This window comes from Micromonospora sp. NPDC051227, from assembly GCF_044455385.1.
GTDB lineage: Bacteria > Actinomycetota > Actinomycetes > Mycobacteriales > Micromonosporaceae > Micromonospora.
This window is the reverse complement of sequence record NZ_JBITET010000002.1, coordinates 341,124-398,794: the sequence shown is the minus strand read 5'-3', so window position 1 is coordinate 398,794 and position 57,671 is coordinate 341,124. Positions and strand designations below refer to the sequence as shown.

At 72.8% G+C, this 57,671-nt stretch carries 31 protein-coding genes (2 of these 31 cut by a window edge); 24 read left to right on the top strand and 7 right to left on the bottom strand.

The window, feature by feature from the left end:
• Positions 1 to 399, bottom strand: the 5' portion of a protein-coding gene (locus ACIA47_RS05915; RefSeq protein ID WP_396705856.1) for an HIT family protein. Its footprint begins 24 nt before the window's first position; only the first 399 of its 423 coding nucleotides appear in the window; it begins with the start codon at positions 397 to 399; its stop codon lies beyond the left edge, outside the window.
• Positions 400 to 539: 140 nt separating this feature from the next.
• On the opposite strand from ACIA47_RS05915, the gene ACIA47_RS05910 reads away from it, so the two are divergent.
• The 5 genes from ACIA47_RS05910 (at position 540) to ilvA (ending at position 5,551) form a co-directional block, all read left to right on the top strand.
• A complete protein-coding gene (locus ACIA47_RS05910; protein WP_396705854.1) occupies positions 540 to 1,172 on the top strand; it encodes a YncE family protein in 633 nt (210 codons plus the stop codon).
• A gap of 107 nt (positions 1,173 to 1,279) precedes the next feature.
• Positions 1,280 to 1,588: a hypothetical protein gene (locus tag ACIA47_RS05905; protein WP_396705852.1), complete on the top strand. Its 309-nt coding sequence runs from the start codon at positions 1,280 to 1,282 to the stop codon at positions 1,586 to 1,588.
• A gap of 99 nt (positions 1,589 to 1,687) precedes the next feature.
• Positions 1,688 to 2,830, top strand: coding sequence for a cystathionine gamma-synthase (locus tag ACIA47_RS05900; protein WP_091394199.1), 1,143 nt, complete (start codon positions 1,688 to 1,690; stop codon positions 2,828 to 2,830).
• 13 nt (positions 2,831 to 2,843) lie between these two features.
• Positions 2,844 to 4,253 (top strand): amidase, encoded by a 1,410-nt coding sequence (locus tag ACIA47_RS05895; protein ID WP_396705851.1) that lies wholly within the window; start codon positions 2,844 to 2,846, stop codon positions 4,251 to 4,253.
• A gap of 77 nt (positions 4,254 to 4,330) precedes the next feature.
• Complete coding sequence (gene ilvA / locus ACIA47_RS05890) at positions 4,331 to 5,551, top strand: threonine ammonia-lyase (RefSeq protein ID WP_396705850.1); 1,221 nt, start codon at positions 4,331 to 4,333, stop codon at positions 5,549 to 5,551.
• 96 nt (positions 5,552 to 5,647) lie between these two features.
• On the opposite strand, the gene greA is transcribed toward ilvA, so the two are convergent.
• Both greA and ACIA47_RS05880 read right to left on the bottom strand, forming a co-directional pair.
• Positions 5,648 to 6,142: a transcription elongation factor GreA gene (greA, locus tag ACIA47_RS05885; RefSeq protein WP_396705848.1), complete on the bottom strand. Its 495-nt coding sequence runs from the start codon at positions 6,140 to 6,142 to the stop codon at positions 5,648 to 5,650.
• 156 nt (positions 6,143 to 6,298) lie between these two features.
• Positions 6,299 to 6,739 carry a DUF4307 domain-containing protein gene (locus ACIA47_RS05880; RefSeq protein WP_396705846.1) on the bottom strand — a complete coding sequence of 147 codons (441 nt, stop codon included), beginning with the start codon at positions 6,737 to 6,739 and terminating at the stop codon, positions 6,299 to 6,301.
• A 203-nt stretch (positions 6,740 to 6,942) separates the two neighbouring features.
• On the opposite strand from ACIA47_RS05880, the gene mca reads away from it, so the two are divergent.
• From mca to purE, 6 genes are all read left to right on the top strand, one after another.
• Positions 6,943 to 7,824 (top strand): mycothiol conjugate amidase Mca, encoded by an 882-nt coding sequence (mca, locus tag ACIA47_RS05875; protein ID WP_203126352.1) that lies wholly within the window; start codon positions 6,943 to 6,945, stop codon positions 7,822 to 7,824.
• A 48-nt stretch (positions 7,825 to 7,872) separates the two neighbouring features.
• Positions 7,873 to 8,166, top strand: coding sequence for a hypothetical protein (locus ACIA47_RS05870; protein ID WP_091394183.1), 294 nt, complete (start codon positions 7,873 to 7,875; stop codon positions 8,164 to 8,166).
• Between the two features lie 179 nt (positions 8,167 to 8,345).
• Positions 8,346 to 10,877, top strand: coding sequence for a putative bifunctional diguanylate cyclase/phosphodiesterase (locus ACIA47_RS05865; RefSeq protein ID WP_396705843.1), 2,532 nt, complete (start codon positions 8,346 to 8,348; stop codon positions 10,875 to 10,877).
• Between the two features lie 52 nt (positions 10,878 to 10,929).
• Positions 10,930 to 13,023, top strand: coding sequence for a thioredoxin domain-containing protein (locus ACIA47_RS05860; RefSeq protein WP_203126350.1), 2,094 nt, complete (start codon positions 10,930 to 10,932; stop codon positions 13,021 to 13,023).
• A 121-nt stretch (positions 13,024 to 13,144) separates the two neighbouring features.
• Complete coding sequence (locus ACIA47_RS05855; RefSeq protein WP_203126348.1) at positions 13,145 to 14,320, top strand: 5-(carboxyamino)imidazole ribonucleotide synthase; 1,176 nt, start codon at positions 13,145 to 13,147, stop codon at positions 14,318 to 14,320.
• A gap of 32 nt (positions 14,321 to 14,352) precedes the next feature.
• On the top strand, positions 14,353 to 14,844 hold the full coding sequence (gene purE / locus ACIA47_RS05850; RefSeq protein ID WP_396705841.1) for a 5-(carboxyamino)imidazole ribonucleotide mutase: 492 nt from the start codon (positions 14,353 to 14,355) through the stop codon (positions 14,842 to 14,844).
• A 181-nt stretch (positions 14,845 to 15,025) separates the two neighbouring features.
• Here the strand turns inward: purE and ACIA47_RS05845 are convergent, their stop codons facing one another.
• The gene (locus ACIA47_RS05845) at positions 15,026 to 19,921 is read right to left on the bottom strand and encodes an SCO7613 C-terminal domain-containing membrane protein (protein ID WP_396705839.1); all 4,896 of its coding nucleotides are present in this window, start codon (positions 19,919 to 19,921) and stop codon (positions 15,026 to 15,028) included.
• Positions 19,922 to 20,072: 151 nt separating this feature from the next.
• On the bottom strand, positions 20,073 to 21,500 hold the full coding sequence (locus ACIA47_RS05840; RefSeq protein ID WP_203121818.1) for a UDP-glucose/GDP-mannose dehydrogenase family protein: 1,428 nt from the start codon (positions 21,498 to 21,500) through the stop codon (positions 20,073 to 20,075).
• A 250-nt stretch (positions 21,501 to 21,750) separates the two neighbouring features.
• Here ACIA47_RS05840 and ACIA47_RS05835 point away from each other — a divergent pair, with 250 nt between their 5' ends.
• The 9 genes from ACIA47_RS05835 (at position 21,751) to ACIA47_RS05795 (ending at position 51,441) form a co-directional block, all read left to right on the top strand.
• Positions 21,751 to 22,914, top strand: a complete 1,164-nt coding sequence (locus tag ACIA47_RS05835) for an acyl-CoA dehydrogenase family protein (RefSeq protein WP_396705836.1) — start codon at positions 21,751 to 21,753, stop codon at positions 22,912 to 22,914.
• A 1,302-nt stretch (positions 22,915 to 24,216) separates the two neighbouring features.
• Entirely contained in the window at positions 24,217 to 24,441 is a 225-nt protein-coding gene (locus ACIA47_RS05830; RefSeq protein ID WP_112582509.1) for an MbtH family NRPS accessory protein, read from the top strand.
• On the top strand, positions 24,441 to 32,486 hold the full coding sequence (locus ACIA47_RS05825) for an amino acid adenylation domain-containing protein (protein ID WP_396705834.1): 8,046 nt from the start codon (positions 24,441 to 24,443) through the stop codon (positions 32,484 to 32,486). The genes ACIA47_RS05830 and ACIA47_RS05825 overlap by 1 nt, the downstream gene beginning before the upstream one ends.
• Before the next feature lie 39 nt (positions 32,487 to 32,525).
• Positions 32,526 to 33,497, top strand: a complete 972-nt coding sequence (locus tag ACIA47_RS05820) for a TauD/TfdA family dioxygenase (RefSeq protein ID WP_112582444.1) — start codon at positions 32,526 to 32,528, stop codon at positions 33,495 to 33,497.
• The gene (locus tag ACIA47_RS05815) at positions 33,494 to 34,048 is read left to right on the top strand and encodes a DUF6817 domain-containing protein (RefSeq protein WP_203121813.1); all 555 of its coding nucleotides are present in this window, start codon (positions 33,494 to 33,496) and stop codon (positions 34,046 to 34,048) included. Before ACIA47_RS05820 ends, ACIA47_RS05815 begins: the two co-directional genes overlap by 4 nt.
• A 7-nt stretch (positions 34,049 to 34,055) precedes the next feature.
• Complete coding sequence (locus ACIA47_RS05810) at positions 34,056 to 37,748, top strand: ATP-binding cassette domain-containing protein (RefSeq protein WP_396705831.1); 3,693 nt, start codon at positions 34,056 to 34,058, stop codon at positions 37,746 to 37,748.
• A complete protein-coding gene (locus ACIA47_RS05805) occupies positions 37,745 to 43,483 on the top strand; it encodes an amino acid adenylation domain-containing protein (RefSeq protein WP_396705829.1) in 5,739 nt (1,912 codons plus the stop codon). Before ACIA47_RS05810 ends, ACIA47_RS05805 begins: the two co-directional genes overlap by 4 nt.
• Complete coding sequence (locus tag ACIA47_RS05800; RefSeq protein WP_396705827.1) at positions 43,483 to 50,652, top strand: amino acid adenylation domain-containing protein; 7,170 nt, start codon at positions 43,483 to 43,485, stop codon at positions 50,650 to 50,652. The genes ACIA47_RS05805 and ACIA47_RS05800 overlap by 1 nt, the downstream gene beginning before the upstream one ends.
• 12 nt (positions 50,653 to 50,664) lie before the next feature.
• On the top strand, positions 50,665 to 51,441 hold the full coding sequence (locus ACIA47_RS05795; protein ID WP_396705825.1) for a thioesterase II family protein: 777 nt from the start codon (positions 50,665 to 50,667) through the stop codon (positions 51,439 to 51,441).
• A 37-nt stretch (positions 51,442 to 51,478) separates the two neighbouring features.
• On the opposite strand, the gene ACIA47_RS05790 is transcribed toward ACIA47_RS05795, so the two are convergent.
• A complete protein-coding gene (locus tag ACIA47_RS05790) occupies positions 51,479 to 52,144 on the bottom strand; it encodes a hypothetical protein (protein ID WP_203125584.1) in 666 nt (221 codons plus the stop codon).
• A gap of 23 nt (positions 52,145 to 52,167) precedes the next feature.
• On the opposite strand from ACIA47_RS05790, the gene ACIA47_RS05785 reads away from it, so the two are divergent.
• On the top strand, positions 52,168 to 52,686 hold the full coding sequence (locus ACIA47_RS05785) for a hotdog domain-containing protein (protein ID WP_203125586.1): 519 nt from the start codon (positions 52,168 to 52,170) through the stop codon (positions 52,684 to 52,686).
• A gap of 143 nt (positions 52,687 to 52,829) precedes the next feature.
• Positions 52,830 to 54,827 (top strand): acetoacetate--CoA ligase, encoded by a 1,998-nt coding sequence (locus tag ACIA47_RS05780; RefSeq protein ID WP_396705822.1) that lies wholly within the window; start codon positions 52,830 to 52,832, stop codon positions 54,825 to 54,827.
• A gap of 154 nt (positions 54,828 to 54,981) precedes the next feature.
• Here the strand turns inward: ACIA47_RS05780 and ACIA47_RS05775 are convergent, their stop codons facing one another.
• Positions 54,982 to 55,671, bottom strand: coding sequence for a TIGR03089 family protein (locus tag ACIA47_RS05775; RefSeq protein ID WP_396705820.1), 690 nt, complete (start codon positions 55,669 to 55,671; stop codon positions 54,982 to 54,984).
• A gap of 154 nt (positions 55,672 to 55,825) precedes the next feature.
• Here ACIA47_RS05775 and ACIA47_RS05770 point away from each other — a divergent pair, with 154 nt between their 5' ends.
• Together ACIA47_RS05770 and ACIA47_RS05765 are read left to right on the top strand one after the other, a co-directional pair.
• On the top strand, positions 55,826 to 56,971 hold the full coding sequence (locus ACIA47_RS05770; protein WP_112582435.1) for a glycosyltransferase family 1 protein: 1,146 nt from the start codon (positions 55,826 to 55,828) through the stop codon (positions 56,969 to 56,971).
• 63 nt (positions 56,972 to 57,034) lie between these two features.
• A protein-coding gene (locus ACIA47_RS05765) for a mannose-1-phosphate guanylyltransferase (RefSeq protein WP_396705818.1) crosses the window boundary here: on the top strand, positions 57,035 to 57,671 show its 5' portion. Its footprint extends 455 nt past the window's final position; the window shows 637 of its 1,092 coding nt (coding positions 1-637); the start codon lies at positions 57,035 to 57,037; its stop codon lies beyond the right edge, outside the window.

The following is a 57,671-nucleotide window of genomic DNA, read 5'->3' as shown; positions in this document are numbered from 1 at the left end:
TGCGATCCGGTCCGCGTACGTCTGGGCCTCGGTGTCGTCGTCGTACCGCGTGCGTGGCCAGAAGAAGCCCCGCAACCCGTCGCCCTTCGTGCGCGGGACCACGTGGGTGTGCAGGTGAGGCACCGATTGGGACACCTTGTTGTTCATCGCCACGAACGTCCCACCGGCGCCGAGAGCGGTCTCCACCGCCACCGCCAGCCGCTGGACCATGGCGAAGTAGTCGGGCAGCAGGTCGGCCGGCAACTCGGCCAGGGTCACCAAGTGCACCCGGGGCACCACGAGGACATGCCCCTTGAACACCGGCCGGGTGTCCAGGAACGCCACCCCGTCCGGGGTGTCGGCCACCCGGAACGCCGGCACCTCGCCCGTCACGATCCCGCAGAACACGCAACCGCTCATCGGGCCAGGCTATGCCGGCGGCCTCGCGGTCACCGCGCCCCCCACGTGTGAACCGACTGTGGTAGTCATCTACGTGGATGGATGGACACGGGGTGATCCCGGCCATCGGCGTGCGCGTCGATGCTCCGAAAGGACCAAGTTTGCAGATCAGAAGAGGCCTCACCCTGGCGCTGGCGGCGCTCACCGCCGGGCTGCTCACCGGCGCGACCCCGGGCCACGCCCAGGCGGCCGCCGAGCCGACCGCCACACCACTGCCGCTGAGCACGGTGGCCGACGTGGTGTCGGCCGGTGACCGGGTCTTCGTCAGCGGTGGCAGCTCCGCCACCGATGTCGTGGTGACCAGCGCGACAGGCACTGTGGTCGGCACGCTGTCGGGTTTGCCCGGCCCCACCGACCTTCTGCTCAGCGCCGACCGGCGGACCCTCTACGTGGCGTTGCCCACCGCCAACGCCATCGCCGCCTTCGACACCGGCTCGCTGATCGAGTCGGCCCGGTACGACACCGGAGCGGGCGAGTGCCCGTCGTCGCTGGCGCTGACCGGCCGGTACCTGTGGTTCGGCTACGGCTGTGGCCAGGGGGACGGCAACATCGGTCGGATCGACCTGGGACGCCAGCCGGCCCGGGTGGCCACCGGGGTGGCCGTCGGCCAGTACTTCTACGGCTCTCCGCTGCTCGCTGCCGCCAGCCAGAACCGCTCGGTGCTGCTGGTCGGGCAGCCGGGGTTGAGCCCTGCGTCGGTGTACGCGTACGACATCGGTGCCGGGGCGCACTGAGCGCACCCAGGACCAACGCCTTCAGTGCGGTCGGCAGCAACCTCCGTGACGTCGCCCTCGACCCGACCGGCACCACCCTCTACACGGCCGCCGGTTCACCGCCCCTGGTGCAGGCGTTCCCGTTCGCCGAGATCGCCACGCCCAGCGCGACGTACGCCACGGGCCCGTACCCGCGCGCCGTCGAGCTGTCGCGTACCGGCACCATGATCGCCGCCGGCGCCCACGCCTACTACGCCCCGGACGTCTTCGTCTTCGCCCTGGACGGCACCGAACTGGCCCGCTACGAGCTGGGTGACGAGCTCCCCGCCGGAGGACTGGCCTGGTCGCCGAACGGCGCCCGGGTCTACGCGGTCAGCTGGGACTGGACCGGAGCCCGTCCGGCGATGCTGCACGTGCTGCCGGTCCCGGCCGGCTGACGGGATCGCCCTGGCGCGGGGCCGGGCCACCCGGCCCGGCTCCGCCCGGGAGCGCGGGTTCCGTTCCAGCCCTCGGGACGGGGCACTAGCCTCACCAGAATGAGTCACGGCTTCGAGACGCTCGCCATCCACGCCGGTCAGGACCCTGAGGCCCGCACCGGCGCGGTGATCCCACCGATCTACCAGACCAGCACGTACGCCCAGGACGCCGTCGGCGCACCTCGCCTCGGCTACGAGTACAGCCGCTCCGGCAACCCGACCCGTGACGCGCTCCAGGAGTGCCTGGCGGCGCTGGAGGGTGGGCCGGTGGGGCTCGCCTTCGCCAGCGGCCTGGCGGCGGAGGACACCCTGCTGCGGGCAGTGTGCCAGCCCGGCGACCACGTGGTGATCCCGGACGACGCGTACGGCGGCACGTACCGGCTCTTCGCCCGGGTCGCCCAGCGCTGGGGCCTGGAGTTCAGCCCGGCCAAGGTCTCCGACCCGGATGCGGTCCGGGCGGCGGTGCAGCCCGGCCGCACGAAGATCGTCTGGGTCGAGACGCCGACCAACCCGCTGCTCGGCATCGCCGACATCGCCGCCCTGGCCGCCGTGGCACACGACGCGGGCGCCCTGCTGGTGGTGGACAACACCTTCGCCTCGCCGTACCTCCAGCAGCCGATCGCCTTCGGCGCGGACGTGGTGGTGCACTCCACCACCAAGTACGTCGGCGGGCACTCCGACGTGGTTGGTGGCGCTCTCGTCGTCGCCGACGCCGGGCTCGGCGAGGAGTTGCGCTACCACCAGAACGCGATGGGTGCGATCAACGGCCCGTTCGACGCCTGGCTCACCCTGCGGGGCATCAAGACCCTCGGGGTACGCATGGACCGGCACTGCGACAACGCCGAGCGGCTCGCCGCGTACCTCGACGGTCACGCCAAGGTCGCCCAGGTGCTCTATCCGGGGCTGCCCTCGCACCCCGGTCACGAGGTGGCCGCCAAGCAGATGCGCCGGTTCGGCGGCATGATCTCGTTCCGCGCCGCCGGTGGTGAGGACCACGCCGTGGACATCTGCAACCGGGCCAAGCTCTTCGTGCTCGCCGAGTCGCTGGGTGGTGTGGAATCCCTGATCGAGCACCCGGGTCGGATGACACACGCAAGTGCTGCCGGCTCGCCGCTTGAAGTTCCCGGCGATCTCGTGCGACTGTCTGTCGGCATCGAGACGGTCGACGACCTACTCGCCGATCTGGAGCAGGCGCTGGGCTGACCGCTGGGGGAGGATGGCCGTGCAGGACATCATGGCGACCTGGGTCGGAGCGACCGCAAAGCAGATCGCCCGGGGCGTACGCCGAGGTGACGTCTCAGCGACCCAGGTCGTCGCCGACCACCTTGAGTACATCTCCCGAGCCGACAGTGAGCTGGCCGCGTTCCGCGCCGTTCGCGGCGGTGAGGCGATCACCGAGGCGGAGAAGGTCGACGAGCAGGAGGACCTGGCCAACCTGCCGCTGGCCGGGGTTCCGGTGGCGGTCAAGGAGAACACCGCGGTCGCCGGCCTGCCCACCTGGAACGGGTCGGCCGCCGCCCGCACCGACGTGGCGGAGGCCGACCACGAGGTGGTGCGTCGGCTGCGCGGCGCCGGCGCGGTGATCCTCGGCGTGACCCGGATGCCGGAGCTGGGGCTGTGGGCGCTGACCGACGACGACAGTGCGGTGACCCGTAACCCGTGGGACAGCACGCGCACCCCCGGTGGGTCCTCGGGTGGCGCCGCCGCCGCGGTCGCCGCCGGGCTGGTGCCGATCGCGCACGCCAACGACGGTCTCGGCTCGATCCGGATTCCGGCGGCCTGCTGCGGACTCGTCGGGCTCAAGCCCGGCCGGGGCGTGGTCCCCTGCCAGCTCGGGGCGGACGACTGGTTCGGCCTCACCGAGCACGGCATGCTGACCAGCACGGTCGCCGACGCGGCGGTCGGCTTCTCGGTGCTCGCCGGCCGGCGTCCCGAGAAGCTGGTCCCCCCGCAGCGGCTGCGGGTGGGTGTCTCGCTGCGCTCCCCGGTGCGCGGTGTCGCACCGGACGCGCCCAACCGGGACGCGGTCGCCGCCGCCGGTCGGTTGCTCGCCGCCGCCGGGCACGACACGGTGCCGGCCGATCCGGTCTACCCGACCGCGCTCGGCCTGCAGGGCATCGCCACCTGGTTCGCGGCAGCCGCCACCGACGTGCGGGCCTCCGGTCTGGACCGGCGTGGGCTGCAACGGCGTACCAGACGGCACGTGGCGCTGGGCGAGTGGGCGCAGCGTCGCGGCTACGTGCGGGAGGCGGACCGGGCCGCCTGGCGGCAACGGTCTGTCGACTTCTTCACCGACCACTCGGTCGACCTGCTGCTCACCCCGGCGCTGGCCACCGCGCCACCGGAGGCGGCCCGCTGGTCGGAGCGGTCCTGGCGGGCGAACATGACAGCCAACATCCGGTACGCCCCGTACGCCGCGCCGTGGAACATCGCCGGCCTCCCGGCGGTCGTCGTGCCGGTCGGCCGCCGCCCGGACGGCCTGCCGGTCGCCGTGCAGTTGGTCGGTCCGCCCGGCTCGGAGCTGCTGCTGCTCGGTGTGGCCGGTCAGTTCGAGATGGCTGCCCCGTGGACGCGCCACGCTCCCGGCTACCCCCGGGTCGGCACGGAGTCGCCGGCCACCGCCTGACCGTCGACGGTGTGCGCGCTGTCGGGCACTCCGGTGTCGCCGCCGAAGGCTCCGGAGTCGGGTGGCACGATCGGGGCATGACGGAACTGGTCGGTCTCGACGACGTGCGGGCCGCACGGGAGTTGCTCGCTGGCGTCACCCGCACCACCCCGTTGGAGCCGTCCCGGCCGCTCAGCGCGGCGCTGGGCGGGCCGACGTGGCTCAAGTGCGAGAACGTGCAGCGCGCCGGCTCGTACAAGGTGCGGGGCGCGTACGTGCGGATCTCCCGGTTGTCGGCGGCGGAGCGGGAGCGCGGCGTGGTCGCGGCGAGCGCGGGCAACCACGCGCAGGGCGTGGCTCTCGCCGCCGGCCTGGTCGGCACGCACGCCACCGTCTTCATGCCGGTCAACGCGCCGCTGCCGAAGGTGGCCGCCACCAAGGGGTACGGCGCGCAGGTCGAGTTGGCCGGGAACACCGTCGACGAGTCGCTGGTCGCGGCGCACACGTACGCCGAGCGCACCGGCGCGGTGCTGATCCACCCGTTCGACCATCCCGATGTGATCGCCGGGCAGGGCACTGTGGCGCTGGAGATCCTCGAACAGTGCCCGGACGTCAAGACGATCATCACCGGCGTGGGTGGCGGCGGTCTGATCTCGGGCATGGCGGTGGCCGCGAAGGCGTTGCGCCCGGACGTCCGGATCATCGGCGTGCAGGCGGTCGGGGCGGCGGCGTTCCCGCCCTCACTGGTGGCCGGGGAACCGGTCCGGCTGCCCGTCTTCTCCACCATCGCCGACGGCATCGCGGTCGGCCGGCCGGGCGAGATCACCTTCAACCACGTGCGCAAGCTGGTCGACGAGATCGTCACCGTCTCCGAGGAGGACATCTCCCGGGCCCTGCTGATGCTGCTGGAGCGGGGCAAGCAGGTGGTCGAGCCGGCCGGGGCGGTCGGTGTGGCCGCGCTGCTGGCCGGAGTGATCGAGGTGGAGACGCCGGTGGTCGCGGTGCTCTCCGGCGGCAACATCGACCCGCTGCTGATGCTGCGGGTGATCGAGCACGGGTTGGCCGCGGCGGGTCGCTACCTGCGGGTGACCGTGCGTTGTTCGGACCGGCCGGGGCAGCTCGCGTCGCTGCTCAGCCAGATCGCCGAGCACCGGGCCAACGTGGTGGACGTGGAGCACCAGCGGGCCAACCCGCACCTCAGTCTCGGCGAGGTGGAGGTGGCGCTGTCGGTGGAAACCCGGGGCGTCGAGCACTCGGACACCCTGATCAGCGCCCTACGGGCCAGCGGCTACCAGGTGGTCTTCGCGGCCGAGGCGTGACACCGGTGGGTGCCACGCCTCGGATGCGCGGTGTTTCGATGGCTGGTGCCGGAGTCGGTCGAGCCGGCCGGTAGCGGGTGACGCGACCGGCGACGGTCAGCCGGAGAACGGCTCGAAGCTGACCACTGTCACCTTGATGTCGGCGCCGCTGGGCGCCGTGTAGGTGCAGGTCTGCCCGGCTCGACCGCCCAGGATCGCCTTGCCCAGCGCGGACTCGGGGCTGTAGACGGTCAGGTCGGTCGTGGCCGCGATCTCCCGGGAACCGAGCAGGAAGGTCTCGGTGTTGGTGTCGTCGTCGAAGTAGATCGTCACCACCATGCCCGGCGACACCGCGTCGGCGGTCGGGGCCTCGCCGACCTTCGCGGTGCGCAGCAGCTCCTGCAGGTAGCGGATGCGACCCTCGGCCTTGCCCTGCTCCTCGCGGGCGGCGTGGTAGCCGCCGTTCTCCCGCAGGTCGCCCTCCTCGCGCCGAGCGTTGATCTCAGCTGCGATCGCCGGACGGTTGGCGATGTGCTCGTCGAGCTCGGCCTGGAGGCGGTCGTACGCGTCCTGCGACAGCCAGGTGGCGGGCGCCTCGTTGCCAGTGGACACAGGCGTTCTCCTCAGTTGTGCGTGGCTGGCTGACAGGTGAACTACCAAGTTACCAGTGCGGTACGACACAGCGTGTCGGCCATCACCGTCGGTGTCCGGATCCGACACCGGTTGTAGGCGCCCCGTCAGCCCCGCTCCTGGTGCTGTTCGAGCAGCTCAGGTCGGTGGTCGGCAGCGCAGGACCTCGCCGATGAACGGTCGCGCGGTGGTGGCCAGGCGGTGCCGGGTGGTGACGTGCCGATCCCCGGGATCGGCGGTCACGGTGACCTGTTCGCGGCCGACCTCGGCGCCGGCACGGTCCCGGGCGCGCAGCACGCAGACCGCTGATCCACCCGGCGGGACGGTCACCCGAAAGTCGACAAGCACCTGCTTGTCCGTGATGTCGGTGTACGTGATCACCTGGGCGTCGTAGACCGGGTCGCCGTACTGGCGGTAGAGCCGGACCGAGATCACGGTCAGCGTCGCCACGAGCGCCAACAGCGCCAGCGCGGCAAACAGCGTACGGCGGCGCTTTCCCCCCGGTGCCCGACGGCGGCCGTAGCGCCCGGCCGGGAATACCGGCGCGCCTGGTGAAATTGTGGCGTGCGTCTCGGTCACCGGCGGGTATCTCCTGGCGTTGTTGTCGGCGGCATCGGCAAGAATGACAGAGCACCATCCTCCCACCCGGTCCAGCGGCAGGAATGGCAGGTTATGCCCGGCGCTGGTGGCCGGTGACAGGGTGCGGTGAGGAAAGATCCCGGCAGGTCAGCCGGTCGAGCCCGGTCGGGTCCACCGTCCGGCACAGACGAGGAGCGCCGAAGTTGGCAGAGCAACTGCGTCTCATGGCCGTGCACGCGCACCCGGACGACGAGTCGAGCAAGGGCGCGGCGACGACGGCGAAATATGTCGCTCAGGGGGTGGACGTCCTGGTCGTGACGTGCACCGGTGGCGAGCGCGGGAGCGTGCTCAACCCCAAGCTCGACCGACCCGACGTGTGGGCCAACATCGGCGAGATCCGGCGTGCCGAGATGGACGCCGCGCGGGCGATCCTCGGCGTCGACCAGGCCTGGCTGGGCTTCGTCGACTCGGGTCTGCCCGAGGGCGATCCGCTGCCGCCGCTGCCCGAGGGCTGTTTCGCCCTCCAGGACGTCGAGGTCGCCGCGGGCCCGCTGGTGCGGCTGATGCGCGAGTTCCGTCCGCACGTGGTGACCACGTACGACGAGGAGGGTGGCTACCCGCACCCGGACCACATCATGTGCCACAAGGTGAGCGTGGCCGCGTTCGAGGCCGCCGGTGACCCGGAGCGCTACCCCGAGCTGGGCGCGCCCTGGCAGCCGCTGAAGCTCTACTACGACATCGGCTTCTCCAAGGGCAAGATCATGGCCTTGCACGAGGGCATGCTGGCCGCCGGTCTGGAGTCGCCCTACGAGGAGTGGCTCAAGCGGTGGGAGGATCGCCCCGACAAGGGTCCGCGGATCACCACCCGGGTCGAGTGCGCCGAATACTTCCCGGTCCGCGATGACGCGCTGCGCGCCCACGCCACCCAGGTCGACCCGGACGGCTTCTGGTTCCACGTGCCGATGGAGCTCCAGCGGCGTGCCTGGCCGACCGAGGATTACGAGCTGGCCCGCTCGATGGTCGACAGCCCACTGCCCGAGTCCGATCTCTTCGCGGGAGTGCGGGAGACGGCGCACGCGCGCTGATTCCCGGCGGGGCTACCCTGGTTACCAACCGCACATCGGAGGAACGCCATGCTGACCGCTGCCCAGGTGCTCGCGGAGAACAACTTCGGGGACACCCGCACGGGTGGTCTGGCCGGGCCGATGGGCCTGTTCCTCATCCTGCTGCTGGCCACCGCGACCATCCTGCTGATCCGCAACATGAACGCTCGGCTGCGCCGCCTGCCGGACCGTTTCCCCCAGCAGTCCGGGCCGACCGACCCGACCAGGGCCGATGCGGCAGTCGTCGATCCGACAGACGGGACCGGGGGGCGTGATTCATCCACGCCCGCTCCCAACGGGCACCAGCAGCACCTGAACGGGTAGTCCGAGCGTGAATCACGCTGAACCGGGTGGTCGCCCCCTGTTGCGGCCACCCGGTTTGGCTTAGCCTTCCGCCGGGGGGACCAAAAGTCTCCGAGCCGTGTGCGGGAGGGGGCGCCGATGACCAGCACAGCACCGGCCGCCCACCGCGACGTCGGTCGGTCGGCTGACGGGGGAGGTCGATGACCTCCGGTCCGGCCGACGACCCGTTCGATCGGCTCGGGGTGCGTGGCACACCGGGCCGGCTGCTCGTGCTCACCGCCGCCGTCACGCTGACCGCCCTGGCCGCCGCGGCGGTCGGGTTGACCCTCCCGGTCCGGCTGCCTGCCGACGACCCCCTCGGCGGGCCGGCCCGCTTCGGCATCGCCGTCGCCGTCCTGGCCCTCGCCCAGCTCGCCCGGCTGCGATTCCGTTCGGCCGCCGGCATGGTCAGCATCACCTGGGGCGAGGCGGCCCTGATCGTCTGCCTCTATCTGACTCCAGCCGGCTGGCTCCCGTCCGCCACGCTGCTCGGCACCGGGCTGGCCTGGACGTTGCTGTCACTGCACAACGACCGCCGTCCGGCCCTGGAGATCGTCCGGATCGCCGCGTCGCTGGCCGCCGCGTCGGCACTGGCCGTCTCCGTGACCACCGCGCTCGGGCAGCCCCTGCTCTCGCCACCCACCCCGATCCTGGCGCTGGCCGTGATCGCCGGTTCGGTGACGTACCTCCTGGTGACCGCCTGGCTGGGCGGCGTGACGCTGGGCCTGCGGCACGGGCTGCCGATCGGGCCGCCGCTGCTCGCCGCGCTGCGCGGCAAGCTGCTGATGTTCGTCGGCAACGTGGCGGTCGGCCTCGTGGTGGTCGCCCTGCTGGAACTCGACCCACGCTGGTTGCTGTTGCTGCCGCCGCTGCTGTGGCTGTTGCAGCAGACCTACCGCTACCGGCTGCGCTCCGATCAGGAGCGGCGCACCTGGCGTGCCTTCGCCGAGGCCACCGCGGCCCTCAACCAACTCGACGAGCGGGGCGTGGCCAGCGCGGCGGTCACCGGGGCGCTGACACTGTTCAACGCCGAGCTGGTGGACGTCGACGTGGCCCGGGCCGACGGGCGGTGGCACCGCTACCGGGGCGACGCCGGCGGCCAGCTGGTCGACCGGGAGACCGGCTCACCGGACCAGTCGGAGCCGGACGAGCACGAGCTGAGCCGGGCACTGTCGGTCGGCGCCACGCCGGTCGGCCGGTTGCGGGTACGGTTCCCCCGCTCGGCCCCGCCCACGGCCCGGGAACGTGACGCGGTGGCCGCGTTCGGCGACGCCCTCGCCGCCGCGCTGCACGACGCCGCGACCCACCACGAGCTGCGGCTGGTGACCGCCCGTTCGTCGTACGAGGCGGTGCACGACCCGCTCACCGGGCTCGCCAACCGGGCGGCGATGCTGAGCAAGGGCGACCAGTCACTGCGACAGCTCAGCCACGACCACCCGGTGGCGCTGCTGCTGCTGGACATCAACCAGTTCAAGGAAGTCAACGACACCCTCGGCCATGCGGCGGGTGACCAGTTGCTGCGACTGACCGCGAACCGACTCAACGCGCTGGTCCGTGCCGGTGACCTGCTCGGTCGACTCGGTGGCGACGAGTTCGCCCTGCTGCTCACGGCGGTGCCGGTGCTCGGCGACCGGACCGCCCCGATGGCCCACGCGTTGCGTCAGGCCCGCGAGATCGCCGAACGGCTGGCCGCACCGACCGAGGTGGCCGGCGTACGGATGTCCATCGAGGTATCGGTCGGGGTGGTGGTGGCCGCCGCGGGCACCGCGGACCTGACCGAGCTGCTGCGTCGGGCCGACATCGCGATGTACCAGGCCAAGGAGGGCGGCGGCAACGTCGCCGCGTACGACGGCGCACGCGACGCGGCCAGCACCGACCAGCTCGCCCTGCTGGCCGAGCTGCGTGAGGCGTTGAAGGTCGACGATCAGCTGGTGCTGGCGTTGCAGCCGGCGGTCGACCTGGCCACCGGTGCGCCCACCGGGGTGGAGGCGCTGATCCGTTGGCAGCACCCCCGGCGTGGGTGGCTGAACCCGGCCGACTTCATCCGGCCGGTGGAAAACAGCGAGCAGCTCGGCACCTTCACCCGCTACGTGCTGAACAAGGCGCTCAGCGTGGCCGCCGGTTGGGCCCGGGAGGGGTTGGACGTCCCGATCTCGGTCAACCTCTCGGCGCGCAGCCTGCTCGACCCCCGGTTGCCGGCGGAGATCGCCGAGGCGTTGCGCCGCCACCAGGTGCCGCCGCACCGGCTCGTTCTGGAGATCACCGAGACGGTGGTGATGAGCGAGCTGGAGGTCATCGACGAGGTGCTGGCGACGCTCCGCTCGATGGGCGTGCAACTCGCGGTCGACGACTTCGGCACCGGCTTCTCGTCGCTGACCTTCCTCACCCGGATCGCGGTGGACGAGTTGAAGGTGGACCGTTCCTTCGTCATCCGGATGGCCGACTCGCCGGAGGCCGCCGCGATCGTCCGGACGACCGTCGGCCTCGCTCACGAGCTGGGGCTGCGGGTGGTCGCCGAAGGGGTGGAGACCGCCGAGCAGCGGATGGCCCTGGCCGAGTTGGGTTGCACCTCCGCGCAGGGTTACCACTTCTTCAAGCCCATGCCGGCAGACAAGATCGGCGCGGTGCTGGGGTCGCTGCGCGACTCGGCGGAGTCGAACGTGTTCCGGCTCCGCGCCGACGGCGCGTCCTGACCGTCCGGGTGGAGCCCGCGCGGTCCGCGCCGAGGCTGGCTATGGTCGTCAGGTGAACCGACTCGCCGACGCCACCAGTCCGTACCTGCTCCAGCACGCCGACAACCCGGTTGACTGGTGGCCGTGGTCGGACGAGGCGTTCGCCGAGGCGAAGCGGCGGGACGTTCCGGTGCTCATCTCGGTGGGCTACGCGGCCTGCCACTGGTGCCACGTCATGGCGCACGAGTCGTTCGAGAACGAGCAGGTCGGCGCCCTGATGAACGACAACTTCGTGTCGATCAAGGTGGATCGTGAGGAACGTCCGGACGTGGACGCGATCTACATGACCGCCACCCAGGCGATGACCGGCCAGGGCGGTTGGCCGATGACCGTCTTCGCCACCCCGGACGGCACCCCGTTCTTCTGCGGCACCTACTTCCCGCGACCCAACTTCGTCCAGTTGCTCCAGTCGGTCGCCACCGCCTGGCGGGAGCAGCGCGAAGCGGTGCTGGGCCAGGGCGCCGCCGTGGTCGAGGCGATCGGTGGCGCGCAGGCCGTGGGCGGCCCCACCGCACCGCTGGACGCCCCGCTGCTCGACGCGGCGGCCGCAAAGCTGGCCAGCGAGTACGACGCCACGAACGGCGGGTTCGGCGGCGCCCCGAAGTTTCCGCCGCACATGAACCTGCTCTTCCTGCTGCGCCATCACCAGCGCACCGGCGACCCGCGCAGCCTGGAGATCACCCGACACACCGCCGAGGCGATGGCCCGGGGCGGCATCTACGACCAGCTCGCGGGCGGCTTCGCCCGCTATTCCGTGGACGCGCACTGGACGGTGCCGCACTTCGAGAAGATGCTCTACGACAACGCGCTGCTGCTGCGGCTCTACACCCAGCTGTGGCGACTCACCGGTGACCCGCTGGCCCGCCGGGTGGCCCGGGACACCGCCCGGTTCCTCGCCGACGAGCTGCACCGGCCGGGGCAGGGGTTCGCGTCCGCACTGGACGCCGACACCGAGGGCGTCGAGGGGCTCACCTACGCCTGGACACCTGCCCAACTCGTGGAGGCGTTGGGCGAGGAGGACGGCCGGTTCGCCGCCGATCTGTTCACCGTCACGGAAGAGGGCACCTTCGCCCCTCATTCCGCCTCCGCGCCGCAAGGCGGCACTCCGGACGGAAAGAAGGGCGTCGAACACGGCATGAGCGTGCTCAAGCTCGCCCGGGACGTGGACGATGCCGCGCCCGAGGTGCGTGCCCGCTGGCAGCAGGTGGTCGGGCGGCTGCTCGCCGCCCGGGACACCCGCCCTCAGCCGGCCCTCGACGACAAGGTGGTGGCCGCCTGGAACGGTCTGGCGATCACCGCCATCGCCGAGTTCCAGCAGGTCGCCGCCGTGTACGCGTCCCCGCAGGACGAGGACGCCAACCTGATGGACGGCGTCACCATCGTCGCCGACGGGGCGATGCACCAGGCCGCCGAGCACCTGGCCACCGTGCACCTGGTGAATGGCCGACTGCGCCGGGTCTCCCGGGACGGCAAGGTCGGTGAGCCGGCTGGCGTCCTGGAGGACTACGGCTGCGTTGCCGAGGCCTTCTGCGCGCTGCACCAGCTCACCGGCGAGGGCCGCTGGCTGACCCTGGCCGGCGAGCTGCTGGACACCGCCCTCGCACACTTCGCCGCGCCCGGCGGCGCCTTCTACGACACCGCCGACGACGCGGAGCGGCTCGTCGCCCGCCCGGCCGACCCGACCGACAACGCCACCCCGTCCGGCCGGTCGGCGTTGATCGCCGGGCTGGTGGCTTACTCGGCGCTGACCGGGGAGACGCGCTACCGGGAGGCCGCCGAGGCGGCCCTCGGCACTGTCGCGCCGATCGTCGGAAAGCACCCCCGGTTCACCGGGTATGCGGCCATGGTCGGCGAGGCGTTGCTCTCCGGGCCGTACGAGATCGCCGTGGTCACCGACGACCCGGCCGGCGACCCCCTGGTGGCCGCCGCCCGCCGGCACGCGCCGCCCGGAGCTGTGGTCGTCGCGGGGCGTCCGGACCAGCCGGGTGTGCCGCTGCTCGCCGACCGTCCGCTGGTCGGGGGGCAGTCCGCCGCGTACGTCTGCCGGGGTTTCGTCTGCCAGCGGCCGGTCACCTCGGTCGAAGAACTGGTCGCCGAGCTGGGCTGAGCGTATGGCCACGCCCGGTAGTCGCCCGCGTCGTCCGGCGGGTGGTCCCGCCAGCGCTCCCGAGGCGGGGCGCCAGCCCTCCCGGTGGGCCCGTCGGCGGCCCGGATAGGCTGGCCGCGCTATGGATTCCCGTACCGGTCTGCCAGTTGTCGGCATGGTGGGTGGCGGCCAGTTGGCCCGGATGACCCACCAGGCCGCGATCGCCCTCGGCCAGTCACTGCGTGTGCTCGCGACCGCCCCCGACGACGGCGCGGCGCTGGTCGCCGCCGACGTCCAGTACGGCGACCACACCGACCTGGCCGCACTGCGCACCTTCGCCAAGGGCTGCGACGTCGTCACCTTCGACCACGAGCACGTACCCTCCGAGCACATCCGCACGCTGGCGGCTGAAGGGGTGCCCCTCTACCCGCCAGCGGACGCGCTGCTGCACGCCCAGGACAAACAGGTCATGCGGGAACGCCTGACCGAGCTGGGTGCGCCCAACCCGGTCTGGCGGCCGGTCGGGGAGCCCGCCGACCTGGTCGGCTTCGGCGAGCAGGTCGGCTGGCCGGTGGTGCTCAAGGCGGCCCGGGGTGGGTACGACGGCCGGGGCGTCTGGATGGTCGACGACGCCGCCCAGGCCACCGAGTTGGCGACCACGCTGCTCGCAGGCGGCACCCGGCTGATCGTCGAGGAGCGGGTGCCGCTGCGGCGGGAGTTGGCGGTGCAGGTGGCCCGTTCGCCGTTCGGTCAGGTGGCCGCGTACCCGGTGGTCGAGACGGTGCAGCGCGACGGCATCAACGTGGAGGTGCTGGCCCCGGCGCCCGGCCTGGACGAGGAGCTGGCCCTCTCCGCGCAGCAGCTCGCCATCGACCTGGCCACCGCGCTCGGTGTGATCGGCCTGCTGGCCGTGGAGCTGTTCGAGGTGCGCGACGACGCAGGCCGGCCCGCGATCGTGGTCAACGAGCTGGCGATGCGCCCGCACAACTCTGGGCACTGGACCATCGAGGGTGCCCGGACCTCGCAGTTCGAGCAGCACCTGCGGGCCGTGCTGGACTACCCGATGGGTGACACAGCGCTGACCGCCCCGGTGGTGGTGTCGGCGAACGTGCTCGGCGGTGAGCCGGGCGGGATGTCGATCGACGAGCGGTTGCACCACCTCTTCGCCGCCGAGCCGGGTGCCAAGGTGCACCTGTACGGCAAGCAGGTGCGACCTGGCCGCAAGATTGGGCACGTCACGGTGCTCGGTGACGACCTGGACGACCTGCGGGCGCGGGCCGCGCGGGCGGCGCGCTGGCTGCGCGAGGGCCACGAGTGAGTGACGGTTTCGGGAACGAGGAGAGGGCCGCAGTGAGCACGGTTGGCTTGATCATGGGCAGCGACTCGGACTGGCCGACCATGCGGGCCGCGGCCGAGGTGTTGGACGACTTCGGCGTGGCGTACGAGGTCCGGGTGATCTCGGCGCACCGGACTCCGGTCGCAATGATCGAGTACGGGCGCGACGCCGCCGACCGCGGCCTCAAGGTGATCATCGCGGGGGCTGGGGGTGCCGCGGCGCTGCCCGGCATGGTGGCCTCGGTGACGCCGCTGCCGGTGATCGGTGTGCCGGTGCCGCTGAAGCACCTCGACGGCATGGACTCGCTGCTGTCCATCGTGCAGATGCCGGCCGGGATCCCGGTCGCCACCGTGTCGATCGGCAACGCCCGTAACGCCGGCCTGCTCGCCGTACGGATCCTCGGTGCCGCCGACGACGACCTGCGCGCCAAGATGGCGGCTTACCAGCAGGACCTGGAAAAGCTGGTGGCAACCAAGGAAGCCGCCCTCCAAGCCACCCTGCGCTAACCCCCGCGCTGCACCCCACCCCACCCCACCCACCCCCGCGATCTTGCACTTCCGGTCGCTGCTTCGCGGCTTTTACCCCTTATGTCGCAACAGAAAGTGCAAGATCGCGCGACGTGGACGCGGATGACGCGAACCCGTCCACTCACCGCGCCCACTCGCCCACGGCGCAGGACCCTCCGATCTATCTCATGCCGCGCAGGGCGGTCTGTAGGCGTTCCTGGGCGCGGCGGCGGCGTTCGTTGCTCGCGCCGAGCACCAGCAGCAGGATGCCCACCGGGATCAGCGCCAGCCACGGGCCCAGGCTGAACAGGGCGTGGATCGCCGTGATCGCGGTGACCGACGCGCCGACGATCACCGGGGCCTGCTGCCGGCTGGACGAGCCGAAGATCAGCACCGCGACCGCTCCGAGCAGCAGCAGCATCTGGCGCATCGTGCTGGACTCGGTGGCCAGCACGATCGCCAGCGTCGGGACGAAGGCCGCGACCAGTGCCGGCCCGTACGCCACCCAGCTGCTCATGTCGGGTCGGTGGCGCAGCTCCAGGACTCCGACGAGGAGGGCCAACACGGCGAACGGCAGTGTGTACGCCTCGGGCAACGCCACGTCGGCGACTCGCATCAGGATCCACCACGCGGTGATCTCACACACCACCACCGCCCAGAACAGGATCCTGCGTTCCACCGGCCGGCGACCGGGTCGGGTCGCCGCCACCCCGAGGACAGCGCCCCAGGCGGCCAGCAGGGCGGCGATGTGGCGGGGCGAGTCGAAGGCGAGAGCCAACGCGATCAGCGCGGCAGCGTACCCGGTCCACTCCACGGTGGAGGCTTCCCGCTGCGCCTCGGGGCGGCGCAGCCGGGGCAGGGTCGCGGCGAGCACCTGTAGGACCGCGCCGACGGCGAGCACCCCGAACGCGGACCAGACCGCCGCCAGCCCAGCGACCAGGCCGGCGGTGAGGACGAAGAGCTGCGCCATGAGTGAAGCGAAGAGCCAGCCGAGGATGCGCGCCCGCTGGGTGGTGCCGAACAGCGCCGCCACCGCACCCACCCCGACCGCGCTGCCGAGGGTGAACACCGTCATCTGCCGGTCGGCCAGGCTGCCGGCGAGCCCGGCGCTGCCACCGGCCAGGCCGATGGCGAACACCAGCACCCGGGCCAGCCGCAGCGAGCGGGCCCGCTCGACCAGCGGCGGCGGTGGGGTCAGTGCGAGACCGAGCATCGCGATGGTGAAGACGGAGAGCGCGGCGACGGTGCTGGCGGGCCAGCCCTGGCCCAGCGCGATGGGTGCGATCAGCAGCGTGACGGCCGCCCCGGGCAGCACCACCGGCACGGCCCGGGACCGTCGCCCACCGCTGAACCCGGTGGCGGCCAGCGCGGCGGTCGCGGTGAGCAGCAACGCCGTCAGCACGTGGGTCGGGTTGACCACGTCCGACGGTGGGGTGAGCAGCTCCGGCGGCGGGCCCTCCCAGATCCGGGTCAGTGTGCGGTGCGGCTCGACCAGGGCGGTGACCAACGCGGGTGCGATCGAGGCGAGCGCCAGGGCGGTCGGTAGCGCCGCCGCGGCCAACGCACCCGCGGCCGGGTTGACCCGCCACCGTCGCCGCTCCGGGTCGTCCGGCAACCGCCGTAAGGCGCCGTCGAGTCGTACCGCCCAGCGCCGGACCGGCTGGGCAGCGCCGGTGGGCGGCACGGTGGCCGCGCGGATCAGCTCGGCCAGCACGCCGAGCAATGCGGCGGCGGCCGCGTAGACGCCGGCGGCGAGGCCGGTGGGGACGGCGGCGAGAGCGCTGATGGTGGCCCCGCCGACCACCGCCACGCTGACCCAGGGCAGATATTGCGGCACCAGCCGGCGGACCGCGGCCACGGCGGCCAGACCGAGGCTGGTCGCGGCCAGCGCGGCGGTCAGCACCACCTGCGCCGAGTGTTCGAACTCGGCGGACAGTGCCGCCACCGCGCCGGGGAGGGCCAGCAGGGCGGCACCGATCGCCGCGCCGCCGATCTGCGCCAGGTGCGGTGGCATCCCCTCAGTTTCGATGTCGGCGACCTGTGGACCGGCGAGGACGCGGGCCAGCGCGGCCACCACCACGCCGATCAGCGCGATGCTGCCCAGCGCCAGGGCCGTGGTCCACGGGCGGACCAGTCCGGCTCCGGCGGCGTGCAGCGCGACGACCCCGGCCACTGTGGCCCGGGACAGCCCGGCGCGCGCCTCCTCCGTGGCCACCGCGGCCATGCCGAACACGGTGGCGACCATTCCGCCGACAAGTACCGGTGACCACCAGGCCAGATCGAAAGCGGCCGGCGCGCCGATCGTGGCGAGCACCACCGCCACGCCGGACACGTCCCAGCGCCACGGCGGCGGGAGCAGGATGCCGGCGGCGAGGGCCAGCAACGCCAGCGCGACCGGCGCCTGCCAGGTGGCACCGCCGACGGGGGCGGCCGGCCATTCGCTCAGGTCGCCCCTCCAGATCGGGCCGGGGGTGGCCAGCACGCCGACCCCACCGCGCAACGCCGACCAGCCGGCGAGGACGCCGATCAGGGCACCGCCGACGGTGAGGCCGAGGATCGGGCCGCGTCGCCACTCCTCCGGCATGCTGCGGGCGCCCACGGCGACCACCAGGAGCAGGGCGGCGGCCACCGCCAGCTGCCCACCCGGGGCGAGCACCGCCCCGATCCGTACCAGCGTGGCGATCAGGGCGGTGGTAACCGCCGCGGCGGCCAGGTCCGAGCCGTCGAGGGTGAGGTCGGCTCGACGGCCGGCGTCGATGGAGGGGGCCAGGAAGAGCAGCACCGCCGCGACCAGCAGGAGCGCGCCCACCCACGCGTCGGCGACGGTCGCGCCGGGTGCCCCGAACGCGGCGGCGGTGACCATCAGCGCGCCCAGCCCGGTGCCGACCGACAGCGGCGCGGGGATGTGGCGCTGGGAGACCTGCACGACGGCGGCGTAGCCCAGGGTCACGCAGACCGCCAGGAAGCTGGCCGCCAGGATCGGGACGGTCACCTCGCGGAGGCTCGCCGGGGTGGGGGTCGGGTCGCTCGGCATGGTCGCGGCCACGAACGCCGCCACAGCCCCGGGCAACGCGAACGCGGCGCCACCGGCGGCCCACGCGGTGACAGTGTCGGAGGCGGCCGAGGCGATCCGGATCCGGGGCGCCAGCGTGACCAGCGTGCCGGCCACGAACAGGGTGATCAGGACCGCGGCGGTGAGGGTGGGGCTGGCCAGGCTGGCACCCGCGCCGAACAGGCCGACCACGGCCGCCCCGACGGCGTGGGCCACCGCGGCTCGGTCGGTGCGGGCGGAGAGCCCGATGACCCCGATGCCGATCGCGGTGATCACCATTGGCCAGGGTGCCGTCGCCCAGCCGAGACCGAACGAGGCCGGGATAGCGAGCGCGGTCAGCGCAGCGCCGGCGACCGCGAACTCCCGGCGGATCTCGGTGGGCAGGGCCAGCACCGCCGCGATGGTGAGCAGGAACGCGGCACCCGCGAGCTGCCAGGTGGTCGGCCCGACGGCGGCGGACAACTCGCCCGGGTACCGGCTGAGGTCGGGGTTCCAGGCGGGCAGCGCCGCCCGGACCGGTGCCACCCCGGCGCGTAGCGCGCCGCCGGCGACCACCAGACCACTGACTGTCAGCGCCACCGCCGAGGCCAACTGTGGACCACGGCGGGCCGCCTCCGGGACCGCGCGCACCGCCAGCCCGGTCACCGTGATGACCGCCGCGATCAGCAGCAGCGCCCGGCCGGGGAGTGCCACCGAGGCGATTCGGCTGAGCGAGCCGATCACCGCCAGGGTGACGATGCCGGCCGCGACGTCCGGCAGCGGCGGGCGACGCAGCACCAACGCGCCGGCCAGCCCGATCATGGCGGCCAGCAGCAGCACCACCCCGGCGCCGGTCGCGGTCGGCACCGTCTGTGCCCGCAGCAGGGCGGTGACCGCGTACGCCAGCGAGACGGCGACCGCCAGGGCGTGCAGCAACCAGGTCAGCTCACGCAGGCCGGGCACCGGCCGGGTCGGCCGCGGGTCACTGGCGCCGCCGCTGGCGTCGATCAGCTCGGCGGCCTCCTCCGGGTCGCCCTCAGGCCGGCTCTCCGCGTCGCGTTGGCGGGGCGCGGACGGCGTGCCCGGCGATGGCAGGTCCTGCCGGACGGGGCGTTCGACTGTCACGCCGGAGCGGGCCAGGCCGAGATTGACCAGGGCGACCAGGGCCAGCACCAGCGCCCAGCCGCCCGGGCCGGTGATCTGGTCGTACGCCAGCAGAGGCAGCACCGGCTGCGCGGCGAGCACTGTGGCGAAGCGGGGCGCGCGCAGACCGGTCCAGCCGGCGTACCCGAATGCGACGGCGGCGGTGACCGCGAAGATCACCCCGGCGAAGACAGTGCCGGAGCCGCCGCCGGAGCCGATCCGGTCCACCGCCCAGAGGGCGTTGCCGGCGAGCGGCACCAGCAGCAGGCCGACAGCGGCGATGGTCTCGGCGGTCGAGGTGAGCCCGCGCCGGGCCAGCGCCGGTGGGGCGAGCAGCATCAGCACTGTGGCCAGGAGCAGGATGCCGAGCCGGGCCAGCGCGTCCATCGAGCTGGTGGCGACCGCGGCGAAGACCACAGCGGCCACGCCGAGCAGCAGCGCGCCCAGCCCGAGCGGGATGTTCTGCACCTCGCGCGAGGACGCCTCCGGCGGGTGCTCCGGGTCGTCCACGTCCAGCCAGGCGGCCCGGGGCGGGGGCGGCGGCGGATCCTCCGGGGCGGACGGAGTGCCCTGGCGGGGCACCCGGGGCGGCGCTCCCATGGTGGCCGTCGGTGGCCGCCGGCCGGGGCGGCGGCGCAGCACCCGGCGCGGCCGGGTGGCCTGCTTGATCCGCTCCTCGCCGGCGTGGGCGAGGATGTCCCGCTGGAAGAGCGCGGCCTGCATCTTGGCGGCGATCTGCCGCTGCTCGCGGGCGATGGCGGCGTCGCGCGCCTTCATCTCCGCTATCGAACGCTCAATGTCGGCCAGGTGCTCGACCCACTGTGGTTGATCTGCCCCACAGTGCGGGCATCGGACGGCCGGCTTGATCTCCCGGCCGCACGAGGAGCATTGAAAGGTCGCCACGACACCCCTCCACCCGCACTGTGGACTCCCACTGTCGCAGCATGCCCAAAGCTGGCGCGGATTTCGACTCTTGTCGGCGGGTCCGGGGCAAACAACGACACCGGCCGGCCACCGAGATGCTCGATGGCCGGCCGGCAATGCGTCGGTCGGGTCAGGGGCGACCCATGCCCCGGTACTCCCAGCCGGCCTGGGCCCACAGCGCCGGGTCGAGGCAGTTGCGACCGTCGACGACCTTGCGGCCCTTGACCAACTCGCCGAGGGCGACCGGATCAGCGTTGCGGAAGTCGGCCCACTCGGTGAGGACGCAGACCAGGTCGGCCTCGTTGACCGCCTCGTTGATGCTGTTCTCGTAGGTCAACTCGGGAACCGCGCGGCGGGCGTTCTCGGTGCCCTGCGGGTCGTACACGTGCACGTCGGCGCCGGCCTTGTGCAGCAGCGCGGCGACGGCGAGCGCCGGAGCGTCGCGGACGTCGTCGGTGTTGGGCTTGAAGGTGGCACCGAGCACGGCGATCCGGGTGCCGGAGAAGTCCGGGCCGGCCGGGCCGGAGCGGCGGCCGAGCAGGTCCGCGGCGAGCTGGAGCACCCGGGTACGCCGGCGCAGGTTGATCAGGTCGACCTCGTGAAGGAAACGCAGCGCCTCGCCGGCGCCCAGCTCCTGGGCGCGGGCCTGGAAGGCCCGGATGTCCTTGGGCAGGCAGGCGCCTCCGAAGCCGAGGCCGGCCTGGAGGAACCGGTTGCCGATCCGCGGGTCGTAGCCGATCGCGCGGGCCAGCTGGGTGACGTCGCCACCGGAGGCCTCGCAGACCTCGGCCATCGCGTTGATGAAGGAGATCTTGGTGGCCAGGAAGGCGTTCGCGGCGACCTTGACCAACTCGGCGGTGGAGAAGTCGGTGACCACCAGGGGCACCTCGCGGTCCTCCGTGGCGGCCAGGTCGAACACGCCCTTGTGCGCGGCGTAGAGCATGCCGTTGGCCCACTCGCTCTTGACGCCGACCACGATCCGGTTGGGCCGCAGGACGTCGTCGACGGCGAAGCCCTCCTGGAGGAACTCGGGGCTCCAGGCCACCTCGACGTCCAGGTCGTTCGGGGTGTGCTTGCCGACGAGCTGCTCGACCCACTCGGCGGTGCCGACCGGCACGGTGGACTTGCCGACGATCAACGCCTTGCGGGTCAGGTGCTGCGCGAGGCTGGTGACCGACGCCTCGACGTACGACAGGTCTGCGCCCATGCCGTCGGCCCGCTGCGGGGTGCCGACGCAGATGAAGTGCACGTCACCGAACTCGGCGGTCTCGGCGATGTCAGTGCTGAACCGGAGGCGGCCGGCGGCGAGGTTGCGCCGGAGCAGCTCGTCCAGGCCGGGCTCGTGGATGGGCACCTGACCGGCGTTCAGCATCGCGATCTTGTCGGCGTCGACGTCGAACCCGAGAACCTCGTAGCCCAGTTCGGCGTAGCAGATGGCGTACGTCGCACCGAGGTAACCAGTCCCTAGGAACGTCACCCGCGGCCGGGGTGCGCCCGAGGGCGGGATCACCGCGGCGATGGCGGGGGTCGGCTGGATGGTGGGGTAGGGGATCGTCACGCCTGTCTTCTCCGCTCGCGCTGGCGTCGCGTCGTCGCGTCGCATTCTGCTGCGGCGCCTGGGCGGGGCACCGGAGGGTGGCTCACTGTCTCAATCTCCATCATCGCTGAGCGCGTTAGGTGCACCGTCCTGCCCATACCTACGCGCCGGTAACATCACCTGAACTGCAGTCGCTAGTCTTCAGTCTGCGCCGTCGGCGGTCAGGAGTCGTCACAGACTGCGCATGATAGTGGTGAAGGGGAGGGCCGAGATGGCCGCAGGGGAGTCGTTCGACGTCTACCGGTTGCCAGAGGAGCACCAGGCGATCCGGGAAGCCGTGCGGGAGGTCTGCGCCGCGAAGGTGGCTCCGCACGCCGCGGAGGCCGACGAGACGGGGGAGTTCCCCAAGGCGTCCTACGACGCGCTGCGAGCCGCCGACTTCCACGCACCGCACATTCCCGAGGAGTACGGCGGCGCGGGCGCGGACGCGCTGGCCACCGCCATCGTGATCGAGGAGGTGGCCCGCGCCTGCGCATCCTCCTCGCTGATCCCGGCGGTGAACAAGCTCGGCACCATGCCGCTGTTGTTGTCCGGTTCCGCCGATCTCAAGAACCGTTACCTGACGCCGGTCGCGGCCGGTGGCGCGATGTTCTCGTACTGCCTCTCCGAACCGGAGGCCGGCAGTGACGCGGCGTCGATGACCACCAGGGCCGTACGTGACGGGGATCACTGGGTGCTCAACGGTGTGAAGCGCTGGATCACCAACGCCGGGGTGTCCGAGTCCTACACCGTCTTCGCCGTGACCGACCCGTCCGCCCGGTCCCGGGGCATCTCGGCCTTCGTGGTCGAGAAGTCCGATGTCGGGGTGAGCTTCGGCGCGCCGGAGAAGAAGCTGGGCATCAAGGGCTCGCCCACCCGCGAGGTCTACCTCGACAACGTGCGGATCCCGGCCGACCGGATGATCGGCGCGGAGGGCACCGGCTTCGCGACCGCGATGAAGACCCTGGACCACACCCGGGTCACCATCGCCGCGCAGGCCGTCGGGATCGCGCAGGGTGCGCTCGACTACGCGAAGGGGTACGTGGCCGAGCGTCGCCAGTTCGGCAGGGCGGTCGCCGAGTTCCAGGGGATCCAGTTCATGCTGGCCGACATGGGCATGAAGCTCGAGGCGGCCCGGCAGCTCACGTACGCTGCCGCCGGCAAGTCGGAGCGTGGCGACGCGGATCTCACCTACTTCGGCGCGGCGGCGAAGTGCTTCGCCTCCGACGCCGCCATGGAGATCACCACCGACGCGGTGCAGTTGCTCGGTGGTTACGGCTACACGCGGGACTACCCGGTCGAGCGGATGATGCGGGACGCCAAGATCACCCAGATCTACGAGGGCACCAACCAGGTGCAGCGGATCGTGATGGCTCGGCAGCTATTGCAGGGCTGACCGAGGTGTTTCCGAACGCCGTGGCACAAGCGTCCGGTGCCGGCAATCGCCGGTGCCGGCGCACGGCATCCCGGCGCCCGGGTAAAGGCGGGGCCGCGACGGACCGGGCCTGATTCGGCGCGCGCGCACACTGATCTTCGTCGATGGCCCCGGCGCGCGCGTCCGCCCGAATTCGGGTGTCGATGGCCTGCTGGGTGCCCGGCGTGCGGGTGCCTTCGGGTACGCCGGGCGCCTACCCCCCCGCGCCACGCACGCGTGGTGGCGGGCCCGTGCGGCGAAGGGGTCCCGCGCTCGACGCGACTCTCGGCCTGACCGGATCCGGCAATCGGGCGCAATCGTCGGTCGGCCCGCGCGTCGGCTTGTCGGCCCGGATGGTCGACGGCTTCGCGGGAGCTGAGATCCGGCGACGGTAGCGCTCTCTGTCGTGCCTCGCATTGGGCACGTTAACAACCATTACATTGACTGTTGTCCAACCATTCGGATGCTCGGCCAATGGATGATCGGTCGTTCTTTCCGTCTGTCGTGTGAAACTCATCTCTGTGTCGGATTCTGACCACGAGTTCCGCGATGAATGATTCTCCCCGTCCGGGAAAGTGATTTTTCCGACGCGCCGCGTCCAGGCTGGACGGTGGCGTCGTCGTCGATCGGTCCGCATGCCACACGGAGTGGGCAGCAATGCCCGTGTCCTGCGCAGATGCGTTGCGGCAACGCATTTCGGGCCGATTCCGGTCGTCTCGCCCGACCGCCCGCAGCCCCGCCCGACGGAGCGCCAGCGGGCCTGGCGGCGTGCCCGGTCGACCAACCACCTGCGGAGTATTTGTCATAAATACGTCCCGGTTGGCATGGTGGACATCAGCGGCAGGCAAGGGTCTTGACACGCTCCGTGTCTGGTGGTTTTCTGTGCCTCGCTTGCGTTTACATTCATGAACGCTGTTGGGTCGCAAACTTCGGGGGGGAGCGCGACGTGGGTTCAGCGTGGCTTGCCAGAATCTGCTTTACATCGACCGGGTTGCGTCCGCAAAGGGCCCTCGGCTCCGGGTCGGATAGCCGATTAACGTGCAGGTGGCCGGCCGTGGCCGTGGTGGAATCCGATAGCGAGACACGCGGCGTTGAAACCCCGCACGTCCTCTGAGCGACGCATAGCAAAAGTCTCCGCAAACGACAGTTGACGACGCCCGACCTGGGGACGCGCGTCCCGACTTCGACGCTGGCAGGTCTGACCGCCGTGGTCCCTGCCTGGCCGCCGTGCCGGTTCAGCGCTTCCCCGTCGGGTCCTGGGACCAGGCGCAGAGTGAGGAAGACGTGAACATTCTCGACAACCCCGACGGATGCTTCTTCGTAGTGGTGAACGACGAGGGGCAGCACTCGCTGTGGCCCGAGTCGCTCAGCCTGCCGGCCGGGTGGACGGTGACCCACGGGCCCGCCGACCGCGCGTCCTGCCTGGACCACGTCACCACCGAGTGGACGGACATGCGGCCGCGCAGCCTCGTGACGCACCTGGAGAGCGCCGCTCGGGAGGTGGCCTGATGACCACCGACGCGAGTGCCAGCCGCCCCGCGCCGCACGGCGCGGGGCTCTCGCCCGGCCGGTCACGCCTCGACTCGATGTCGCCCTCGAAGCGGGCCCTGTTCGAGAAGCGTCTCGGCGGCCGGCGCCCCCGGCCGGCCGAGGCGCTCGCCCGGGTGCCGCGCGGTGGCGACCTGCCCGTCTCCCCGGCACAGCGCCGGCTGTGGTTCATGGACCAGCTCGTCCCCGGCTCGGCGATGTTCAACGTGCCGACCGCCCTACGCCTGACCGGCGCACTCCGGCTCGACGTGCTCACCGACGCGGTGCGCGCCCTCGTCGACAGGCACGAGGCGCTGCGGACCGTGTTCGCGGCGAACGAGGGCGACCCGGTGCAGCGCATCCTGCCCGACATCGAGGTGGACCTCACCCCGCGCCCACTGCCCGTCGACGACGCGGCGGTGCTGGCCGCCGTACGCGACGAGGCGAGTCGTCCGTTCTCCCTCTCCGACGGGCCACTGGCTCGCGCCGCGCTGTTCCGGCAGACCCCCACCGCGCACGTGCTGGTGCTGACCCTGCACCACAGCATCTGCGACGGTTGGTCGGTCAGCCTGCTCATCGATGAGCTGCTGGAGCTGTACCGCGCCGGAGCACAGGACCGGGCTCCCACGCTCGCGCCCCTCACCGTGCAGTACGCGGACTACGCCGCCTGGGAGAGCCGTCCCGATCGGGCCGCCGAGCTGGCCGAGGGCCTCGACTACTGGAAGCGCGCACTGGCGGGCGCGGTACCCGTCATCGACCTGCCGTTGGACCGTCCCCGCCCGCCCGTGCAGTCCTTCCGGGGCGAGCGGCACCGCTTCGCCCTGCCCGACGGCCTGTGGCAGGCGGTGACCCGCCTGGCCCAGGATGAGCGGGCCACCCCGTTCATGGTGCTGCTCGCCGGGTTCGCCGCGCTGATGTCGCGGTACGCGGCCCAGGACGAGGTCTCGGTGGTGACCCCGGTGGCGAACCGCCCCCGGGTCGAGCTGGAGACGATGGTCGGCTCCTTCGTCAACTCGATCGTCGTACGGGTCGACACCTCCGGCGCGCCCACCTTCCGGGCCCTGGTGGGACGGGTCCGCGATCTCGTGCAGCAGGGCATGACGCACGGCGAGGTGCCCTTCGACACGGTGGTGGAGGCGGTCGACCCGGAGCGCGACCTCGGCCACACGCCCCTCGCGCAGGTGATGTTCGCCCTCGTCGAGGACCAGGCGTTGGAGGCCGAGGCGGCGGGGTTGCGGGTCACGGCCGTCGAACACCACCTGCCGATCAGCAAGCACGACCTGACGGTCGAGGTGTGGCCGGACGCCGACGGCCGGCTGCGGGGGGTGGCCGAGTACGCGACCGACATCCTCGACGAGCGCACCGTGGCGCGGATGGCCGCTCACCTCGGCGTTCTGCTGGTCGGTCTGACCGCCGCGCCGGACGCCCCGGTCGGGTTGGCCCGCCTTCTGTCCGATGAGGAGACCCGGGCGGCGGTCGTGGACGGCAACCGCACCGAGGACCCGCTCCTCGGTGATGTGCGCGCGCACGAGCTGTTCGCTCGGCAGGCCGCCCGTACCCCTGACGCGCCCGCGCTCCTGGTCGGCGACCTGACTGTCACGTTCGGAGAGCTGGACCGCCGGGCCGACGCCCTCGCCGCGCGGCTGCGCCGGCACGGGGTGGGACCGGAGACCCGCGTCGGCCTCTTCCTGGACCGTGGTGTCGACCTCGTCACGGCCGTGCTGGCCACCCTGCGGGCCGGCGGCGCGTACGTGCCGCTGGACGTGGGCGAGCCCGCCGAGCGGGTGCGGTTCATGCTCACCGACGCCGAGGTGCGGGTGGTCGTCACCAGCGCGGGCCGGGTCGCGGACCTACCGGACACCGACGTGTCGGTGCTGCTGCCCGACGGCGACGAGGACGCCACCACCGACCTGCCGCCGCTGCCGCGTCCGCACCCGGACAGCGCCTGCTACGTCATCTACACCTCGGGCTCGACGGGGCGACCGAAGGGTGTGGTGGTCACCCACCGCGGCCTGACCAACTACCTGGCGTGGAGCCTGCGGGCGTACCGGGTGGCCGAGGGCGGGGGCGCGCCACTGGTCTCGCCGTTGCGGTTCGACCTGTCGGTGACGACGCTGTTCTGTCCGCTGCTGGCCGGGCGTCCGGTGGTACTCGTCGCCGACGGCACCGAGCTGGAGACCCTCACCGAGCTGCTTGGCAGCGACCTGGACCTCGGGCTGGTCAAGCTCACCCCGGCCCACCTGGAGGCGCTGGACCGGGCCGTTCCGAGCCGGACCATCGCTGCGGACGGCTATCTGATCGTCGGTGGCGAGTCGCTGCACGGCGCCACCGCCGCCGCCTGGCGACGCCGGGCTCCGGGCCTGCGCATCGTCAACGAGTACGGGCCCACCGAGACCGTCGTCGGCTGCTGCGTGCACGAGGTGCACGACGGCACCGACCTGTCCGGTGTGGTGCCGATCGGTCGTCCGATCGCCAACACGCGGCTCTACGTGCTGGACGGCAACCTGCTGCCGGTGCCACCCGGCACGGTCGGTGAGCTGTATGTGGCGGGTGCTGGTGTGGCCCGTGGCTACCACGGTCGGCCGGACCTGACCGCCGGGCGCTTCCTGCCCGACCCGTTCGCCCCGACGCCGGGGGAGCGCATGTACCGCACCGGCGACCTCGTCCGGGTGCGACCCGACGGTGAGCTCGACTGCCTGGGCCGGATCGACACCCAGGTGAAGATCCGGGGGTACCGGGTCGAGTTGGCGGAGATCGAGGCCACCCTGACCCGGCTGCCGCAGGTCCGCGAAGCGGTGGTCCTGCTGCGAACCGACCGGCCTGGTGAGGAGCGGTTGGTCGCGTACGTCACAGCGGCCGGGGACTCCGTGGCCCACGACCCGCGTGACGCGCTGCGCGTGGAACTGCCGGACTACATGGTGCCGGAGGTCGTCGTCACGCTCGACGCGCTGCCGTTGGCCGCCAACGGCAAGGTGGACCGGGCGGCCCTGCCCGCGCCCACGGCGGCCGAGCCGGCGCCCACCCTGGCCGCTCCGGAGAGCCGGCTGGAGGAGGCCATCGCCGAGGTCTGGGCCGACGTGCTGGGGCGGCCGGTCGAGTCGATCGGGCGGGACGCGAATTTCCTCGACCTGGGTGGGCACTCCCTGCTCGCGGTCCGGGCCATGGCCCGGCTGCGCAAGAAGCTCGACATCGAGCTGCCGCTGGCGGTGTTCCTGGAGTCCACCTCGCTGGCCGACCTGGGGGCCCGGATCGAGGCGCTCGGCGGGCGGGCCCCCCGGCCCGGTCTCGTCGCCGTCCCGAGGACCGGCCCGGTGCCGTTGTCGCACGCGCAAGGACGCCTGTACTTCCTCAACCGGCTCGCCGAGGACAGCGCGTTCTACAACGTGCCCCTCGCGCTGCGCTTCGACGGTGACCTGCGCGCGGATGCGCTGCGGGTGGCCTTCGGCGCGCTGTGGGCCCGGCACGAGGGGCTGCGCACCCGGTTCCCGTCCGTGGACGGCGAGCCGGTGCAGGAGTTTTTGCCCGTCGACGCCGTGGCGTACGCCGAGGTGGACGTGCGGGGCGACGCCGACCCGGAGGGTCGGCTGGCCGCCCTCTTCGACGCCGAGGGGCGCACTCCGTTCGACCTGGCCGCCGGGCCGCTGCTGCGCGGCACCCTGGTGCGGGTACGCCCCGACTCGCACGTGCTGCTGCTGACGCTGCACCACACCGTCTCCGACGGCTGGTCCCTGAACATCGTGTTGAACGACCTGGTGACGCTCTACCGGGAGATCGCCCAGGGGCGGCCGTCGTCGTTGCCCGAGCTGACACACACCTATGTGGACTACACGTTCTGGCAGCGGTCCTGGCTGACCGGCGCCGAGCTGGACGACCAGCTCGACTGGTGGAAGCGGCAGCTCGACGGCGTACCCACGCTGGACCTGCCGACCGATCGGCCGCGACCGGCGGTGCAGACCTTCCGCGGAGCGCGCCACGACATCAGCTGGTCGGCCGAGCGATCCCGGGCGGTGGCCGACCTGGCCCGGCGGGAGAAGGTCTCCCTGTTCATGGCGTTGCTGGCCGGCTTCGACGTGCTCATGGCCCAGCTCAGTGGCCAACGGGACATCACCGTCGGTACGCCCGTCGCCAACCGCACCAGCACCGAGTTGGAGAAGCTCGTCGGGTTCTTCGCCAACACCCTGGCGCTGCGGGTCGACCTCTCCGGCGACCCCACCTTCCGCGAGGTGCTGCGGCGGGTCCGCAGCACGGCGCACGGCGCGTACGCCCACCAGGACGTCCCCTTCGAGATGGTCGTCGACGCGGTGGCGCCCACCCGCAGCCTCAGCCACTCACCGCTGTTCCAGGTGCGCTTCGCGTTGCAGAACGCCCCGGGCGGCCTGCCCGACCCGGGCCCCGGCCTCACCCTCACGTCGATCGACAACGAGCAGTGCACCGCCCGCTTCGACCTGCTGATCGACCTGTGGGAGAACGGGGACGGAATCGAGGGGCACGCCGAGTACAGCACCGACCTGTTCGACGCGGGCACCGTCGAGGCGATGATGAGCCGCCTCGGGGTGCTGATGGACCGGTTGGTCGGTGACCCCGACCAGCGCGTCTTCGACGTGGATCCCCTCCTGCCGGGCGAGCGGGAGCGTCTCGACGCGCTCGCGCACGGTCCGGCGCTGCCGGTTGGCGCCGCGCACCGCACGCTCACCGCCCGGGTGGGCGAGCAGGCGCGACGCCGACCCGACGCTCCGGCGGTCACCAGCGGCGAGACGACCCTCTCCTACGGCGATCTGCACCGCCGCAGCGGTGACCTGGCCCGGGTGCTCGCCGAACGCGGCGCGGGCCCGGGAACGACGATCGCCCTGCACCTCGACCGGGGCGTCGACGTCGTCGTGGCGGCGTTGGCGGTCCTGGAGACGGGTGCCGCGTACGTGCCGCTGGACCCCGCGTACCCCGCGCAGCGGTTGGCCGCGATCGTGGCGGACGCCCGACCGACGATGACGCTCACCACGCGCGACCTGGCGGGTCGTACGCCCCAGGGCGTGGGCGAGGTGGTGACGATCGAGGACCTGCCGGCCCCGGTGGGCCCCCGGCCGACACCGGCGCTGCGACCGGAGCACCCAGCCTACGTGGTCTACACCTCCGGCACCAAGGGGCTCCCCAAGGGTGTGGTGGTGACCCACGGCGGGCTGTCCGCGTACCTGGAGGGGCTGCCGGCCGCGCTGGCCCTGCCCGACGAGCCGGTGTTCCTGCACACCGCGTCGTTCGCGTTCTCGTCGTCGGTGCGGCAGTTCGCCGTTCCGCTGGCGCTGGGCGGCCACGTGGTCGTCGCCGGGCGCGCGCACCTGGCCGACCCGTTGGCGCTGCTCACCTTCGTCACCGCGCACGGCGTGCAGGTGCTGGACCTGGTGCCGTCGTACCTGCGGGTCCTGCTGCCGGCGCTCACCTCGCCCGGCGGGTGGCGGCCACGGGTGGTGCTCACCGCCAGCGAGCCGCTGCGCTACGAACTTCCCGAGGCCATCCGCAACGCGCCGGGGACCGCGCCCCGGCTGGTCAACATGTACGGCCAGACCGAGACGACGGGCATCGTCGCCGTGGCGGAGGTCCGCATCGACCGGGCGGGCCGCGAGGCGGTGGTGCCGCTCGGTCGGCCGATCCCGGGCGCACGGCTGTACGTACTCGACGAGAGGCTGCGGCCGGTGCCGACCGGCCTGCCCGGCGAGATCGTCGTCGGTGGCGCGGGCCTGGCCCGCGGCTACCTGGGGGACGCCGCGTTGACCGCCGAGCGGTTCGTGCCCGATCCGCTGGGCGCGCCGGGCGACCGGCTCTACCGCACCGGTGACCGGGGGCGGCTGCTGCCGGACGGCACCGTGGAGTTCCTGGGCCGGATCGGCGACCAGGTCAAGATCCGGGGTCACCGGGTCGAGCCGGACGAGGTCGCCTCGGCGCTGTCCGCCCTGGACGGCGTGGGCGAGTGCGTGGTGCTCTGCGACGACGACGGGGCGGACGACCGGCGGCTGGTGGCCCACGTGGCGCTGCGGCCGGGTGCCGCGCTCTCCACCGACGACCTACGCGCGGCGCTGCGGGAGCGGCTGCCGGATTACATGGTGCCGACGGTGGCGCTCGTCGACCGCCTGCCCCGGCTGCCCAACGGAAAGGTGGACCGGGCCGCGTTGACGGCACCGACCCCCACCGTGGCTCCGGCCACCGCCGCTGCCACCGCCACCGCGCAGACCCGGCGTGGACCGGTGGAGGGGATCCTGACCGGGATCTGGCGGGAGGTGCTGCGGGTGCCGTCGGTGGGTCCGGAGGACAACTTCTTCGCCCTGGGTGGGGACTCGCTGCACGTGATCCGGGTGGTGGACCGGGCCCGTAAGGCGGGTGTGGTGATCACGCCCGCGCAGTTCATCGCGTACCCGACCATCGCCGCGCTCGCCTCGGTCGCGACCGACGCGCAGACGCCGGCCGACAAGGCGCGGGAGGTCCTGGCCGGGATCTGGCGGGAGGTGCTGCGGGTGCCGTCGGTGGGTCCGGAGGACAACTTCTTCGCCCTGGGTGGGGACTCGCTGCACGTGATCCGGGTAGTGGACCGGGCCCGTAAGGCGGGTGTGGTGATCACCCCCGCGCAGTTCATCGCGCACCCCACCATCGCCGGCCTCGCGTCCGTGGCCGGTGGGTCGACGACCGCCGGTGCGGGTGGTGACGGAAGCCGGCGTACGGACCCCGGTGTGGTGCCGCTCGTCGCGTCGCACGTGGCCTTCGCCGAGCGGAACTTCGCCGACCCGCACAAGTACACGCACATCTTCATGTTCGAGGCGATGCGGTCACTCGACCCGGCGCTGCTGGAGCGGGCCGTCGCGGCGGTGATCACCCATCACGACTCGCTGCGGATCAGCTTCCCCCGGGCCGGGGGCCGGTTGTCGGTCCGGGTCAACGAGCCGTACCAGCCCACGCCGTTCACCAGCGTGGACCTGTCCGGCCTCGACCCGGCGGACCAGGAGGTCGCCTTCCGGCGCCTCGATCGCACCCTGCACCGCAAGCTCGACATCGAGAACGGGCCGCTGCTCCAGGTCGCCCTGGTCCGCTTCGGGGCCGACCGTCCCGAGCTGCTCGTGGTGATCGTCCACCACCAGTTGATGGACAACAGCTCCTGGGACGTCCTGATGGCAGATCTCCAGACCGCGTACCAGGCGGTGGAGGCCGGCGAGGAGCCGCGCCTGCCGCTGCCGACGGCGTCGTTCGCCGAATGGTCCCGCAACCTGGACGCGCTCGCCCGTGGCACGGAGTTGACCGAGGACATCGCGTACTGGACGGCGCTGGCCAAGGAACCTGTCCCGACCTGGCCGCTGGACCACCCCGACGGAGACGACTGCATGTCGTCGGAGGAGACGGTGGTGGTCGGGCTCGACGCGGAGGAGACCGCCGCGCTGCGCCGGCTGGTGCCGCAGGAGTACGGCCTGAGCGTCAACGACGCGCTGCTGGCCGCCACCCTCCAGGGCTTCACCGACTGGTCCGGTCAGTCGTCGATCCTGGTCGACCTCGTCGCCCGGGGTCGGGAGATGGGCGGTCAGGACCTCGACCTGTCCCGTGCCATCGGCCGGTTCTCGATGACCTCACCCCGGCTCGTCCGCCGACCCGAGAAGCCCGGCCCGAGGGCGCTGCTGGAGTCGGTCCGCGAGCAGATCGAGGCGGTGCCCCGGCGCGGCCTCGCCTTCGGCCTGCTGCGCTACCTCGGCGGGCATCCGGAGGTGGCGGACGCGCTCGCCCCGCTCGGCAAACCGGACATCCTGCTCAACAACTGGGGCGAGTTCGCCCATGAGCCCGAGGAGTCGCCGCTGCTCGGGCCGGCCATGGACGACTTCTGGCCGATGCCGAAGCTGCAACGCATGCACCGGCTCCAGGTGTTCGCGCGGTTCGCCGACGGTGAGCTCAGCCTGCACCTGAAGTACAGCAGCAACCTCAACGAGCGGAAGAGCATCGAGCGGCTCGCCGCCCTGACCCTGGCCGCCCTCCGGTCGTTCGTCCGGCCGGACGTCGACTGACCCGGACCACGACCCGACGTACGCGGAAGGACCTCCGACATGGACCACGTGAAAGAGAGCTGCCTGTTCCCGGAGCGCAACCGGGTGGCCTGCATCGAGGCCACCTCGCCCGGCATCTCGCCGGCGGAATGGGCCACCGAGCACCTCGACCTGATCAACGACCGACTGGACAGCCACGGCGCTGTCCTGCTGCGCGGGTTCGACGCCCCGGACGCGCCGGCCTTCTCCGCCTTCGTCAAGGTCTTCGGCGAGGAGATGGCCGAGTACACCTACCGGTCCACGCCGCGCAGCAAGGTCGGCGACGTGTACACCTCGACCGAGTACCCGGCCAGCGAGGTCATCCCGCTGCACAACGAGATGGCGTACACCAGCGTGTGGCCCCGGCGGTTGTTCTTCTACTCGAACATCCCGGCCCAGACCGGCGGGGAGACCCCGCTCGCCGACAGCCACGCCGTCTGGCAGCGCATCCCCGCCGAGGTGCGCGAGCGCTTCGAGCGGCACGGTGTGCGGTACGTGCGCAACTACCGGGTCGGTCTCGGGGTGTCCTGGCAGGAGACGTTCCCCGGGATGGACCGGGAGGCCGTGCAGGAGTTCTGCCGCGAGCGGGGCATCACCTACGAGTGGTTCGACGATGGCGCGCTGCGGACCACCGAGACCTGCCAGGCCGTCACCGTGCACCCGGTGTCCGGGCGGACGGTCTGGATGAACCAGGCCCACCTGTTCCACGTCTCCAACCTGCCCGAGGCCACCCGGGAGGCGCTGCTGGAACTGCTGGCCGAGGAGGACCTGCCGCGTAACGCGTACCTCGGCGACGGCAGCCCGATCACCGACGCCGACCTCGCGGCCATCCGCGCCGCGTTCGACGCGGAGTCCCTGGCCTTCCCCTGGCAGCAGGGTGACCTGCTGGTCGTCGACAACATGGCGATGGCGCACGGCCGGTCCAGCTTCACCGGGCCGCGCAAGACGTTGGTGGCGATGACCGGGTCGTACGGCAGTCGGGAGGCGGCGTGAGCGGGCTCGCCGAGAAGATCGCCTTCCTGGAGTCGCACGGGGTGGCCGAGTTGGCGCACTCGGAGGCCAACCTGCTGGCGCACCTGCGCGGCGTGCACGACCTGCTGGCCCAGTGGGGGTCGCGGCAGGAGCTGTGCGACGCGGGGTTGTTCCACTCGGTGTACGGCACGGAGATCTTCCCGACCGGCGCGATCCCGCACGAGCTGCGGCCCGCCGTGCGGGAGCTGATCGGTGCGGAGGCGGAGACGCTGGCGTACCTGTTCGGCACCGTCACCCGCAGCGCCCTCTTCGACGCCGCCTTCGACGGCCCGCCGTTCCTGCTCGAGGACCGCTCAGGCGGTTGCGTCGGTGTCAGCGCCGGCCAGTACGCCGACCTCGCCGCCCTGACGGTGGCGAACTGGCTGGAGCAACGTCCCCGGTTCGCCGAGTCCAGCAGGTTCAGCCGCGCCCGCGAGTTCGACGCCATGCGCCGCTATCTGCCGGACAGTGTCCGTACCGCCCTGGAGCGCGCCTACGGGTTCGCTCCGCTCGCCCTCGCTGGAAACGAGTAGACGCACCGTGTCGACAATCACCACACCGGTCCGCCCGAGTGCCGAACAGGACGCGGGAGTGCTGTCCCGACTCTTCGTCCAATGGCCCTCGATCCTGGTGAAGGCGTCCCTGCGCCGACCACTGAAGCTGTCGGACAGCCTGACGCCGCCCCGGTACGACCACCTGGAGCGGGTGACCCCGGTCTTCGAGCGTGCCTGGGCCGCCCGGCGGGACCATCCGGACGGGCTGCGGCGGGCCCTCTACCAGACCTACCGTCGGCGGTTCTGGTGGGCGAGCCTGATCTTCCTGGCCTACCAGACCTGCGCGACCGTCGGGCCGCTGCTGGTGCGGGAGCTGATCGCCTGGTTCGAGGGCGACGGCCGGGGCCCGGTGGTGGAGGGTCTGCTGATCGCCGCCGGCCTGGCCGGCTTCTACGTGTTGGACGCGTTGAGCCACAAGCACCAGTGGTCCGAGGTGTGGAAGACCGCGCACTCGATCACCGCGCTGCTGCGGACCGAGATCCTGCGCAAGTACCTGCGGATGGATCGCGGTGCCCGACTGGCCCACCCCTCCGGGGAGGTCATCACCCTCGCCTCGTCCGACGCCCGGAGGGTCGGGCGGGTCGCTTTCACGCACATGGCGTGGGCGGTGCCGCTGGGCATCGCCGGCTCCTGCGTGGTCCTCTGGGTGCTGCTGGGCTGGGCGGCGCTGGTGGGCATCGTCATCCTCATCGCCGGTCTGTGGCTGTCGCACGTGGCCAACGAGAGGGTCTTCGCGCTGGTGCCGGCGATCCGGGACGCGAACGGCGTCCGGATCGGGCTTGTCGGCGAGTACCTGGGGGCCATGCGGACGCTGCGCACCCACGGCTGGGAGGACGTCGCCGAGCGGGCTGTCGGCCGGGAACGCGCGACGCTCAACGCGTTGCTGGTCCGCCGGCAGAAGCGGCTCGCCACGCTCTACCTGGTGAACGCCGCCGCGCCGGTGCTGATGGTGATGGCCACCCTGGTCACGTACGCGGCGCTGGGCAACGAACTGAAGGCGGCGGACGTGTTCGCGGCGATCGCCGTGCTGACCGTCCTCCGGTCCCAACTGCCCGAGCTGGTGCGCTACCTGGACATGCGCAACGAGTGGCGGGTGGCGTTCGGGAAGGTGACGACCTTCCTGCGGGCCCCGGACACCGCCGAGGCGTCGACCGACGGCGACGCGCCGGCCGGGGCGGTCGACCTCGACGGCGCGTCGTTCACCTGGCCCGGGGCCGACGCGGACGCCCGGCCGGTCCTGACCGGCGTCGACCTGCGGGTCGCGCCCGGTGAGTTGATCTGCGTGCTGGGTCGGGTCGGCAGCGGCAAGTCCGCGCTGCTCGCGGCGCTGGCCGGGGCGCTGCCGACGATCGCGGGTACCGCACGGGTCGGTGGCAGCGCCGTCTACCTGCCGCAGCGCCCCTGGATCATGCAGGGCAGCGTCGTCGACAACATCCGCTGCTTCTCGCCCGACGATCCGGACCGGTACGCGGCGGTCGTCCGCGCCACCGCCCTGGAGGCGGACCTGGCGGCGATGCCGGCCCGCGACGGCACGGCCATCGGCGAGCGGGGCGTGAACCTCTCCGGCGGGCAACGGCAGCGCATCGCGTTGGCCCGCGCCGCCTACGAGGACGCCGACGTCTACCTCCTTGACGACCCGACCAGCGCCGTCGACGACGCGGTCGCCGGCACCATCCTGGAGGCGCTGTTCGACGGGGTGCTCGCCGGGCGTACCCGGATCGTTGCCACCCACCGCCTCGACGTGGCCCGGCGGGCCGACCGGGTGGTGGTCCTCGACGGCGGCCGGGTGGTCGCGGCGGGCCGGTTCGCCGACGTCGCCGCGCAGATGCCCGACCTGCTGCCGGCCGTGGCCGCCGAGGCCGCGACGCCGTCCGACCCGGACGGCGTCGGGCTGGACGAGGTGGCCGAGGAGGTGGCCGCCGAGGAGGAGGAGACGGTCCGCGCCGGTCAGGTCGGTTCCGCCACCCACCGCCGTTACCTGCAGGTGCTGACCCCGGGCCTCCTCGCTGTCGTTCTGCTCGGCCTGGCCGTCGGCGGGCAGGCCGTCCTGGGCGGCTCGTCGTTCTGGCTCGGCCACTGGACCGAGCACGCCGGGCAGGACACGCTGTACTACGCGGGGGTGTTCGCCGCCATCGGTCTGTTGGCGCTCGTGCTGGATCGCGGGCTGTTCAGTTTCGCCTTCGCCCGGGGTGTGTCCGCCGGCCAGAACCTGCACGCGTCGATGCTGCACCGGGTCTTCCGGGCCCCGCTGTCGTTCTTCGACCGCAACTCCTCCGGACGCGTCCTGGCGCGGTTCTCCGGTGACATGGAGACCATCGACCTGGAGTTGCCGGAGACCACCATGGACACCCTCCGGGTCGCCGTCGGCCTGGTCGTGCCGTTGGCGGCGCTGGCCTTCACCAGTCCACTGATGCTGGTGGCGGCCCCGCTGCTGCTGGTGGTCTACCTCCGCTGGCAGCGGCTCACCCGGGCCAGCACGGTCGAGGCGTCCCGGCTGTCGAAGCAGGCGAACGAGCCGATGCTCGCGCTGCTCAACGAGGCGGTCGACGGGGTGACCTCGATCGAGGGCCGGAACAGCCGGGTGCGCGGCTACCAGGCCGCGTTCGGTGAGCGGGTCCGCGTCGCGCACCACGCCGACTACACGGTCAACGCGCTGTCGCGGCACTTCAACCTGAAGCTCGACATGCTCGGCGCGGTCGTCCTGCTGACGTACGGGGTGCTGATCGTCTCCGTGGGCGGGATCGGCGCCGGGCTGGCCGGTGTCGGGGTCAGTTTCGTGTACGCGCTGATGGAGGCGCTGGCCATGAGCCTGATGACGGTGCAGATGATGGACCTGTCGCTGGCGAGCTTCGAACGTGTCGACGACTACACCCGGCTGCCGGTCGAGCCGACCGACGGGCGACCGGCCCCGGCCGGCTGGCCCACCGCCGGCGAGGTCCACTTCGAGAACGTCACCCTGCGCTATGCCGAGGGCGGCCCGGCCGCGCTGAACGGCGTGTCGTTCGACGCCCCGGCGGGCAGCAAGATCGGCATCGTCGGCCGGACCGGCAGCGGCAAGTCCAGCCTGTTCACCGCGCTGCTGCGGTTCGTGCCGGCCGAGCAGGGGCGCATCCTCGTCGACGGGGTGGACACCACCACGCTGCGGCTGGCCGACCTGCGGGCCGCCGTCGAGGTGGTACCGCAGGATCCGGTGCTGCTGCCCGGCACCCTGCGGGACAACATCGACCCGACCGGTGCGTACCCCGACGCGGCGGTCACCGCCGTCCTCACCAAGGTGGGCCTCGCCGACCGGCTGCTCGGCGTGGGCGGTGGCGGTCTCGACGTGGCCCTGTCCGCCGACGGCGGGCAGCTCAGCGCCGGTGAACGGCAGCTGCTCTGCCTGGCCCGGGCGTTGCTGCGGGACGCGAAGCTGGTCCTCATCGACGAGGCCACGTCGAGCCTCGACGCCGAGACCGACGCCCGCATCCAGCGGCTGCTGGCGGTGGACCTCGCCGACGCGACGGTGCTCACCATCGCCCACCGCCGGGAGACCCTGGCCGGGGCCGACCGGGTGGTGACGCTCGACGGTGGGCTGGTGGCCCGGGTGACCGACCGCGATCCGGCCGGGGTGCTGGCCGGGGCGACGAACCCGGTCGGGCAGCGTGCCGGCCAGCCGAGTCTCGGGGAGCCGGTCCAGTGACCGGATCGCGTGCGGTGGCCCCGGAGATGGACGCGCTCGTCCACTGGCGGGCCGGGCTGGCCGGCGTACCCACCCTGGACCTGGTCACCGACCGGGTCCGCCCGGCCCGTCGACGCCAGCACACCGACCGGGTGACGCTCACCGTCGGCCCGGACACCACCCGACGGCTGCACGCGGTGAGCGCGGCGGTGGGCGTCGCACCCTCCGTGCCGTTGCTCGCGGTGGGGCAGGTGGTGCTGGGCCGGCACGCCGGCACCCGGGACCTGGCCACCGCGACGCCGCTGGACGGCGCCCTGGTGCCGTTGCGCGGCAGGTGGGACGACGACCCGTCGGCCGCCGACCTGTTCGCGCGAGTCGACGCCGGGTTGCGGGCGGCCTCGCCGTACACCGGCGTCCCGCTGCACCGGGTGGCCGAGGCGCTCGGCCTACCCCACGACCCGAGTCGTGCCGCGCTCTGCCCGGTCGTGCTGGGGGTGGGAGCGGCCCCCGCCACCACCGGGGCGGTGCCGCCCGACCTGAGCGTGCTCTGGGACGAGCCGCGGCCCGACGGGGCGGTCGGCGTCCTCGCCTACGACCCGGACCTGTTCGACAGCGCGACGGTGCGCCGGTTCGCCGACCACTACCTGACGTTGCTCGACAACGCCCTGACCGACCCCGAGGCGCCGATCTCCACCCTCGCGCACACGTCGGCGCAGGAGCGCGCGCTGATCGTCCGGTGGGGCACCGGCGGCGGTACGGCAGGTCCGCCGAGTGTGCCGGCGGCGTTCCTCACCCAGGCCGAGGCGACACCGGACGCCGTCGCTCTGGAGTACGACGGCACCACCCTCACGTACGCCGAGGTGCGCGCCCGGGCCGACGCCCTGGCGACCGTCCTGACCGGACACGGGGTCACCCCGGGCAGTGTCGTCGGCCTGGCGATGGGCTCGTCCGCCCAGTTCGTCGTGGCGATGCTCGCGGTGCTCGCCACCGGGGCGGCGTACCTGCCCCTGGACCCGTCCTACCCCGAGGCACGGCGGGAGTTCATGCTGCGCGACAGCGGGGCGGCCCTGCTGCTCGCCGACGGTCCGGTGGCCGTCGTCGACGACCTGCCGGTGCTGCGGCTCGACCGGCTGGTGCTGCCCTCGGGACGGTCCGCGCCGACGTGGCCGCTGACGTACCCGACCCAGCGGGCCTGCGTCCTGTACACCTCCGGGTCGACAGGGCGGCCGAAGGGGGTCGAGACCACCCACGGCGGGATCGTCCGGCTGGTTCACCGCGCCGACTACTTCCCCGTCGGGCCCGCCGACGCGGTCGCACAGGCGGCCAACGTGTCGTTCGACGCGGCGAGCTTCGAGGTGTGGGGTGCGCTGCTCAACGGCGCGCGCCTGGTGGGCATCCCCAAGGACGACGTGCTCACGCCGTCCCGGCTGGGTCACCGACTCGCCGAGCACGGCGTCACGGTGCTGATGCTCACCACCGCCCTGTTCCACAGGTGCGTGGACGCCGACCCGGCGATGTTCGCCCCGCTGCGCGCCCTCTACTTCGGCGGCGAGCCGGCCGACGCCCGCCGGGTCGCCACGCTGGCCGCCGCCCTGCCGGGGTTGCGCCTCGTCAACGGGTACGGCCCGACCGAGTGCACCACGTTCTCCAGCACCTGGGACGTGACCGACCTGCCCGGCGACGCGGCGCGGACCCCGATCGGTCGACCGATCGGTGGGGAGCTGCTCTACGTCCTCGACGACCACGGCCGGCTGACCGGCATCGGCGCTCCGGGGGAGCTGTTCATCGGCGGCGCCGGTCTCGCGCACGGGTACGTCGGCAGGCCCGACCTGACCGCCGAGCGGTTCGTGCCGAGCCCCTTCGAGCCCGGCGCCCGCGTCTACCGCACAGGTGACGTGGTGCGGTGGCGCGAGGACGGTCAACTGGAGTGCCTGGGCCGGGCCGACCAGCAGGTCAAGATCCGTGGTGTCCGGATCGAGCCGGACGAGATCGCCAGCACCCTCACCACCTGCCCGGGCGTCCGGGCCGCCGCCGTCACGGTGCACGGGGACGGCGACGAACGTCGGCTCGTCGCCTACGTCGTCCCGGACGACGCCCCGGTCCCGGCGGGTGAGCTGCGCGCCCACCTCGCGGCCCGGCTGCCCGAGGCGATGGTGCCGACCTGGTACGTGCCGCTGGCGGCGTTGCCGGTCACCCCCAACGGCAAGGTGGACCGCCGAGCGCTGCCCGCGCCCGACGCGCACCACGGCGTCCGGGCCGCCGACGGCGTGCCGCCCAGCGGCCCGATCGAGGAACTTGTCGCACGGACCTGGCAGGACCTGCTCGGCGTGCAGGTGGTGTCCGCCGCCGACGATTTCTTCGCCCTCGGCGGCCACTCGTTGCTCGCGGCGCAGATGGTGGCGCGGATCGCCGCCGCCGCCGGCGTGCGGCTGGGCGTCCGCGCCGCCTTCGAGGCGCCCACCGTCGCCGCGCTCGCGGCACGCGTCGCCGACGCCGGCCCGGACGACGCCCGCCCGCCGGTGCCGGCCGCCGGCCCCGGGCCGCACCCCCTGTCGTACGCCCAGCAGCGGCTGTGGTTCCTCGACCAGCTCGACGCTGGTCAGGCGGTCTACTCGGTGCCGCTGGTGCTCACCGTGGACGGCCCGCTCGACGTCGACGCCCTCGACGCCGGCCTGCGGGGGCTGGTGACGCGGCACGCGGCGCTGCGGACCCGGCTGGTGACGATCGACGGCGAGCCCCGGCAGGTCGTGGACGACGAGCCACCGGTCGTCCTCACCGTGGACGACCTGCGCGACCGGGCCGACCGTGACGAGCAGGCCGACGCCCTGCTGCGCCACGCCGCCGCCCGACCCTTCGACCTCGCCACCGGGCCGCTGGCTCGCTGGCATCTGATCCGGCTGACCGACGAGCACGCGATGCTCCTGATGACGTTGCACCACGCGGTCTGTGACGGCTGGTCGATCGGTGTGCTGATCCGTGACCTCGGCGCGTTCTACGCCGCCCGGACCATCGGCACGCCCGCACCGGTCCCGCTCACCGTCGAGTACGTCGACTACACCCTGTGGCAGCGCGCGCTGCTGGCCGGCGACGCGCGGACGACCCAGCTCGCGTACTGGGTGGACCGGCTCGCGGGTGCGCCCGCGGCACTGGACCTCCCGACCGACCGTCCCCGCCCGGCCACCGCCCGGCACCGGGGGGAGACGTTCGACGTACGGCTGCCCGCCGCCCTGGTCGAACGCCTCGACGCGGTGGGACGGCGGCACGGCGTCACCCGGTTCATGGTGCTGCTCGCCGTGTTCCAGCTGGTGCTGGGCCGGTACGCGGACGTCCGCGACGTCAGTGTCGGCAGCCCGGTGTCCGGGCGCACCCGCTCCGAGTTCGACGACCTGGTGGGTTTCTTCGTCAACACCGTCGTGCTGCGGACCCGTTGGCAGGACACCGAGACGTTCGTCGACGTGCTGGCCCGGGTGCGGGACGCGGTGCTCGGCGCGTACGAGCACCAGGACGTTCCGTTCGAGCAGGTCGTCGAGGCGGTCCGGCCACCACGCGACCCCAGTCGTACCCCGCTGTTCCAGGTCATGCTGTCGGCACAGAACCTGCCCGAGCGGACCGACGCGGTGCCCGGCCTGTCGGTCGGGGTGACCGAGCCACCCGGCCGGGTGGCGAAGTTCGACCTCACGGTGGCCTGGGACGAGGTGCCCAGCGCCACGGGCGAGCTGCGCGGCACCATGGAGTACGACGTCGACCTGTTCGACAGGGACACCGCCGAGCGGCTGGCGCACAGTTACCGCACCCTGCTGGAGTCGGCGCTGAGCACCCCGGACGCCCCGGTGTCCACACTGGACCTGCTGCCCGGCCCCGAGCCGGTCCCGCCGGTCGGCGGGGCGACCGACGCGCCGACCGCGTCGACTCTGCACGGCCTGGTCGCCGCCGCCGCGGCGCGCTGGCAGCAGCGCCCGGCGCTGGTGCAGGGCGACCGGCAGGTCAGCCACGCCGAGCTGGACAGCCGTGCCGCCGCCGTGCACGCCCACCTGACCGCCCAGGGCGTACGCCCCGGTGACACCGTCGCCGTCCTGCTGGAGCGCAGCCCTGACTGGCCGGCGGCGCTGCTCGGCGTCCTGCGCGCCGGGGCCGCGTACGTGCCACTGGACCCGGCGATCCCGCCGAAGCGGTTGGCGCACATCCTCGCCGACTCGTCGGCGGTGCTGCTGCTCGGCTCCCGCCAGAACCACCCGCCCGCCGCCAACCTGCCGTTCGTCGCGATCGAGGACGCGTTGCTCGCCGCCCCGGCCGCCGCCGGCACGCCGGTACACCCGTCGGCGCCGGCGTACGTGCTCTACACCTCGGGCACCACCGGGCAACCCAAGGGCGTCCGCGTCAGCCACGGCAACCTGGTGCACACCCTGGAGGCGGTCGCCGGGCACTACGCGCTCACCCCCGCCGACCGGGTGCTCCAGTTCGCCGCGCTCGGCTTCGACGTGGCCGCCGAGGAGCTGTTCGGGACGCTGATCCGGGGCGGGGCCGTGGTGTTGCCGCCGGCCGGGCCGGTGCCCGGTCTCGACGAGTTCACCGCGTTGGTCCGCCGGGAGCGACTCACAGTGCTCAACCTGCCGGCGTCGTACTGGCACGAGTGGGTGGCGGTGCTGGACCGTCACCCGCCCGCCTCCTGTCCGGACCTGCGGCTCGTCGTGGTCGGCAGCGAGCGGGTCGACGCGGGGCGGCTCGCCCAGTGGCGCGCCGCCGCGCCGGAGGTGCGCTGGCTCAACGCGTACGGCCCGACCGAGGCCACCATCACCGCCACCGTGCACGAGCCGGGCGGCGACCGGGAGCCGGTCATCGGCAGCGTCCCGGTGGGGCTGCCGCTGCCGGGCGTGCGGGCGTACGTCCTCGATCGTGGACTGCGGCCGGTGCCGCGCGGGGTTCCGGGGGACCTGTGGCTCGGCGGACCGGGGGTGGCGCAGGGCTACGTCGGGGACCCGGCCCGCACCGCCGTCAGCTTCCTGCCCGATCCGTGGGGCCCGCCCGGGGGCCGCATGTACGGCACCCGGGACCGGGTCTGCCTCGGTGTCGGTGGGGTGCTCGAGTTCCTCGGCCGGGAGGACGGCCAGGTCAAGGTGCGCGGATTCCGGATCGAGTTGGGCGAGATCGAGGCGGCGCTCGGTGCCCACCCAACGGTAGGAGAGGCGGCTGCGGTGCTGCGCGAGGACGTGCCGGGCCGACCCACGCTGGTCGGCTACGTGACGCCCAGCGACGTGGACGTGGCGCTGCTGCGCGCGCACCTGGCCGACCGGCTGCCCGGGTACATGGTGCCGGCCACGATCGTCACGCTGGACCGGCTGCCACGCAGCGACCGCGGCAAGGTCGACCGGGACGCCCTCGCGCCGCCCGCCGCCCCGACCCCTGCCGGGGTGGGTGTGCCCGGCAGCGAGTTGGAGCGCGCGGTGGCGGCGATCTGGCGCGACGTGCTGGTGGTCGACGAGGTGGGCGTCGACGACAACTTCTTCGACATCGGTGGGCACTCGCTGCTCGTGATGCGGGTGCAGACGCACCTGTCCGAGCGGCTGGGTCGCACGGTGCCGGTGGTGGAGCTGTTCCGCCACCCCACCGTGCGGGCACTCGCCCGGCACCTGGCGTCCGGGGACCGGACGCCGGCGATGTCCGCGGGGCACCACCGCGCCGAGACACGCGCCGCCATCCAACGGGCGCGCACACCGCGACGTCGGCCGGGCCGGCATCACGACAGGGGGGACGCATGATGACCGAGGAACGTACATTGCCCGACACCGCCATCGCCGTCGTCGGAATGGCGCTCCGGGTTCCCGGGGCCGCCACCCTCGACGCCTTCTGGAGCAACCTGCGCGACGGGGTCGAATCGCTCACCACCCTCGACGACGCCGACCTGATCGCCGACGGCGTCGCACCCGAGGAGTTCAACCACCCCGACTACGTCCGTGCCCTCGGCGTCCTCGACGACCCGGCCGGCTTCGACGCCCGCTTCTTCGGGTTCTCGGCCCGTGAGGCGCAGCTGCTCGACCCGCAGCACCGGATCTTTTTGGAGTGCGCCTGGGAGGCGTTGGAGCACGCCGGTCACCCGTTCGACTCCACGACACCCGTGACAGGTGTCTACGCCGGGGTGGGGGAGAGCTCCTACCTGCTGCACAATCTGCTGCCCAACGCGGACCTGGTGGCCCGGGTCGGGGCGTTCCAGACCTCCATCGGCAACGACAAGGACTTCCTGCCGACCCGGGTGTCGTACAAGGTCAACCTGCGGGGCCCCAGCATCAGCGTGCAGACCGGCTGCTCCACCTCCCTGGTCGCCGTGCACATGGCCGCGCAGGCGCTGCTGGCCGGCGAGTGCGACGTCGCGCTGGCCGGCGGCGCGACGGTCATCGCCCGCCGCCGTGGCTACCGGCACACCCAGGGCGGCATCCTCTCCGCCGACGGCCACTGCCGGGCGTTCGACGCCGAGGCGACCGGCGCGGTGGCCGGCAGCGGCGCCGGCGTCGTCGTGCTCAAGCGGCTCGCCGACGCGATGACGGACGGCGACCTGGTGCACGCAGTGATCCGGGGCTCGGCCGTGAACAACGACGGCGACCGCAAGGTCGGCTTCACCGCCCCGAGCGTGGACGGGCAGGCCGACGTCATCGCCGAGGCGCTCGCCGTCGCCGGGGTCGACCCCGGCACGATCGGTTACGTCGAGGCGCATGGCACCGGCACCCCGCTCGGTGACCCGATCGAGGTGGCCGCGTTGGCGAGTGCCTTCGGTGACCTGCCGCCGGGCCGCATCGGGCTCGGCTCGGTCAAGACGAACGTCGGGCACCTCGACACCGCCGCCGGGGTCGTCGGTCTGATCAAGACGGTGCTGGCACTGCGGGCCGGCGAGATCCCACCGTCGCTGCACTTCCGCACCGCCAACCCCGAGCTGGCTCTGGACGCGAGTCCCTTCCACGTCGTCGCGGCCCGCACCCCATGGCCCGGCGGGGTGCGCCGTGCCGGGGTCAGCTCGTTCGGCATCGGCGGCACCAACGCGCACGTCGTCGTGGAGGAGGCCCCGACCCGCGCGGCGGGCCAGGAGAGCCGCCGGCGGCACGTGCTGCCCCTGTCCGCCGCCACACCCACCGCCCTCGACACGGCTGCCGACCGACTCGCCGCGCACCTGAGCGCCCACCCGGACACGCCGCTGGCCGAGGTGGCGTACACCCTGCAACGCGGCCGGCGGACCCTGCCGTACCGCCGGACGGTCGTCGGCGGCAGCCCCGCCGAGGTGGTCGAGGCGTTGCGGCGACCGGCGGCCCGGCCGGCCGAGACCGCCACCGACCGCGCGGTGCTGTTCACCTTCCCCGGTCAGGGCGCGCAGCGCACCGGCATGGCGCACGCCCTCTACGTCGCTGAGCCGGTGTTCCGCTCCGAGGTGGACCGGGCCGCGGACCTGCTGACGCCGTTGCTCGACACGGACATCCGGGACCTGCTGTTCCCCGCCGACGACCAGCGGGAGACCGCTGCGGAACAGCTCCAGCAGACCCGGTACGCGCAGCCGGCGCTGTTCGTCGTCGAGTACGCGCTGGCGAAGCTCTGGGCGCACTGGGGCGTACGACCGGCGGGGCTGCTCGGGCACAGTGTGGGTGAGCTGGTGGCCGCCTGCCTGGCCGGGGTGTTCGCGCTGCCCGACGCGGTGCGCCTGGTCGCGGCACGCGGTCGGCTCATGCAGGCGGCGGAGCCGGGCGTGATGCTCGCGGTGCCGCTGGCCGAGGCCGAGCTGCTGCCGCTGCTCGACGATGTGCTGGACCTCGCCGCCGTCAACGGCCCCCGGCAGTGCACCGTCTCCGGGCCGCCCGAGGCCGTGGCGGCTCTCGAGGCCCGGCTGCGCGAGCGGGGGGTGGCCTCGACCCGGCTGGCCACCTCGCACGCGTTCCACTCCCGGGCCATGGCCGCCGCCGGGTCGGCGTTCGAGGCGGAGGTGGCCCAGGTGCCGCGCTCGGCGCCGGAGATTCCCTTCGTGTCGAACGTGACAGGTGCCTGGATCACCGCCGAGTCGGCCACCAGCCCCGCGTACTGGTCCCGGCAACTACGGTCGACCGTCCGCTTCGGCGACGGCCTGGCGGCGCTGCGCGACGCTGACGCCGACGCCGTGGTGCTGGAGATCGGCCCCGGGCGGGTGTTGACCCGCCTCGCCGGTGGGTCGGCCGCCCGCGCGGTGGCGTCGCTGCCGTCGGCCGGTCGGGACGCCGACGCCGAGACGGAACTCCTCGCCGCAGCCGGTGCGCTGTGGCGGATGGGCGTCGCGATCGGGTGGGAGGCGCTGCACGGTGACGTGCCGCCCCGGCGGACCGTCCTGCCGGCCTACCCGTTCGAGCGGGAACGCTGCTGGGTCGATCCTCCCCGCGACGCGGTGACGAGCCGGGCGGGTGCCGACGGGCTCGTCGTGCGCGGCTACCGCCGGGCCGGCGGTGCCGGGCCGGCGACCACCGGGACCGGTGCCTGGCTGGCCGTCGACGCCGGTCTGCCGGACGGCGTCGTCGACGAGCTACGCGCGGCGGGGGGCCGGGTGGTCGTCGCTGACCTCGATCCGGCGACCGGCGCGCTCCGCACGTCGCTGTCGCCGCAGGAGCGGATCAGCGGGGTGCTGCTGGCGGTTCCACAGGGCAACCCGGCACCCACGCTCGCGGCCCTGGGTGAGGCGCTCACCAGGCGCGGCGACGCGTACGCTCGGGTGGTCGTCGTCACCGACGGCGCGCTCGACGTGACCGGCACCGAGACGCTGGTGCCGCCGCGCGGCGTGCTCGCCGGTTGGGCGACCGGCGGCGCGCCCGGCACCCGGACGCTGCTCGACGTGCTCCCGGCCACGACGCCGGTGGCCGCCCGCCGCCTCGCCGCCTCGGTGGTGCGGGAGGTCAGGTGCGCGCACCCCGAGCCGGTGGTGGCAGTGCGTGGCGGGCACCGCTTCCTGCCGCACGTCACCGCAGCTCCGGCTGCCGCCCCCGAGCGGCACACCGGCGCCCGATACCAGCTCGCCGGCGACGCGGTCTTCGGTGCCGCGTTCCGGCGGGCCCTCATCACCGCCGGCGCGAGCGTCGACGACCCGGGGGGTGCCGGTCAGCCCGGTCCGGTGACCGTGCTGGTGCCGGTGGACGCCCGCACGTCCGCCGACGAGGCCCTGGCCACGCTGGCCGCCGTGGGCGTCGGCGCGCGGGGGCCGGTCACCGCCGTCGAGGTGCACCTGCTCGGCGGTACGCCGGACAACCCGCTCGCCGGCCACCTCGTCGCGCAGGCGGCGGCGCTGGGCCGGGAGTCCGACGTGGAGTGGGTGACCTACGGTTGGCCGGTGGCGGACCCGTCCGCCGTCGAACGGACGGCCGCCCGGGTGGTCGGCGCAGCGGCCTCCACCGGGCACGTGGTGGTCACCGCGCTCGACGAGACCGAGGGCGGCGCGGCGGAGGACCCCGCCGAGGTCCACGCGGTCGAGGACCCGACCGAGCGTGAGGTGGCGGCGATCTTCGCCGACCTGCTCGGCGAACGGGACGTCGCGCCCACCGTCGGCTTCTTCGAGCTGGGTGGGCACTCCCTGCTCGCCGCTCAGCTCGTCGCCCAGGTCGGCCGGGTGTGCGGGGCGGACGTCCCGCTGCGCGCCTTCGTCGCCGACCCGACGGTCCGTGGTCTCGCCGCCGCGGTACGCGCGGCCCGCGCCGAGGCCGGTGTCAGCGGCGCCGAGTCGTTGCCGGCCGTCGTGCCGGACCCGGCGTCGGCGCACCTGCCGTTCCCGCTGACCGATGTGCAGCAGGCGTACTGGATCGGCCGCACCGGCGTGTTCGAGCTGGGCAACGTCGGCATGCACGGCTACGAGGAGTTCGACGTCCCCGAGCTGGACGTGTCGCGGTTGCAGCGGGCGCTGCGCCGGCTGATCCGGCGGCACGGGTCGCTGCGTACCGTCGTGCTGCCGCACGGCGAGCAGCAGGTCCTCGACGAGGTACCGGACTACGTCGTCGTCACCGAGGACGTGCGGGGTCGCCCGGCCGCCGAGGTGAACGCGAGCTTCGAGCGGACCCGCGCCGCCATGTCGCACCAGGTGTTCGTGCCGGACCGGTGGCCGCTGTTCGAACTGCGCGCCACACTGCTCGACGAGGGTCGGGGGCGGGTGCACTACAGCATCGACGGCCTGATCACCGACGCCTGGGCGTCGAGCATCGTGATGCGTGAGTTGACCCTGCTCTACCACGAGCCGGACGCGACCCTGCCCGAGCTGGAGTTGAGCTTCCGCGACTACGTGCTCGCCGCGCGGGCCGCGGAGTCGACCGAGCGGTACCAGCGCGCCGCCGCGTACTGGCAGGAGCGGGTGCCGACACTGGCCCTCGCCCCGGAGTTGCCGCTGGCGGCCGACCCGCACACCATCGCCGCGCCCCGCTTCGCCCGGCTCACCGGGCAGGTGCCGGCGGACGAGTGGGACACCGTCAAGGCCGCCGCGTCCCGGCGCGGCCTCACTCCGACCGCGCTGCTGCTGGCCGCGTACGGCGAGGTGGTCGCCACCTGGTCGAAGAACCAGCGGTTCAGCCTCAACCTGCCGATGGCGCACCGGTTGCCGCTGCACCCGCAGGTCGACGCGATCCTGGGTGACTTCACCTCGGTGACGCTGTTGGAGATCGACGCGGGCGGTGCGGCGTCGTTCGAGAACCGCGCCCTGACGATCCGGGACCAACTCCTCGCCGACCTCGACCACGGACTGTTCAGCGGTGTGCGGGTCGCGCGGGAGCTGAAGCGGGTACGCGGTGACGCCGCCGCCGTCATGCCCGTCGTGTTCACCAGCCTGTTCCAGGGCATCGGCGGGCACCCGCAGATCGGCGAGGTGGTCTACTCCATCTCCCAGACACCGCAGATCTGGATCGACACCCAGGTGTACGAGATGAACGGTGCCCTGGTGCTGGACATCGACGCCGTCGAGGGTCTCTTCCCCGAGGGCATGGTCGCTGCCATGCACGCGGCGACGCTGTCGGTGCTGCACTGGCTCGCCGCCGACGAGGCGCACTGGGCCGACCCGGTGCCGTCGCTGGTGCCCCGCGCTGAGCTGGCCGCCCAGGCGGCGTACAACCGCACGGAGGCGCCGTTGCCGGTGGGCATGCTGCACGAGCCGTTCTTCGCCACCGCCGCCCGGGTGCCCGAGCGCCCGGCCGTGATCACACCGACCCGGACGCTCACCTACGGCGAGCTGGCGGACCGCGCCCGCACGATAGCCGCCCACCTCGTCGGTCTGCGGGTACGCCCCGACGAGCTCGTCGCGGTGGTGATGGACAAGGGCTGGGAGCAGTGCGCCGCCGTCCTCGGTGTGCTCGCCGCCGGGGCCGCGTACCTGCCGATCGACCCGGACCTGCCGGACGAGCGGGTGCGTTTCCTGTTGACGCACGGCCGGGTGCGTGTGGTGCTGACCCAGGGGCGTCTGGCCGGTCCCGGGGCGCACCGGTTCGGCGACGTCGAGGTGTTGCGGGTGGACGAGCTGCGGGTCCTCCCGGCGGGCGCGCTGCCGGCTATCGACACCACGCCCCACGACCTCGCGTACGTCATCTTCACCTCCGGGTCCACCGGCCTGCCCAAGGGCGTGATGATCGAACACGAGGGTGCGTTGAACACCGTCGTCGACATCAACGCGCGCTTCCGGGTGGGCGAGGACGACCGGGTCCTGGCGCTGTCGTCGCTGAGCTTCGACCTGTCCGTGTACGACGTCTTCGGTCCGCTCTCCGTCGGCGGCGCGGTGGTGCTCCCGGAGGCGGCGGCACACCGCGATCCGGCCGCCTGGCTCGACCTGCTCACCAAGGCCAACGTGACGATCTGGAACTCGGTGCCGGCCCTCATGGAGCTGTTCGTCGAGCACCTCACCGTCCGGGAGGCCACCGGCGGCCTGCGACTGGTCATGCTCAGCGGTGACTGGATCCCGGTCGCCCTGCCGGACCGGATCCGGCAGACGCTCGACGGGCCCGAGGTGGTCAGCCTCGGTGGCGCGACGGAGGCGTCGATCTGGTCCATCCTCTACCCGATCGGGGCGGTCCCGGCGGAGTGGACGAGCATCCCGTACGGGCGGCCCATGGTGAACCAGACCTTTCACGTCCTCGACGACGCGTTGCGACCCCGACCCACCGGGGTTCCCGGGCACCTGCACATCGGTGGTGTCGGTTTGGCCCGCGGCTACCTGCACGACGAGGCGCGGACGGCGGCGAGCTTCGTTGCGGACCCGGCCACCGGAACCCGTCTGTACCGCACCGGTGACCTCGGCCGGTTCCTGCCGAGCGGGGAGATCGAGTTCCTGGGCCGGGAGGACTTCCAGGTCAAGGTGCAGGGTTACCGCATCGAGCTGGGCGAGATCGAGACCGCCCTCGCCCAGCACCCCGAGGTGCGCGGCGCGGTGGTGGTGGCGCAGGGCGAGCCGCGTGGCGCGAAGCGTCTCGTCGCCTTCGTCGTCCCCCGGGTCGCCGGTGCCGTGCCGACGGACGTGCGCGAGTTCCTCGCGGGCAAGCTGCCGTCGTACATGGTGCCGGCGGCGTTCCACGAGATCGACGAGCTGCCGCTGACCGCCAACGGGAAGGTCGACAGGCGACCACTGGTGGAGTTGGCCGACGCGGTCGAGGCGGACGACGTGCCGTACGTGGCACCCCGCTCCACCCTGGAGGAGACCATCGCCGAGGTCTGGGCCGGCATCCTGCGGGTCGACCGGATCGGCGTGCACGACAACTTCTTCGCCCTCGGCGGAGACTCGTTGCTGGCGATGCGGGCGGTGGTGCACCTGCGCAAGGCGTTCGACGTGCAGGTGCCGATCCGGGTGCTGTTCGACAGCCCCACCCTGGAGGCCGCCGCGTTCGCCATCGAGGACCACCTGCTCAGTGAGCTGGAGGAAATGTCCGACGAGGAGGCCAGCGCCCTGCTGGCCGACGAGCCGACGTACTAGGAGAGCCGTTCCGTGAACCGCCTCACCACCCACCCGCCCGGCCGCGCCCAGGGCTGGCTGGCCGCCGGGCCGCGCCGCCGCGTCACCCCCGCCGTCCGACTGATCTGCCTGCCGTACGCCGGTGGCGGGTCCTCGGCGTACCACGGGTGGCAGGAGCTGCTCGGCGACGACGTCGAGGTCTGCCCGGTCGAGCTGCCCGGGCGGCAGTCCCGCTGGCGTGAGCCGGCGTACACCGGGGTGCGGCAGCTGGTGGAGGCCCTCGCCTCGGCGCTGGCACCCGAGCTGGGGGTGCCCTACGCACTGTTCGGGCACAGTATGGGGGCGCTGGTCTCCTTCGAGCTGGCCCGCGAACTGCGCCGCCGCGCGGTGCCGCCGCCCCGGGTTCTCTTCGCCGCCGGTGGCCTCGCGCCGACGCTGCGGCGTACCTCGCCGAACATTCACGACCAACCGGACGCGGTGGTCGTCGAACGGCTGCGTGAGCTGGGCGGTCTGGACGAGGAGATCCTGGCCGAACCCGAACTGCTCGACCTGCTCCTGCCCGCCATCCGCGCCGACTTCGCGGTCTGCGAGACCTACGAGTACCGGCCGGAGCCGCCGCTGAGCTGCCCGATCGTTGCCTTCGCGGGGGACCGGGACCGGGAGGTGCCGCCGGATCGGGTCGCGCCGTGGCGGGAGCAGACGTCGGCCGGGTCCACCCTGCACGTGCTGCCGGGCGGGCACTTCTTCCCGATGACGGCCCGGGACGCCCTGCTGGGCACCGTCCGGGCCACCCTGGCGGCGGGGAGTTAGACGGAGGGCGGGCCGGTCACCCGGCCCGCCCCGACGATCAGCGGATCTCGGTGGTGTCCTCGGGGCGCGGTTGGCCGCGCGGCGGGGCGGACCAGGGTGATTCGCCACCCACCCGGCGGGGCAGCGGCTCGGTCGGTGTCGAGTCCGCCGGGTAACCCAGAGTGAGGGGCGCGGTGTCGCGCTCCGCGGGTGCGGGGGCCGGCCAGTCGGTCAACGTGTCGTTGCGGGGGCCTCCGTCGGACGCGGGGGTGGGTGCCGCGGCCGTTTCGGTCGCCGGGCTCGGCCACTGCCGCCAACGCTGTTGGCTGAAGGTCGCCATCAGCAGCAGCAGGCCGAGCAGGAAGAGCGTGCCGTTCTCCACGGGCAGTCGCAGCGGCAGGGGATCGCCGAACACCTTCCACTCGTGCGGGATCGCGTCCCGCACCGAGAAGGGCGCCACGAACATCCCGATGTACGGGGTGACCAGCAGCGCACCGGCCACCATCGGGCCCAGCGGCGAGAAGCGCAGCGTGCCGAGCAGGCCCAGCAGGACACCGCCGACACCGAGGTACACGGCCGGCTCGATCAGGTTGGCGGTGTTGAACGTGCCGATCTCCACCCAGCGGTCGACCGTCCGGCTCGACCCGTCCTGCCCCAGTGTGACCAGCACCCAGGTGATGGGCGCCACCACCAGCCCGGCGAGGAAGCTCCAGAGATGTCGCATCCGCGCACCGTACCGTTTTCGACATGACTGAGCACCTCTCCGCCCCTCCAACCGGCAAGCCGACGTCGTACTCGCGCGTCACTCTCAGCAAGATCATGACCGCGGTGGACGTCAACCTCTACGGCACCGTGCACGGCGGAGTTCTGATGAAGTTCGTCGACGACGTGGCCGGGGCCGCTGCCGCCCGACACAGCGGCGGGACCGCGGTGACCGCGGCGATCGACGAGATCGTCTTCTCCGAGGCGGTCCGGGTCGGCGATCTGGTGCACGCGCACGCCCAGGTCAACTGGACCGGCCAGACCTCCATGGAGGTGGGTGTGCGGGTGGTCGCCGAACGGTGGGACTCGGCCGAGGACGCACCGGTCCGGGTGGCCACCGCGTACCTGGTGTTCGTCGGCGTGGACGTGGGTGGGGCGCCGCGGGCGGTCCGCCCGGTGCTGCCGGAGACGGCGGAGGACGAGCGCCGGTACAAGGAGGCGGAGATCCGCCGTGCGCACCGGCTGGCCCGCCGCCGCGCCATCCAGGCCCACCGCGCCGGCTGACCCACATGAGGTGGCGGGTTGGAGTGTGGGACGGGCACGCGTCGGTTGGCCTACCCGGTGCGCAGAATGGCGCTTCGAGGTAGGGCAAGATGGCGCCACGGCCCAGTCACAGTGTCGTGTCGGGCCAGGGGGAGGGTGGAGCAGTGGGTGACATGCTGTGGACGCCGCCGGCGGACGTACGGGAGCGGTCCCGGATCGGTGCCTACCTGCGCTGGCTGCGGGAGCACCGCGGGTTGGACTTCGCCGACTACGACGCGCTGTGGCGCTGGTCCACCACCGATCTGGACGGGTTCTGGCGCTCGATCTGGGACCACTTCGACGTGATCGCGCACACCCCGCCGACCGCCACTCTGGCCGAGCGGGGGATGCCCGGCGCCCGTTGGTTCCCCGACGCCACGCTCAACTACGCCGAGAACGTGCTGCGGATGCCGGGGCGGGCCGACGACGACCCGGTGGTGATCTCCCACGGGCAGACCCGAGCGCCGGTCACGCTGACCGCCGGTGAGCTGCGCGAGCAGGTCCGCCGGGTGTCGGCCGGGCTGCGCCGGCTCGGCGTCACCGCCGGTGACCGGGTGGCGGCGTACGCCCCGAACATCGCCGAGACGTACGTCCTGCTGCTGGCCACCGCCAGCCTGGGCGCGATCTTCTCGTCCTGCGCGCCCGAGTTCGGCACCCGTAGCGTCACCGACCGTTGGCAGCAGATCGAACCGACGGTGCTGGTCGCCGTGGACGGCTACCGGTACGGCGACAAGCCGGTGGACCGGCGTGCCGAGGTCGCGGCGATCCGGGCGGCCCTGCCGTCGCTGCGCCACACCGTCAGCATCGGCTACCTCGACCCGACGGGCCCCGTGCCCGAGCGCGCACTGGGCTGGGCCGAGCTGGCCGCACCCACCGACGAGCCGTTGACGTTCACGCCGGTGCCGTTCGACCACCCGCTCTACGTGCTCTACTCCTCGGGCACCACCGGGCTGCCGAAGCCGATCGTGCACGGCCACGGTGGCATCCTGCTGGAGCACCTGAAGATGCTCGCCCTGCACCACGATCTGGGCCCGGCCGACCGGTTCTTCTGGTTCACCACCACCGGCTGGATGATGTGGAACTTCCTGGTCTCCGGCCCGGCGGTGGGAGCGGCGATCGTGCTCTTCGACGGCAACCCGGGGGTCCGGGCTGAGCCCGGCCGACCGGCCGAGCCCGACCTCGGCGGGCTGTGGCGGCTGGCGGCGGAGACCGGCACCACGTACTTCGGTACCTCCGCGCCGTACCTGCTGGCCTGCCGTAAGGCCGGGTTGGTCCCCCGGGAGGTCGCCGACCTGTCGGCGCTGCGCGGCGTGGGTTCCACCGGTGCGCCGCTGCCCGCCGAGGGCTTCCGCTGGGTGTACGAGACCGTCGGCGACCACGTCCAGCTCCAGTCGCTCTCCGGTGGCACCGACGTGTGCACCGGTTTCGTCGGCGGGGTGCCGCTGCTGCCGGTGTACGCCGGTGAGATCGCCTGCCGGGCGTTGGGCGCCAAGGTGGAGGCCCGTTCCGCCGACGGCACGCCGGTCATCGGTGAGCTCGGCGAGCTGGTGATCACCGAACCGATGCCGAGCATGCCGGTGGGCTTCTGGAACGACCCGGACGGCACCCGCTACTCGGAGGCGTACTTCGACGTCTACCCGGGCGTCTGGCGGCACGGTGACTGGATCACCATCAACGAGCGGGGTGGCTGCGTGATCACCGGCCGCTCCGACGCCACCCTCAACCGCGGTGGGGTGCGCCTCGGCACCGCCGAGTTCTACTCGGTCGTGGAAGGGCTCGACGAGGTGCTCGACTCGGTCGTCGTGCACCTGGAGGACGACGAGGGCGGTGCCGGTGAGCTGCTGCTCTTCGTGGTGCTGGCTGAGGGCCTGGAGCTGGACGACCCGATGCGCGCGAAGATCTGCCGTGAACTGCGCACGGCGCTCTCACCCCGGCACGTGCCCGACGAGATCCACCAGGTGCGTTCGGTGCCCCGCACCCTCTCGGCGAAGAAGCTGGAGGTGCCGGTCAAGAAGATCCTCACCGGCACCCCTGTCGACCAGGCCGCGGCGAAGGGTGCCCTGGTCAACCCCGAGTCCCTGACCGCCTTCGCCGCCCTGGCCCAGTCCCGCACGACGTCCTGACCCCGTTCCCACGCGATCTTGCACTTTCTGTCCCGACCTAAGGGGCATCCCACCCATCTCGACAACCGAAACTGCAAGATCGCCGGGGCGGGGCGGGGCGGGGCGGGGCGGGGCGGGGCGGGGTGGGGTGGGGTGGGGTGGGGTGGGGTGGGGGTCACGGGAGTGAGTGAGTGACTTTCTCCGTGGTCAGCCGGGTTGCGAGGTTGGCCTGGGCCAGGTTGGCGCACAGGACGACTGTTGCGGCTCGGGTCAGCGGGGCCAGCAGCCAGTCGACCGGGTCGGGGTGCCGGGCGGCGTCGATGAGGACCCGGGCGCCGGGAAGGATGCCCAACTCGGTGGCGCGAGCCTCGGCGCGACCCAGCAGGTGCGCGTCGGTGGGGCCAGGGCCGGATTGCGGCGTGAAGTGGTCACCGTGTGCGCGTACCTCGACGACGTAGTCGGCGAACCCGGGCGGCACCTGCCGAAGTGGGACGGCGAGCGGGGCCAACCCGAGGGCGTACCGCTCGTCGGCGGACCAGGACTGCGCCTCGTCGAACTGGTCGGCGGCGGCGAAGAGCACCCCCACGTCCCCCGGCGTGTCGACGACGCTCAGCTTGGCCGACCAGCAGGCCAGCAGCACCGCCGCGGTCTGCCAGTGTGGCGGCAGCAGCACGCCGGCGGGGGTGCCCGGCGCGAGGCCGACCTCGTCGACGAGGAGGTTGGCGGTCTTCGCCACCCAGTTCGCCAAGGTGACGCCGGAGAGTTCGGTGCGGTCGCCGGTGGCGTCGTCGTACCAGGTGAGCAGCGGTCGGGTCGGGTCGGTCGCGATCGCGTCGGCGAACACCCGGGCAATGTTGTCGGCCATCGGCGCGAACGATACGCCAGTGCGGGCCGTACTCGATGACGATGACAAGTCGGCGTACCGTCGGGTCGCAGTCAGCGTCGGCCCCGCGCCCCGGCGTAGGCTTTACCCCCGGAGTGTTGTTCCCCACAGGCCCGCCAGTACAAGGAGTCGCCCCGTGACCGCCGGTCGCCCGCCCCGCGTGCTCATCGACGCCACGAGTGTCCCCACCGACCGTGGTGGTGTCGGTCGATACGTCGACGGTCTGCTCGGTGCCCTCGGCAAGGTGTGCGGGTCGGGGGTGGAGCTGGCGGTGGTCAGTCTCCGCACCGATCTGGAGCGGTACACCCGCATGCTGCCCGGCGCGGAGATCATCCCGGCTCCGGCCGCCGTGGCGCACCGTCCGGCCCGGCTCGCCTGGGAGCAGACCGGCCTGCCGCTGCTCGCCCAGCAGGTGGGCGCAGAGGTGCTGCACTCGCCCTTCTACACCTGCCCGCTGCGGGCCGGGTGTCCGGTCACGGTCACCGTGCACGACGCGACGTTCTTCACAGAGCCGGAGCATTACGACAAGTCGCGCCGTACGTTCTTCCGCAGCGCCATCAAGACCTCGTTGCGCCGCGCCGACCGGGTGATCGTGCCCAGCAAGGCCACCCGGGACGAGCTGATCCGGCTGCTCGACGCCGACCCGACGCGGATCGACGTTGCCTACCACGGCGTCGACCAGGCTGCCTTCCACGCTCCCACCGAGGAGGAGAAGGCCCGGGTACGCGCCCGTCTGGGGCTGGGCAACAGCAGCTACGTCGCATTCCTCGGTGCCAAGGAGCCTCGGAAGAACGTGCCCAACCTGATCCGTGGGTGGGCGCGGGCGGTGGCTGACCGGGTCGACCCGCCGGCCCTGGTGATCGCCGGTGGGCAGGGGCACGACGAAGACATCGACCGGGCGGTGGCCGAGGTGCCGTCGCACCTGCGTCTGCTGCGCCCCGGCTACCTGCGCTACGCCGACCTGCCGGGTTTCCTCGGCGGTGCCCTGGTCGCCGCGTACCCGTCCTACGGCGAGGGGTTCGGGCTGCCGATCCTGGAGGCGATGGCGTGCGCCGCCCCGGTGCTGACCACGCCCCGGCTCTCGCTGCCCGAGGTGGGCGGCGACGCGGTCGCGTACACCTCGGAGGACCCGGAGCAGATCGGCACCGACCTGGCCGCCCTGCTCGACGACGAGCAGCGGCGGTTGTCGCTGGCAAAGGCGGGGTTCGACCGGGCCAAGGAGTTCACCTGGGAGTCCAGCGCCGAGGTGCACATCGCGGCGTGGAGTCGCGCCCGTTCCTGATCCTCCGCACCGCTGCGGGTGACCCGTGCCACTTTGGGCAGGTACGTCGGGCATGATGTGCGGATGCTCTATGCGGTCATTCCGGCAGGTGGCAGTGGCACGAGGTTGTGGCCGTTGTCCCGCGCTGGCCATCCCAAGTTCCTCCACCCGCTGACCGGCACCAGCGCCTCGCTGCTCCAGGCGACCGTGGAACGGCTCGCGCCGCTGACCACACCGGATCGGACCCTTGTGGTCACCGGCGCCGCGCACGTCGCGGCGGTGGCACGGCAACTGGCCGTGCTGCCGGAGGAGAACATCCTGGTCGAACCCTCCCCCCGGGATTCCTGCGCGGCGATCGCGTTGGCCGCCGCGGTGATCGCGGCGCGTGACCCGAACGCGGTGATGGGCAGCTTCGCGGCCGACCACCTGATCCGCGACACGGACAGCTGGGTCTGCACGGTCCAGGAGGCGGTCCGCGGGGCCGAGCAGGGCCTGCTGATGACCGTCGGGATCACTCCGACCCGTGCGGAGACCGGCTACGGCTACCTGGAGACCGGCGATCCGACCCAGGGTGTGCCGTGGCGGCCGGTGGCCGAGTTCAAGGAGAAGCCGGCCGCCGAGGTCGCCGAGGCGTACGTCCGTTCGGGCCGGCACCTGTGGAACGCGAGCATGTTCGTGTGGCGGGTGGACGTCTTCCTCGCCGAGCTGGCCCGCCAGCAGC

Bases quoted from the DNA above. Each gene is read 5' to 3' on its own strand.
- ACIA47_RS05835 (WP_396705836.1), top strand. From the start codon at position 21,751: ATGGCCGCAGGGGAGTCGTTCGACGTCTACCGGTTGCCAGAGGAGCAC.
- ACIA47_RS05825 (WP_396705834.1), top strand. From the start codon at position 24,441: ATGACCACCGACGCGAGTGCCAGCCGCCCCGCGCCGCACGGCGCGGGG.
- ilvA (WP_396705850.1), top strand. From the start codon at position 4,331: ATGACGGAACTGGTCGGTCTCGACGACGTGCGGGCCGCACGGGAGTTG.
- ACIA47_RS05785 (WP_203125586.1), top strand. From the start codon at position 52,168: ATGACTGAGCACCTCTCCGCCCCTCCAACCGGCAAGCCGACGTCGTAC.
- ACIA47_RS05870 (WP_091394183.1), top strand. From the start codon at position 7,873: ATGCTGACCGCTGCCCAGGTGCTCGCGGAGAACAACTTCGGGGACACC.
- ACIA47_RS05895 (WP_396705851.1), top strand. From the start codon at position 2,844: ATGGCCGTGCAGGACATCATGGCGACCTGGGTCGGAGCGACCGCAAAG.
- ACIA47_RS05900 (WP_091394199.1), top strand. From the start codon at position 1,688: ATGAGTCACGGCTTCGAGACGCTCGCCATCCACGCCGGTCAGGACCCT.
- ACIA47_RS05820 (WP_112582444.1), top strand. From the start codon at position 32,526: ATGGACCACGTGAAAGAGAGCTGCCTGTTCCCGGAGCGCAACCGGGTG.
- ACIA47_RS05865 (WP_396705843.1), top strand. From the start codon at position 8,346: ATGACCTCCGGTCCGGCCGACGACCCGTTCGATCGGCTCGGGGTGCGT.
- ACIA47_RS05790 (WP_203125584.1), bottom strand. From the start codon at position 52,144: ATGCGACATCTCTGGAGCTTCCTCGCCGGGCTGGTGGTGGCGCCCATC.
- ACIA47_RS05855 (WP_203126348.1), top strand. From the start codon at position 13,145: ATGGATTCCCGTACCGGTCTGCCAGTTGTCGGCATGGTGGGTGGCGGC.
- ACIA47_RS05800 (WP_396705827.1), top strand. From the start codon at position 43,483: ATGACCGAGGAACGTACATTGCCCGACACCGCCATCGCCGTCGTCGGA.
- ACIA47_RS05775 (WP_396705820.1), bottom strand. From the start codon at position 55,671: ATGGCCGACAACATTGCCCGGGTGTTCGCCGACGCGATCGCGACCGAC.